The 56,943-nt window shown below is 69.9% G+C and carries 49 protein-coding genes and 5 pseudogenes (2 of these 54 running past the window's edge); 30 read left to right on the forward strand and 24 right to left on the reverse strand.

Annotation, left to right across the window (positions count from 1 at the left end):
- Both BN940_RS13890 and BN940_RS13895 read right to left on the reverse strand, forming a co-directional pair.
- On the reverse strand, positions 1–1,462 hold the 5' portion of the coding sequence (locus BN940_RS13890) for an aldehyde dehydrogenase (NADP(+)) (RefSeq protein WP_043683990.1). 110 nt of this gene lie to the left of the window's left edge; only the first 1,462 of its 1,572 coding nucleotides appear in the window; it begins with the start codon at positions 1,460–1,462; its stop codon lies beyond the left edge, outside the window.
- 83 nt (positions 1,463–1,545) lie between these two features.
- Positions 1,546–2,496 (reverse strand): LysR family transcriptional regulator, encoded by a 951-nt coding sequence (locus BN940_RS13895; RefSeq protein WP_338075613.1) that lies wholly within the window; start codon positions 2,494–2,496, stop codon positions 1,546–1,548.
- A gap of 116 nt (positions 2,497–2,612) precedes the next feature.
- Here BN940_RS13895 and araD1 point away from each other — a divergent pair, with 116 nt between their 5' ends.
- The 10 genes from araD1 (at position 2,613) to dmpG (ending at position 12,670) form a co-directional block, all read left to right on the forward strand.
- Complete coding sequence (gene araD1, locus BN940_RS13900; protein ID WP_043683994.1) at positions 2,613–3,617, forward strand: AraD1 family protein; 1,005 nt, start codon at positions 2,613–2,615, stop codon at positions 3,615–3,617.
- 303 nt (positions 3,618–3,920) lie between these two features.
- A complete protein-coding gene (locus tag BN940_RS13905; protein ID WP_084330701.1) occupies positions 3,921–4,673 on the forward strand; it encodes an amino acid ABC transporter permease in 753 nt (250 codons plus the stop codon).
- A complete protein-coding gene (locus BN940_RS13910; protein WP_043683996.1) occupies positions 4,670–5,323 on the forward strand; it encodes an amino acid ABC transporter permease in 654 nt (217 codons plus the stop codon). Before BN940_RS13905 ends, BN940_RS13910 begins: the two co-directional genes overlap by 4 nt.
- Before the next feature lie 11 nt (positions 5,324–5,334).
- The gene (locus BN940_RS13915) at positions 5,335–6,063 is read left to right on the forward strand and encodes an amino acid ABC transporter ATP-binding protein (RefSeq protein WP_043687401.1); all 729 of its coding nucleotides are present in this window, start codon (positions 5,335–5,337) and stop codon (positions 6,061–6,063) included.
- Positions 6,064–6,100: 37 nt separating this feature from the next.
- Positions 6,101–6,901 carry a transporter substrate-binding domain-containing protein gene (locus tag BN940_RS13920; protein WP_043683998.1) on the forward strand — a complete coding sequence of 267 codons (801 nt, stop codon included), beginning with the start codon at positions 6,101–6,103 and terminating at the stop codon, positions 6,899–6,901.
- 61 nt (positions 6,902–6,962) lie between these two features.
- A complete protein-coding gene (locus BN940_RS13925; RefSeq protein WP_052355884.1) occupies positions 6,963–8,489 on the forward strand; it encodes a UxaA family hydrolase in 1,527 nt (508 codons plus the stop codon).
- Between the two features lie 47 nt (positions 8,490–8,536).
- Positions 8,537–9,472, forward strand: coding sequence for a dihydrodipicolinate synthase family protein (locus tag BN940_RS13930; RefSeq protein WP_043684002.1), 936 nt, complete (start codon positions 8,537–8,539; stop codon positions 9,470–9,472).
- A 176-nt stretch (positions 9,473–9,648) separates the two neighbouring features.
- The gene (locus tag BN940_RS13935) at positions 9,649–10,422 is read left to right on the forward strand and encodes an IclR family transcriptional regulator (RefSeq protein WP_043684003.1); all 774 of its coding nucleotides are present in this window, start codon (positions 9,649–9,651) and stop codon (positions 10,420–10,422) included.
- Between the two features lie 272 nt (positions 10,423–10,694).
- Entirely contained in the window at positions 10,695–11,618 is a 924-nt protein-coding gene (locus tag BN940_RS13940) for an acetaldehyde dehydrogenase (acetylating) (RefSeq protein ID WP_043684005.1), read from the forward strand.
- A gap of 11 nt (positions 11,619–11,629) precedes the next feature.
- Positions 11,630–12,670: a 4-hydroxy-2-oxovalerate aldolase gene (dmpG, locus tag BN940_RS13945; protein ID WP_043684007.1), complete on the forward strand. Its 1,041-nt coding sequence runs from the start codon at positions 11,630–11,632 to the stop codon at positions 12,668–12,670.
- 201 nt (positions 12,671–12,871) lie between these two features.
- On the opposite strand, the gene BN940_RS13950 is transcribed toward dmpG, so the two are convergent.
- From BN940_RS13950 to BN940_RS13975, 6 genes are all read right to left on the reverse strand, one after another.
- A complete protein-coding gene (locus BN940_RS13950) occupies positions 12,872–16,033 on the reverse strand; it encodes an efflux RND transporter permease subunit (RefSeq protein WP_043684010.1) in 3,162 nt (1,053 codons plus the stop codon).
- Positions 16,030–17,460 carry an efflux RND transporter periplasmic adaptor subunit gene (locus BN940_RS13955; protein WP_052355885.1) on the reverse strand — a complete coding sequence of 477 codons (1,431 nt, stop codon included), beginning with the start codon at positions 17,458–17,460 and terminating at the stop codon, positions 16,030–16,032. Before BN940_RS13955 ends, BN940_RS13950 begins: the two co-directional genes overlap by 4 nt.
- 350 nt (positions 17,461–17,810) lie before the next feature.
- On the reverse strand, positions 17,811–18,383 hold the full coding sequence (gene phaP / locus BN940_RS13960; RefSeq protein ID WP_043684012.1) for a TIGR01841 family phasin: 573 nt from the start codon (positions 18,381–18,383) through the stop codon (positions 17,811–17,813).
- 230 nt (positions 18,384–18,613) lie between these two features.
- Positions 18,614–19,444 (reverse strand): IclR family transcriptional regulator, encoded by an 831-nt coding sequence (locus BN940_RS13965; protein ID WP_043684014.1) that lies wholly within the window; start codon positions 19,442–19,444, stop codon positions 18,614–18,616.
- Between the two features lie 121 nt (positions 19,445–19,565).
- Complete coding sequence (locus tag BN940_RS13970) at positions 19,566–20,444, reverse strand: competence/damage-inducible protein A (RefSeq protein ID WP_242404201.1); 879 nt, start codon at positions 20,442–20,444, stop codon at positions 19,566–19,568.
- Between the two features lie 12 nt (positions 20,445–20,456).
- Positions 20,457–21,248 carry an EI24 domain-containing protein gene (locus BN940_RS13975; protein WP_052355886.1) on the reverse strand — a complete coding sequence of 264 codons (792 nt, stop codon included), beginning with the start codon at positions 21,246–21,248 and terminating at the stop codon, positions 20,457–20,459.
- 64 nt (positions 21,249–21,312) lie between these two features.
- Here BN940_RS13975 and BN940_RS19350 point away from each other — a divergent pair, with 64 nt between their 5' ends.
- The gene (locus tag BN940_RS19350) at positions 21,313–21,696 is read left to right on the forward strand and encodes a thioredoxin family protein (RefSeq protein ID WP_084330703.1); all 384 of its coding nucleotides are present in this window, start codon (positions 21,313–21,315) and stop codon (positions 21,694–21,696) included.
- 124 nt (positions 21,697–21,820) lie between these two features.
- Here the strand turns inward: BN940_RS19350 and BN940_RS13980 are convergent.
- Positions 21,821–23,205: pseudogene (locus BN940_RS13980) on the reverse strand (DEAD/DEAH box helicase).
- Between the two features lie 129 nt (positions 23,206–23,334).
- Between BN940_RS13980 and BN940_RS13985 the strand changes: the two are divergent.
- The 4 genes from BN940_RS13985 to BN940_RS14000 all read left to right on the forward strand — a co-directional run bounded on the left by BN940_RS13985 (position 23,335) and on the right by BN940_RS14000 (position 26,175).
- Entirely contained in the window at positions 23,335–24,255 is a 921-nt protein-coding gene (locus BN940_RS13985; protein ID WP_043684016.1) for a branched-chain amino acid transaminase, read from the forward strand.
- Between the two features lie 61 nt (positions 24,256–24,316).
- Positions 24,317–24,529 (forward strand): zinc-finger domain-containing protein, encoded by a 213-nt coding sequence (locus BN940_RS13990; RefSeq protein ID WP_043684018.1) that lies wholly within the window; start codon positions 24,317–24,319, stop codon positions 24,527–24,529.
- Positions 24,530–24,537: 8 nt separating this feature from the next.
- Complete coding sequence (locus tag BN940_RS13995; protein ID WP_043684020.1) at positions 24,538–24,960, forward strand: YybH family protein; 423 nt, start codon at positions 24,538–24,540, stop codon at positions 24,958–24,960.
- Between the two features lie 132 nt (positions 24,961–25,092).
- Entirely contained in the window at positions 25,093–26,175 is a 1,083-nt protein-coding gene (locus BN940_RS14000; RefSeq protein WP_043684022.1) for a YheT family hydrolase, read from the forward strand.
- A 96-nt stretch (positions 26,176–26,271) separates the two neighbouring features.
- On the opposite strand, the gene BN940_RS14005 is transcribed toward BN940_RS14000, so the two are convergent.
- The 6 genes and pseudogenes from BN940_RS14005 to BN940_RS14030 all read right to left on the reverse strand — a co-directional run bounded on the left by BN940_RS14005 (position 26,272) and on the right by BN940_RS14030 (position 31,931).
- Positions 26,272–26,628, reverse strand: coding sequence for a RidA family protein (locus BN940_RS14005; RefSeq protein WP_043684024.1), 357 nt, complete (start codon positions 26,626–26,628; stop codon positions 26,272–26,274).
- Between the two features lie 44 nt (positions 26,629–26,672).
- Complete coding sequence (locus BN940_RS14010; RefSeq protein WP_043684030.1) at positions 26,673–27,800, reverse strand: NAD(P)/FAD-dependent oxidoreductase; 1,128 nt, start codon at positions 27,798–27,800, stop codon at positions 26,673–26,675.
- Positions 27,793–29,225, reverse strand: a pseudogene (locus BN940_RS14015) (FAD/NAD(P)-dependent oxidoreductase). Before BN940_RS14015 ends, BN940_RS14010 begins: the two are co-directional and overlap by 8 nt.
- A complete protein-coding gene (locus BN940_RS20345) occupies positions 29,218–29,772 on the reverse strand; it encodes a 2Fe-2S iron-sulfur cluster-binding protein (RefSeq protein WP_420864831.1) in 555 nt (184 codons plus the stop codon). Before BN940_RS20345 ends, BN940_RS14015 begins: the two are co-directional and overlap by 8 nt.
- Positions 29,765–30,832: an ABC transporter ATP-binding protein gene (locus BN940_RS14025; protein ID WP_043684032.1), complete on the reverse strand. Its 1,068-nt coding sequence runs from the start codon at positions 30,830–30,832 to the stop codon at positions 29,765–29,767. The genes BN940_RS20345 and BN940_RS14025 overlap by 8 nt, the downstream gene beginning before the upstream one ends.
- Before the next feature lie 70 nt (positions 30,833–30,902).
- Positions 30,903–31,931 carry an ABC transporter substrate-binding protein gene (locus BN940_RS14030; RefSeq protein WP_084330704.1) on the reverse strand — a complete coding sequence of 343 codons (1,029 nt, stop codon included), beginning with the start codon at positions 31,929–31,931 and terminating at the stop codon, positions 30,903–30,905.
- A gap of 199 nt (positions 31,932–32,130) precedes the next feature.
- Between BN940_RS14030 and BN940_RS14035 the strand changes: the two genes are divergently transcribed.
- Positions 32,131–33,033, forward strand: a complete 903-nt coding sequence (locus tag BN940_RS14035) for a LysR substrate-binding domain-containing protein (protein ID WP_052355888.1) — start codon at positions 32,131–32,133, stop codon at positions 33,031–33,033.
- 55 nt (positions 33,034–33,088) lie between these two features.
- Here the strand turns inward: BN940_RS14035 and BN940_RS14040 are convergent, their stop codons facing one another.
- A complete protein-coding gene (locus tag BN940_RS14040; RefSeq protein WP_052355889.1) occupies positions 33,089–34,570 on the reverse strand; it encodes a M48 family metalloprotease in 1,482 nt (493 codons plus the stop codon).
- 32 nt (positions 34,571–34,602) lie between these two features.
- The gene (locus BN940_RS14045) at positions 34,603–35,460 is read right to left on the reverse strand and encodes a cytochrome c oxidase assembly protein (RefSeq protein ID WP_043684034.1); all 858 of its coding nucleotides are present in this window, start codon (positions 35,458–35,460) and stop codon (positions 34,603–34,605) included.
- A 157-nt stretch (positions 35,461–35,617) separates the two neighbouring features.
- On the opposite strand from BN940_RS14045, the gene BN940_RS14050 reads away from it, so the two are divergent.
- The 7 genes and pseudogenes from BN940_RS14050 to recQ all read left to right on the forward strand — a co-directional run bounded on the left by BN940_RS14050 (position 35,618) and on the right by recQ (position 42,887).
- Positions 35,618–36,769, forward strand: coding sequence for an FAD-dependent monooxygenase (locus BN940_RS14050; RefSeq protein ID WP_043684036.1), 1,152 nt, complete (start codon positions 35,618–35,620; stop codon positions 36,767–36,769).
- Positions 36,770–36,816: 47 nt separating this feature from the next.
- A complete protein-coding gene (gene dusB / locus BN940_RS14055; RefSeq protein ID WP_043684038.1) occupies positions 36,817–37,827 on the forward strand; it encodes a tRNA dihydrouridine synthase DusB in 1,011 nt (336 codons plus the stop codon).
- A gap of 18 nt (positions 37,828–37,845) precedes the next feature.
- The gene (locus BN940_RS14060; protein ID WP_043684041.1) at positions 37,846–38,085 is read left to right on the forward strand and encodes a helix-turn-helix domain-containing protein; all 240 of its coding nucleotides are present in this window, start codon (positions 37,846–37,848) and stop codon (positions 38,083–38,085) included.
- A gap of 50 nt (positions 38,086–38,135) precedes the next feature.
- Positions 38,136–39,730, forward strand: a pseudogene (gene purH / locus BN940_RS14065) (bifunctional phosphoribosylaminoimidazolecarboxamide formyltransferase/IMP cyclohydrolase).
- Between the two features lie 13 nt (positions 39,731–39,743).
- The gene (ruvC, locus tag BN940_RS14070) at positions 39,744–40,292 is read left to right on the forward strand and encodes a crossover junction endodeoxyribonuclease RuvC (protein ID WP_043684043.1); all 549 of its coding nucleotides are present in this window, start codon (positions 39,744–39,746) and stop codon (positions 40,290–40,292) included.
- 61 nt (positions 40,293–40,353) lie between these two features.
- Complete coding sequence (gene ruvA, locus BN940_RS14075; RefSeq protein WP_043684045.1) at positions 40,354–40,938, forward strand: Holliday junction branch migration protein RuvA; 585 nt, start codon at positions 40,354–40,356, stop codon at positions 40,936–40,938.
- A gap of 8 nt (positions 40,939–40,946) precedes the next feature.
- Positions 40,947–42,887, forward strand: coding sequence for a DNA helicase RecQ (gene recQ, locus BN940_RS14080; RefSeq protein WP_084330706.1), 1,941 nt, complete (start codon positions 40,947–40,949; stop codon positions 42,885–42,887).
- A 170-nt stretch (positions 42,888–43,057) separates the two neighbouring features.
- Here recQ and BN940_RS14085 read toward each other — a convergent pair whose 3' ends face one another.
- The gene (locus BN940_RS14085; protein WP_043680420.1) at positions 43,058–44,371 is read right to left on the reverse strand and encodes an IS1380 family transposase; all 1,314 of its coding nucleotides are present in this window, start codon (positions 44,369–44,371) and stop codon (positions 43,058–43,060) included.
- Between the two features lie 255 nt (positions 44,372–44,626).
- On the opposite strand from BN940_RS14085, the gene BN940_RS14090 reads away from it, so the two are divergent.
- Entirely contained in the window at positions 44,627–45,766 is a 1,140-nt protein-coding gene (locus BN940_RS14090; protein ID WP_277355909.1) for an MFS transporter, read from the forward strand.
- Between the two features lie 29 nt (positions 45,767–45,795).
- Here the strand turns inward: BN940_RS14090 and ruvB are convergent, their stop codons facing one another.
- Together ruvB and BN940_RS14100 are read right to left on the reverse strand one after the other, a co-directional pair.
- Complete coding sequence (gene ruvB, locus BN940_RS14095; protein ID WP_043684050.1) at positions 45,796–46,857, reverse strand: Holliday junction branch migration DNA helicase RuvB; 1,062 nt, start codon at positions 46,855–46,857, stop codon at positions 45,796–45,798.
- Between the two features lie 81 nt (positions 46,858–46,938).
- A pseudogene (locus BN940_RS14100) lies at positions 46,939–48,647 on the reverse strand (ClcB-like voltage-gated chloride channel protein).
- On the opposite strand from BN940_RS14100, the gene BN940_RS19945 reads away from it, so the two are divergent.
- Complete coding sequence (locus BN940_RS19945; RefSeq protein ID WP_242404203.1) at positions 48,549–48,770, forward strand: hypothetical protein; 222 nt, start codon at positions 48,549–48,551, stop codon at positions 48,768–48,770. The pseudogene BN940_RS14100 and the gene BN940_RS19945 sit on opposite strands and share 99 nt — an antisense overlap.
- Here BN940_RS19945 and BN940_RS14105 read toward each other — a convergent pair.
- A complete protein-coding gene (locus tag BN940_RS14105) occupies positions 48,760–49,809 on the reverse strand; it encodes a cytochrome d ubiquinol oxidase subunit II (RefSeq protein ID WP_043684052.1) in 1,050 nt (349 codons plus the stop codon). The two genes, BN940_RS19945 and BN940_RS14105, sit on opposite strands and share 11 nt — an antisense overlap.
- The gene (locus tag BN940_RS14110) at positions 49,806–51,137 is read right to left on the reverse strand and encodes a cytochrome ubiquinol oxidase subunit I (protein ID WP_043684054.1); all 1,332 of its coding nucleotides are present in this window, start codon (positions 51,135–51,137) and stop codon (positions 49,806–49,808) included. Before BN940_RS14110 ends, BN940_RS14105 begins: the two co-directional genes overlap by 4 nt.
- Before the next feature lie 140 nt (positions 51,138–51,277).
- Between BN940_RS14110 and glnS the strand changes: the two are divergent.
- The 5 genes and pseudogenes from glnS to minE form a co-directional block, all read left to right on the forward strand.
- Positions 51,278–52,626: pseudogene (gene glnS / locus BN940_RS14115) on the forward strand (glutamine--tRNA ligase); the annotation flags it as partial.
- A gap of 144 nt (positions 52,627–52,770) precedes the next feature.
- Positions 52,771–53,028, forward strand: a complete 258-nt coding sequence (locus BN940_RS20350; protein ID WP_420864856.1) for a hypothetical protein — start codon at positions 52,771–52,773, stop codon at positions 53,026–53,028.
- Positions 53,029–53,059: 31 nt separating this feature from the next.
- A complete protein-coding gene (gene minC, locus BN940_RS14120) occupies positions 53,060–53,914 on the forward strand; it encodes a septum site-determining protein MinC (RefSeq protein ID WP_043684056.1) in 855 nt (284 codons plus the stop codon).
- A gap of 156 nt (positions 53,915–54,070) precedes the next feature.
- Positions 54,071–54,886, forward strand: coding sequence for a septum site-determining protein MinD (minD, locus tag BN940_RS14125; protein WP_043684057.1), 816 nt, complete (start codon positions 54,071–54,073; stop codon positions 54,884–54,886).
- A gap of 2 nt (positions 54,887–54,888) precedes the next feature.
- Positions 54,889–55,155, forward strand: a complete 267-nt coding sequence (gene minE, locus BN940_RS14130) for a cell division topological specificity factor MinE (RefSeq protein ID WP_043684059.1) — start codon at positions 54,889–54,891, stop codon at positions 55,153–55,155.
- Positions 55,156–55,303: 148 nt separating this feature from the next.
- On the opposite strand, the gene BN940_RS14135 is transcribed toward minE, so the two are convergent.
- A complete protein-coding gene (locus BN940_RS14135; RefSeq protein ID WP_043684061.1) occupies positions 55,304–56,188 on the reverse strand; it encodes an AEC family transporter in 885 nt (294 codons plus the stop codon).
- Positions 56,189–56,336: 148 nt separating this feature from the next.
- Positions 56,337–56,943: the 3' end of an acyl-CoA dehydrogenase C-terminal domain-containing protein gene (locus BN940_RS14140; RefSeq protein ID WP_043684063.1), read on the reverse strand. It continues 1,199 nt past the right edge of the window; the window shows 607 of its 1,806 coding nt (coding positions 1,200–1,806); its start codon lies beyond the right edge, outside the window — the gene reads right to left on this strand; it ends in the stop codon at positions 56,337–56,339.

Genomic DNA, 56,943 nt, shown 5'->3' on the forward strand with positions numbered 1-56,943 from the left:
TGGCCGCCGTCCCCACCGAGGTGCCGCGCGGATCGGAGGTGGCCGGGAACGGCCCGCCATGCACCATGGCGTGACAGACCTCGACGCCCGTCGGAAAGCCGTTGGCCAGGATCCGGCCGGCGCTCAGTTCCAGGACCGGCATCAGGGCGCGGACCAGGGCGTCGTCGGGGCCGGGCTCCAGGTGCAGCGTCGCCGTCAGCTGGCCTTCGACGGACCGGGCGACCCGCAGCATTTCCGCCTCGTCGGCGCAGCGCAGGATCAGCGCGCACGAGCCGAAGACTTCCTGGCCCAGGCCCTCGGGATCGTCGATGAACGCGCGGGCGCGGGCCTCCAGCAGGGCGGCCCGGCACTGGTTGGGCGCCTGCGGCGCCGGACCGCGCGCCCGCACCGCCACCCCCGGCCGCTCCGACAGGCGCTGCACCCCTTCGGTATAGGCCCGGTGGATGGACGGGGTCAGCATGGTGCCGGGCGCGCCTTCGCGGATGCGCCCGGCGGCCGCGTCGATGAACGCGTCCAGGTCGGGGCCGTCCAGGCCGACCAGCAGCCCGGGGCAGGTGCACAGCTGCCCGGCGCTGCCCAGCAGCGAGGCGGCGAAGCCTTCGGCCACCGCCCGGGCGCGGGCCTTCAGGGCGCCGGGCAGCAGATAGACGGGATTGATGCTGCTCATCTCGGCGTAGACCGGAATCGGCTCCGGCCGCGCGGCGGCGGCCCGCATCAGGGCGAGGCCGCCCGAGCGCGAGCCGGTGAAGCCGACCGCCTTGATCCGCGGATGGCTCGCCAGCGCCAGGCCAATGCCGTGATCGGCGCCGAACAGCAGCGAAAACACGCCCTCGTGCAGGCCCTGCGCCTGCACGGCCGCCCGGATGGCGCGCCCCACCAGTTCGGAAGTGCCCGGATGGGCGGGATGCCCCTTCACCACCACCGGCGCGCCGGCGGCGAGCGCCGAGGCCGTATCCCCGCCCGCCACGGAAAAGGCCAGGGGGAAGTTGCTGGCGCCGAAGACGGCCACCGGCCCCACCGGCACATGGCGCATGCGGATGTCGGCGCGCGGCAGGGGCGCGCGCCCGGGCTGCGCGTGGTCGATGCGCACGCCATGCCAGTCGCCCGCCTCGACCACCTCGGCGAACAGTTCCAGCTGCCTGACGGTGCGGCCGCGCTCGCCCTCCAGGCGGGCGCGCGGCAGGCCGGTTTCCCGCATGGCGCGCTCGATCAGGACATCGCCCAGCCCCATGATGCGCGCGCCGATCTCGCGCAGGAAGGCCGCCCGGCGCGCCGGGGTCCCGGCCCGGTAGCTGGCAAAGGCGTCATGGGCCAGGCGCGCGGCCGCATCGACGTGAGCCTGGCCGCCGCCCCCGTAGGCGGGTTCGAGCGTTCCGCCCGTGGCCGGATCCACCGCCCGGAAAGCGGGCTCCGTCCCCGCGACGTCGTCATGGCCTATCAGCATGGTGCCGGTGATCTGCATCTGCAATTCCTTGGAATTCCTTGGGTTCGTCAAACTCGGGCTCGTCAAAAAACGAGGCTGGGGAAAGATGAGGCCGGACATTCCTAATGCGCCAGCGGCCGCTCGCGCATCGCCCGGATGAACAGTTCCGCCACGGCCGTGGGCATGCCCCCCTTGCGGGTCACGATGCCGAAGGTATTGGCGGGGATCTTCAGCGTCACGGGCAGGATCCGGATCATCTCCACCCGCGCGAACATGCGCGCCACGTCGGTGGGCAGCAGCGCCACGACGTCGATGCTCTTCTGCAGGATCGCGATGGTGGCGAAGGTGGAGTCCGTCTCGATGGTGTGGGTGGGCGTGGGCAGGCCGGCCAGGTCCATTTCCTTTTCGAGCAGCACGCGCAGCGGCATTTTCTTCGGATAGACCACCCAGCGATAATCCCGCAGCAATTCAAACGGCATTTCGCCGGACACCTCGGGATGGCGGCCGCCGGCCACGACGGAAATGGGCTCGTCGCTGATCGGGAAATAATTGTATTCATACGGCTCCGGACTCACGCTGGAGCGGCCGATCACCAGATCCAGCTGGCCGCCGTCCAGCAATTCGAGGAGATGGCGGCTGGTGCCCTCGACGATCTCGATCGACAGATTGGGATGGGCCGTGCGCAGCCAGTGCAGGGCGGAAACCAGGATTTCCGGAATGGCGCCCATGATGGTGCCGATCGCCAGCCGGCCGCCCGTGCCCGACTGGATCTCGGACACCTCGCGGCAGAAATTGTTCAGCTCGGTGGTGATGAGCCTGGCATAGCGGATGGCGCAATGCCCCATGGCATTGGGCACCAGGCCCACCTTGGTGCGCTCGAACAGGGTGGCTTCCAGCATTCCTTCGATTTCCTGCAGGGCCTTGCTGGCGGCCGACTGCGTCAGAAACATGACGCTCGCCGCCTTGTGCAGGGATTTATATTCACTCAATGCGATCAGCAGCTGCAGCTGTTTTATGCGCAGTTTACCAATCACCATCTTCAATGTGCGGTCCGCAGCATTCATAATATTCATCACCACATGCAAAATATTCTTTTACGGCAATATGACGGGCATGCCTACAATCCTGCCATGCAATTCGATCAATTCGATCAATTCAATCCCCAGGCAATTTAACCACAGGCAGGAAAATGCGCTTGATTCAATTCATCGACGCGGCGGGACGGCGCCGCGTCGGCATGCCCGCCGCGGACGGCCGGCGCATCGACGTCGTCCGCGGCGTCTCGTCCACCTACGAACTGGCCATGGCCGCCATCGGCGCCCGGCGTACGCTGGCCGCTGAAATCGCCGCGCGCGGCCGGGATCCGGCGGACGAATCCTACCCCGACCTGCTCGCCGGGCTGCGCGTCCTGGTGCCGCTGGACCACGAGGACCCGGCGCACTGCCTGGTGACCGGCACGGGCCTGACCCACCTGGGCAGCGCCGCCACGCGCGACAAGATGCACACCGACCAGTCCGCCGTGGAAACCATGACCGATTCGATGCGCATGTTCCGCTGGGGCCTGGAAGGCGGCCAGCCGCGGCGGGGCACGCCGGGCACCCAGCCCGAATGGTTCTACAAGGGCGACGGCGGCATCGTGGTGCCGCCCGGCCACCCCATACCCTACCCCGATTTCGCCGAAGACGCCGGCGAGGAACCGGAAATCGCCGGCCTGTACGTCATCGGCGACGACGGCCTGCCCTATCGGCTGGGCTTCGCCCTGGGCAACGAATTCTCGGATCACGTCATGGAGCGCAGGAATTATCTCTACCTGGCGCATTCCAAACTGAGATTCTGCTCCTTCGGACCGGAATTGCGCGTCGGCGAAATGCCGCGGGATATTCGCGGCACCAGCCGGATCCGGCGCGACGGCAAAATCCTGTGGGAAAAACCGTTCCATTCCGGGGAAGGCAACATGAGCCACACCCTGGAAAATCTTGAATACCATCATTTCAAATACATGCAGTTCCTGCGCCCCGGCAGCGTGCACGTGCATTTCTTCGGCACCGCGACCCTGTCGTTCGCCGACGGCATCCAGACCCGGCCGGGCGACGAATTTGAAATCCACGCGCCCGAATTCGGCGCGCCGCTGCGCAATCCGACCCGCCAGGAACCGGCCGCGCCCTATATGCCGGGGAACACCGTCCCGCTCTGAACCACCCGCCCGGGCGACGCGCCGCCGCCGGAGCAAGCCGGAACGGGCCAAACGAGTCAAAGCGGGCCGGAACGGGAGGGCGGCGTTGAAATTCCGCCGTCCCGGACCCGCCCCGCGATCATGGTTTACCCTAGGGCGGACGCGGGGGCCCTGCATCGAATCCCGCGTATTTCCGGCCGCCGGACGCCACCATTCCAAAAAGCGTTCAGCCGACCACAATTATTCAATAGACAGGGAAAACGGGTCTCATGGACACTGGCTTCCCGTGAGGCAGACAAGCACCCATCACCAGAGTCATTCAATATGGACTACGGTTTCGATTTCAGTTTTCTGGACGAGTTCTGGCCCAGCCTGCTCGACGGCCTGTGGGTCTCGATCAGGATGGCGGCCGTCTCGCTGTGCGGCGGCTTCGTCCTGGGAGTGCTGCTGGCGGTCGCCCGGGGCCACGGCAGCCGCCTGGTCCGCCACCTGGCCGGCGGCTTCGTCGACCTGACCCGCAACACGCCGCTCATCGTCCAGACCTTCTGGCTGTTCTTCGGCCTTTCCGCCCTCGATGTCCGCGTCCCGGCGTTCTACGCCGCCGTCGTGGCCCTGGCGATCAACACCTCGGGCTACACCTGTGAGATCGTGCGCGCCGGGATCGATTCGGTGCACGCCGGCCAGAAGGAAGCCGCCGCGTGCCTGGGCCTGAGCCCGCCGCAGATCCTGCGCTACGTCGTGCTGCCCCAGGCCATCGAGAAAATGTACCCGTCGCTCATCAGCCAGTTCGTGCTGATGATGCTGGCCACCTCGATCATGTCGGAAATCTCCGTCGAGGAGCTCACGGCCATCGGCTACCAGATCCAGAGCCAGACCTTCCGCGGCTTCGAGGCCTACCTGGTGATCGCCGCCATCTACCTGATCATGTCCTGGCTGCTGCGGGTGGTCATGACCTTCTGCTACAACGTCGCCTTCCCGAAGCAGCGCCACATGAGCGCGCAGTCCCGCGCCGCCGCGCGCCGGCAGCCGGGTCGCGGCAAGCCGGGCGGCACCGCCATGAACGGAGCGAAGCCATGATCCTGGGCGTCACCTACAGCCAGTGGCTGTTCATCCTGACGGGCGCGGGCTGGACCCTGGTCCTCTCGGTCCTGGGCTTTCTCGGCGGCACCGTGGTCGGCCTGCCCGTGGCCATCGGCCGCGCCTCGAAGAACCGCCTCTTCAGGCTGCCGACGGCCGCCTATGTCAAGCTGATCCAGGGCATCCCGCTGCCCGTGATCATGTTCATCGTCTACTTCGGCATCAGCATCGCCGGCTACGACCTGCCCGCGCTGGTGGCGGCCGGCATCGCCATGACGCTGTATTCCAGCGCCTTCCTGGGCGAGATCTGGCGCGGCTGCATCGAGGCCATTCCCCACACCCAGTGGGAGGCGTCCGACTGCCTCGGCCTGAACAAGGCGCAGACGCTGGCCCACGTGATCCTGCCCCAGGCCTTCCGCATCGCCATCCCGCCCACGGTGGGGTTCCTGGTCCAGATCGTGAAGAACACCTCGTACGCGGTGGTGATCGGGTTCTTCGATCTCACCTATTCGGCGCGCGTCATCAACAACTCGACCTTCAAGCCGTTCGTCGTCTTCACCGTCGCCGCGCTGATCTACTTCGCGCTGTGCTACCCGCTTTCCATCCTGTCGTACCGACTGGAACGCAAGCTCAAGCGGCATTCCAGATAATGGGGAACACCATGAATCCACGCGTCCGGTTCCAGAACGTCCGGAAATCCTATGGCGACACCGAAGTCCTGAAGGGCATTTCCTTCGACGTCTTCAAGGGCAACGTCGTCGCGCTCATCGGCCAGAGCGGCTCGGGCAAGAGCACGGCCCTGCGGTGCATCAACGGCCTGGAAGAGATCAACGGCGGCGAGCTGTACGTCTGCGACCGCGCGCTGCACGAGAAGGACTGCGACATCGCCGCGCTGCGGCTGCAGGTCGGCATCGTGTTCCAGAGCTACAACCTCTTTCCCCACCTGACGGTGGAGAAGAACATCACCCTGGCGCCGCGCAAGGTCCGCCGCATGGGCCACAAGGAAGCCCACGAGCTCGCCCTGCACGTGCTCGGCCAGGTCGGCCTGGCCGACAAGGCCAACGCCTACCCCGAGCAGCTCTCGGGCGGCCAGCAGCAGCGCGTGGCCATTGCCCGGTCGCTCGCCATGCAGCCGGAGCTGATGCTGTTCGACGAGGTGACCTCGGCCCTGGACCCGCAGATCACCGGCGAGGTCCTGAAGGTGATCGAGGGCCTGGCCCGCGACGGCATGACCATGGTGCTGGTGACCCACGAGATGGGCTTCGCCACGGCCGTGGCCGACCAGATCATCTACATGCGCGACGGCATCGTCTGGGAGGCCGGCGACGGCGGGCTGCTCAAGAACCCCAGGACCCCCGAATTGCAGCAATTCATCAGCAACGGCCTGTGAGCCGACCGCAGCACCACCACAACGACCGGAGAGACCTATGCAAACCCTCAAGCACTTTTCCCAAGCCGCCCTCTGCGTCCTGGCCCTGGCCTGCGCGGCCGGCGCCCAGGCCAACCAGCTGGAGGACATCCAGAAAAAGGGCGAGATCACCATCGGCGTGGACATCAGCGCGCCGCCCTACGGCATGGTGGACGAGAACGCCAAGCAGACCGGCTTCGACATCGACGCGGCCCGCCTGCTGGCCGAGTCCCTGGGCGTGAAGCTCGTCGTGGTGCCCGTCACGGGGCCGACCCGGGTGCAGTTCCTGCGCACCAAGAAGGTCGATGCGATCATGGCCTCGTTCTCGATCACCGAGGAGCGCAAGAAAGTGATCGACTTCTCCGACCCCTACGGCGTGGTCCCCGTCGTCGTCGGCGGCCCCGCGAGCGAGAAGATCGAGGGCCCGCGGGATCTGTCCGGCAAGGCCATCGCCGTGACGCGCGGCACGACCAGCGACAAGATCATCACCGACAGCACCAAGGACGTGCCCGACGTGACGATCGTGCGCTACCAGGACGACGCCACGACCAACACGGCCGTGATGACCGGCCAGCAGAAGTACATCGTGGCGGCCAGCAGCGTGCTACCGGAAATCAAGAAGACCAGCCCGAACACCGACATCGCCTTCAAGTACACCGCCGTCAGCTTCCCGATGGGCGTCGGCATCCGCCAGAACGAGCCCGAGTTCAAGGCCCGCGTCAACGAATGGGTCGCGGCCAACCTGAAGAACGGCAAGTTGAACAGCATCTACCAGAAGTACTTCTTCGGCCAGTCCCTGCCCGAGGAAATGCTGAAGTAAGCGCCACCCCGGCCGCGGCCCCGGGACGACCGGGCCCACGGCCCCTCACGAGATCCAGACCATGCCGAACAGCCCCCAGTTTCTGATCCTCAACCCCGCCGACGACGTCATGATCGCGCTGCGGGAACTGCCCAAGGACGCGCTCGTCAACAGCATCCCGCTGCTCGACGCCATCCCCTCCGGCCACAAGGCCGCCCTCAGGCCGGTGCGCCAGGGCGCGCCCGTGCGGCGCTACGGCCAGGTGATCGGCTTCGCCACGCGCGACATCGCCGCCGGCCAGCACGTGCACGTGCACAACCTGGCGATCGGGGAATTCGAGAAGGACTACCGCTATTCGGAAGACTACGCGCCGACGCGCTTCGTCGAGACGCCGGACACCTTCATGGGCATCGTGCGGCCCGACGGGCGCGTCGCCACGCGCAACTACATCGGCATCCTGACCTCGGTGAACTGTTCGGCCACCGTGGCGCGTGCCATTGCCGACCGGTTCCGCCGGGAGATCCGCCCCGAGGCGCTGGAGCCCTACCCCAACGTGGACGGCGTGGTCGCCCTAACGCACGGCTTCGGCTGCGCCATCGATGCCGCGGGCGAAGGCCTGAGGATCATGCAGCGCACGATCGCCGGCTACGTGCGGCACCCGAACTTCGCCGGCCTCCTGGTCATCGGCCTGGGCTGCGAGACCAACCAGATCTCGGCCATGATGAAGGCCCAGGCGCTGGAAGAAGGCCACAACCTCCAGACCTTCAACATCCAGGACGCGGGCGGCACGCCCAAAAGCATCGCCAAGGGCGTGGAGATCATCCAGGGCATGCTCGCGCAAGCCAACCGCGTCGAGCGCACTCCCGTCCCCGTCAGCCACCTGAAGATCGGCCTGCAGTGCGGCGGCTCGGACAGCTATTCGGGGATCACCGCGAACCCGGTGCTGGGCGCGGCCATGGACATCCTGGTGCGCAACGGCGGCACGGCGATCCTGTCGGAAACGCCGGAAATCTACGGCGCCGAGCACCTGCTGACCTGCCGCGCGGCCAGCCCCGCGATCGGCCGCAAGCTGGTGGACGTGATCGACTGGTGGAAGGACCTGTGCGAGCGCAACCACGCCTCGCTGGACAACAATCCCTCGGCGGGCAACAAGGCCGGCGGGCTGACGACGGTGCTGGAGAAATCCCTGGGCGGCGTGGCCAAGGGCGGCACCACCGGCATGATGGAGGTCTACCAGTACGCCGAGCCGGTCGAGGCCCGGGGGCTGGTGTTCATGAACACCCCCGGCTACGACCCGATGTCCGCCACCGGACAGGTGGCCGGCGGCGCCAACATGATCTGCTTCACGACCGGCCGCGGCTCGGCCTTCGGCTGCGCCCCCGCGCCTTCGCTGAAGCTGGCGACCAACACCGCCCTGTGGAACCGCCAGCAGGACGACATGGACTTCAACTGCGGCACGGTCGTCGACCAGGGCGCCGACATCCGGCAGCTGGGCCGCGAGTTCTACGACATGATGCTGCGCTGCGCCTCGGGCGAGCCCTCCAAGAGCGAGCTCTACGGCTACGGCCAGAACGAGTTCGTGCCCTGGCAGCCGAGCGTCATCACCTGATCCGATCCCTCTCTTTTCCTCTTTTTCCGCCGCCTGGAATTTCCCCGATGTCATCCGATCGTTACCAAAAGGCCCGCTACAAGGGCGTCTACCCCGTCGTCCCGACCATTTTCAAGGACGACGGATCGCTCGACCTGGAAGGCCAGCTCCGCTGCGTCGATTTCATGATCGACGCGGGCTCCGACGGGCTGAGCCTGCTGGCGAACTTCTCCGAGCAGTTCTCCCTGACGGACGAGGAGCGCCGCATCCTGACCGAGGCCATCCTGAAGCACGTGGCCGGCCGCGTCCCCGTCATCGTCACCACCTCGCACTACAGCACCGACCTCTGCATCCAGCGCAACCGGCACGCCGAGGCCTTCGGCGCGGCCATGGTGATGGTGCTGCCGCCCTACCACGGCGCCACCATCCGCTGCGACGAGGCGCGCGTGCACGAATACTTCTGCCGCCTGTCCGACGCCGCCGGCATCCCCATCATGGTCCAGGACGCCCCCATCAGCGGCACGCCGCTGTCGGCTCCGGCGCTGGCGCGGATGGCGCGCGAGATCGAGCACGTGCGCTATTTCAAGATCGAAAGCGCCGGGGTCGCCGGCAAGCTGCGCGCCCTGATCGAACTGGGCGGCGACGCCATCGAGGGCCCCTGGGACGGCGAGGAATCCATCACCCTGCTGCCCGACCTGGACGCGGGCGCCACCGGCGCCATGACGGGCGGCGGCTATCCGGACGGCATCAAGGCGATCTTCGACGCGCACGTCGCGGGCGACCGCGAACAGGCCGTCGCGCTCTACCAGCAGTGGCTGCCGCTCATCAACTACGAGAACCGGCAGACCGGCATCCAGACCAGCAAGATCCTGATGAAGGAAGGCGGCATCATCGGCTCGGATCACGCGCGCCATCCCTTCCCCACCGCCATTCCCGCGATCCGCGCCGGCCTGCTGGACGCCGCCCGCCGGCTCGATCCGCTGGTGCTGCGCTGGGCGGCCTGAACGGCGCCCGCGCATCCTCTCCCCCGGGCCGGTCCTTTGCGCCACTGGGCCGTCCCGGTCCAAAGCGCCGCCGAAGCGCCCCCGCGAATGCCGTAGAATGTGCTGGCTCCAGCGGAGGAGGAAGACAGGGCGGCGCCCACGCGGCCGTTCCGGACACCATGCAGAGGACGGACCCCATGGAAAAGGCAGGGCTCAAGACGACAGCCGAGCGCCCGACGGCAAGCCAGACCCTGGTGCGCGGCCTCGACGTCATCGAGGCCGTCTCGGCCGACGGCGCCAGCGACATCACCACGATCGCGGCCCGCACCGGCATGACCTACAGCACGGCGCACCGCATCGTCTCGGCGCTGATCCAGCGCCAATACCTGAAGCGCGTGCCCGGCAAGGGCTACCGCCTGGGCAGCAAGCTGCTGGCGCTGGGCTTCCAGGCCTACAGCCAGGTGGACCTCACCCCCGTGGCGCATCCCTTTCTCGAACGCCTGGCGCGGCAGACCCACGACACCGTGCACCTGGCCTGCGAAGAACTGGGCAAGGTGTTCTACCTGGACAAGATCGCCAGCCGCCGCCCGGTGGAAATCAGCTCCCGCATCGGCGGCATGAAGCCGCTGATCTCCACCGGCGTGGGCAAGGCCCTGCTGCTGGACGGCTCCGTGCGCTCCTGGGGCGCGCTGTACGACGCCGATGCCCAAAGGCTGGGCTTGGCCATGCCGCGCGACCAGTGGCTGGACATGATGCAGGAATACGCCCGGCACGGCTACACCTACGACCTGGGCGAGGACGAGCCCGCGATCCGCTGCGTGGCCGCGCCCATCCGGGACGCCAGCCACAGGATCGTCGCGGCCCTCAGCGTGTCGAGCACCGCCGACTACATGCCGCCCGAGCGCATGCGCGAGCTGGTGCCGGTGGTGGTGGCGACCGCGCGCCAGATCAGCGCCGAACTGGGCAACTAGCCGGGCCGCCTCGGCCCCATCGGCAACCGCGCCGGCTCCCGTTTCAACCCCGAATTCATTCCTCTCCAGGCACCCCCATCCCTGTTCCTGTCCCATTCCTATCCACGAGGATTCTTTGTTCTCAATATGTGAGAGTCAATCTCATCTATTGAAAAAATCATCGGACTCTCCTAAAATTTCCGCACGGCCGCAGCCTGGCTGGACCGCCGTCATGGGCATGTGAGCGCGCCTCCCATGACCCTCATCTCGCACACGGATAATTGGAGTTCGCCATGACAAAGAAGCTACGGGCCGCCATCATCGGCCCCGGGAACATCGGCACCGACCTGCTGGCCAAGCTGATGCGCAGCGAATGGATCGAGCCGGTCTGGATGGTCGGCATCGACCCGCAGTCCGACGGCCTGAAGCGGGCGCGGGAACTGGGCCTGAAGACCAGCGACCAGGGCGTGGACGGCCTGCTGCCCCACGTGCTGGAGGACGACATCCGCTTCGCCTTCGACGCCACCAGCGCCTACGTGCACAAGGCCAATTCCGACAAGCTCACCGCGCTGGGCGTGCGCATGATCGACCTGACCCCGGCGGCCATCGGCCCCTACTGCGTGCCGCCGGTCAACCTGGCCGAGCTGGTGGGCCAGGACCAGCAGAGCGTCAACAACGTCAACATGGTGACCTGCGGCGGGCAGGCCACCATCCCCATGGTGTACGCCATCTCGCGCGTGCAGCCGGTGGAATACGGCGAGATCGTGGCGACCGTGTCGTCCCGCTCCGCCGGTCCGGGCACGCGCAAGAACATCGACGAATTCACCCGCACCACGGCCGGCGCCGTGGAACGGGTGGGCGGCGCGAAGAAAGGCAAGGCCATCATCATCCTGAACCCGGCCGAGCCGCCGATGATCATGCGCGACACCGTGCACTGCCTGACGGAGACCGAGCCCGACCAGGCGGCCATCACCGAATCCATCCGGCAGATGCTGGAGCAGGTGCGCAAGTACGTCCCCGGCTACCGGCTGGTCAACGGGCCGGTCTTCGACGGCCGGCGCGTGTCGGTCTACCTGGAGATCGAAGGCCTGGGCGACTACCTGCCGAAGTATTCCGGCAACCTGGACATCATGACGGCCGCCGCCGCGCGCACCGCCGAGCTGATGGCCGAACACATGCTGCAAGGCGCCGCGCAGGCCGCCTCCACCGCCCTCTGAGGAGCAGAACCATGACCCAAGAACGCAAGAAGATCACGCTGCACGACATGACGCTGCGCGACGGCATGCATCCCAAGCAGCACCGCATCACGCTGGAGCAGATGCGCGCCGTGGCCGCCGGCCTGGACGCGGCCGGGATGCCGCTGATCGAAGTCACCCACGGCGACGGCCTGGGCGGCGCCTCCGTCAATTACGGCTTCCCCGCGCATGCGGACGAGGAATACCTGCAGACGGTGCTCTCCGTGGTGAAGCACTCGAAGGTCTCCGCCCTGCTGCTGCCCGGCATCGGCACCACCGACCACCTGCGCATGGCGCACGACCTGGGCGTGCACACCATCCGCGTCGCCACCCACTGCACCGAGGCCGACGTCTCCGAGCAGCACATCACCGAGGCCCGGCGCCTGGACATGGACACGGTGGGCTTCCTGATGATGAGCCACATGAACAGCCCCGAAGGCCTGGCCCGCCAGGCCAGGCTGATGGAAGGCTACGGCGCCAACTGCATCTACGTGACCGATTCCGCCGGCCACCTGCTGCCCGAGACCGTGCGCGCGCGCCTGCTGGCGGTGCGCGACGCCCTCAAGCCGGAGACCGAGCTGGGCTTCCACGGCCACCACAACCTCGCCATGGGCGTGGCCAACAGCATCGCCGCCATCGAGGCCGGCGCCACCCGCATCGACGCGGCCTGCGCGGGCCTGGGCGCGGGCGCCGGCAACACGCCGATGGAAGTGCTGGTCGCCGTGCTGGACCTGATGGGCATCGACACCGGCATCGACGTCTTCAAGATCCAGGACGTCGCCGAGGACCTGGTCGTGCCGATGATGGACTTTCCCATCCGCATCGACCGCGACGCCCTCACCCTGGGCTACGCCGGGGTCTACGGGTCCTTCCTGCTGTTCGCCAAGCGGGCCGAGCAGAAATACGGCGTGCCCGCGCGCGAGATCCTGGTCGAAATGGGCCGCCGCGGCATGGTGGGCGGCCAGGAGGACATGATCGAGGACACGGCGCTGTCCATGCTGGCCCGGCGCGAGAAGCAGGTCGTCACCGCCTGATTCCGTCGCCGCCTGATCTCGTCGCCACCCGGGCCCGTCGCCGCCCGGGCCGGCGCGGGCCGTCATCCGGCCCGGCCGCCGGGCTGGGCCGGATGCCGCGCACCCGAACCCGAAGGGTCGTATCGCCCTGCTGGCGGCGGGCCTGCACCAGCGTGAAGCCGGTCTTCACATGCCCGGCCGGCCCCGATGCCGGCCCCGTCCTCAGGCCGCCCGCCCGCGGACGCGCGCGGGCCGCAGCCGCTGCGCCTGCTTGAGCGCCCGGCCGCGCACGTAGCGGTGGTGCAGGCGGTCCAGGTACAGGTACACCACCGGCGTCGTGAAGAGCGTCAGCGCCTGCGACAGGATCAGGCCGCCCACCATCGTGTAGCCCAGCGGCTGGCGCAGCTCGGAGCCCGCGCCGGTGCCCAGCATCAGCGGCAGGCCCGCCAGCAGGGCGCACATGGTGGTCATCATGATGGGCCGGAAGCGCAGCAGACAGGCCTGGTAGATGGCCTCGCGCGGGGACAGGCCCTGCTGGCGCTCGGCCACCAGGGCGAAGTCGATCAGCATGATGCCGTTCTTCTTGACGATGCCGATCAGCAGCAGGATGCCGATGATGGCGATCACGCTGAGGTCGAAACCGCTGCCCATCAGGATCAGCAGCGCCCCCACGCCCGCCGACGGCAGGGTGGACAGGATGGTCAGGGGGTGGATGTAGCTTTCGTACAGCAGGCCCAGCACGATGTACACGGCCACCAGGGCGGCGGCGATCAGGTAGGGCTGGCTCGCCAGGGATTCCTGGAAGACCTGGGCCGTGCCCTGGAAGGCCCCCTGGATCGACAGGGGCATGTTCATGGAGGCCTGGGCCGCGTGGATGGCGTCCACCGCCTGGCCCAGCGAATGGCCGGCGGCCAGGTTGAAGGAGATCGTCACCGCCGGGAACTGGCCCTGGTGGTTGATCGACAGGAAGCCCGGCTTCGAGGTGTCCAGCCGCGTCAGGCTGGACAGCGGCACCTGCTCGCCGGTCAGCGGCGACTTCACGTACAGGCGCGAGAACACGTCCGGGTCCGACTGCAGTTCCGGGGTGATCTCCAGGACGACCTGGTAGCTGTTGATCTGGGTGGAATACTGCGCCACCTGGCGCTGGCCCAGCGCGTTGTAGATGGTGCTGTCGATCATGGCCGGGGTGATGCCGAACATGGCCGCGCGGGCGCGGTCGATCGTCACCATCGCCGTGTTGGCGCCGTTCTGCTGGTCGGTGGCCAGGTCGGCGAGCTGCGGCAGGCCGCGCAGGCGGTCGAGCAGGCGCGGCGCCCAGGCGTTCAGTTCGTCCAGGCTTGCGCTGGTCAGGGTGTACTGGTACTGGGTGCGCGACAGGCGCCCGCCGACGTTGATGTCCTGGCCCGCCTGCATGAACAGGCGCACGCCGGGCACGTGCTCCAGCTGCGGGCGCAGCCGGCGGATGACGTCGTCGGCGCTGGCACGCCGGCCCGCTTCGCGCGGCTTCAGGCTGATGAAGAAGCGCCCGGTGTTGAAGGTCGGCGCGTTGCTGCTCATGCCGAAGGCGGCGATGTCCGGATCCTGGCGCAGGACTTCGGCCAGGGCCATCATGCGCTGGTTCATGGCCTCGAACGAGCTGTCCTGCGACGATTCGGCCAGGCCGAAGATCGCGCCCGTGTCCTGCTGCGGGAAGAAGCCTTTCGGGATCACGATGAACAGCGCGGCGGACGCGGCCACCGTCGCCAGGAAGACGCACAGGGTGGCGAACTGGTGATCCAGCGCGTGGTCCAGCCCCCGGCGATAGACCGCCAGCATCCGGTCGAAGCCGCGCTCGAACGCCTGGTAGATCCGCCCGTGCGAGGCCTGCTGCGGATTGCGCAGGTAGCGCGAGCACAGCATGGGCGTCAGGCTGAGCGTCACCAGCACGGAGATCAGCACCGTCATGACGACGGTCACGGCGAATTCGCGGAACAGCCGCCCCACCATGCCGCCCATCAGCAGCAGGGGGATGAACACGGCCGCCAGCGACACCGAGATCGACACGATGGTGAAGCCGATCTCGCGCGCGCCCTTCAGGGCCGCCTCCATGGGCCGCATGCCTTCTTCCACGTGGCGCCAGATGTTCTCCAGCATGACCACGGCGTCGTCGATCACGAAGCCCACGGAAATCGTCAGCGCCATCAGGGACAGGTTGTCCAGGCTGTAGCCGGCCACGTACATCAGCGCGAAGGTGCCCATCAGCGCGAGCGGCACCGTGGCGCTGGCGATCAGCGTGCCCGCCACGTTGCGCAGGAACATGAAGATCACCATCACCACCAGCGCGATCGACAGCAGCAGCGTGAACTCGACCTCGTGGACCGAGGCGCGGATGTTCTGGGTGCGGTCGATCAGGGTGCTGACCTGGATGCTGGCCGGCATGGACGCCATCAGGCGCGGCAGCTCCGCGCGCACGCGCTCGACCGTGTCGATGACGTTGGCGCCCGGCTGCTTGGTGATCCCCATCACCAGGGAGCGCCCGTCGCTGGCCACGTCGCCCGGCCCCGCCCCCTTGCCGGCGAAGGCCCAGGCGGCCTGCTTGGTGTCCTCCGGCCCCGGCACGGCGATGCCGATGTCGCGCACGCGCACCGGCGCGCCGTTGCGCCAGGCGACGATCACGTCGTTCCAGGGCGCGGCATCGAGCACCTGGTCGTTGGTGTAGATGGTGTAGCTCTGGCTGCTGCCGTCGATCGTGCCCTTGGGCTGGTTCACCGTGGTGGTGGCGATCACGCCGCGGATCGACTCCAGGTCCAGGCCCAGCGCGGCGATCTTCTGCGGATCGACCTGGATGCGGATGGCCGGCTTCTGCTGGCCGAAGATGTTCACCTGGCCGACGCCCTCGACCCGCGAGAGCTGCTGGGCGAGGATGTTGTCGGCGTAGTCGTTGACCTCGGTGACGGGCAGCACGTCGGACTGCACCGACAGGATCAGGATGGAGAAGTCCGCCGGATTGACCTTGCGGAAGGTGGGCGGGCTGGACAGGTTGGAAGGAAGCTGGCGCGAGGCCGCGTTGATGGCGCTCTGCACGTCCAGGGCGGCGCCGTCGATGTCGCGGTCGAGGGCGAACTGCAGCGTGATGCGCGAGGCGCCCAGCGCGTTCTCCGAGCTCATCTGCACCAGGCCGGGAATGGTGGAGAATTCCCGTTCCAGCGGCTGGGCCACGCTGGTGGCCATGGTCTCCGGATTGCCGCCGGGCAGCTTGGCGGTGACCTGGATGGTGGGGAAATCGACCTGCGGCAGCGGCGCCACCGGCAGCAGCGGGAACACCGCCAGGCCCAGCAGGAACAGGGCCATCGCCAGCAGCGAGGTGCCGATGGGGCGCCGGATGAACGCCTCGGAGATGTTCACGACACGTCCCCGGGCGCGACGGGCGCGGCGCTCCCGCCCGGTGCGGCTTTTCCGTCGGCCGCCGATTTCCGGCCAGGCGCGGCTTTGCCGTCCGCCGCGGCTTTCCCGCCGCCCGGCGCGGGCGCGGCCGCGGCGGCCGTTTCAGCCGCGGCCTCGGCGATCTTCAGGCCGGGGCGCAGCTTGTACTGGCCGTCGACCACGACGCGCTGGCCCGCCGACAGGCCTTCGGACACCACGGCCAGGCCGTCCTGCGCCACGGCCACCCGCACCGTCTGGACGCGCACCCGGCCGTCCGCCTCGACCACGTAGACGTACAGCCCCTGGGCGCCGCGCTGCACGGCGGACTCCGGCACCACCAGGGCGCCGGCCCGGTCGCCGAGGATCAGCCGCACATCCACGGTCTGCCCCGGCCACAGGGCCTGGTCGGGATTGTCCAGCCGGGCCTTCAGGCGCAGCGTGCCGCTGGCGGCGTCGATCTGGTTGTCCACCAGCACCAGCGTGCCCCGGCCCAGCCGCTCCGGCCGGCCCCGGCCGTAGACTTCGACGGCCAGGCCCGGGACGGGATGGGCGGCGGCCGATGCCTTGCCGCCCGCCGCGCCTGCCGCACCCGCCGCACCCGCCGCACCCGCCGCCTTGCCGCCCGCCGCGGACGGCGATCCGGGCGCGTCGGCGCCGTCGGCCGGCGCCTGGGCGTGAACGGCGCGCGCCGCGCGGACGGCGGCCTGGACCTCGGCGAACGCCGTGTCGGGCACGGTGAAGCTGACGGCGATCGGATCGATCTGGTTGATCAGCACCAGGCCGTCGGCGTCCGTCGCGCGCACCAGATTGCCCGGATCCACCCGGCGGGCCCCGGTGCGTCCGGTCAGCGGCGCCGTGATGCGGGTGTAGTCGAGCTGGACGCGTGCGGCCTGGACCTGGGCCTCGTCGGCCTGGATCGCCGCCTGCAGCACCGCCACCTGGGCGCGCTGGGTATCCAGGGTCTTGCGGTCGATGGCGCCGTGGCGCGCCAGTTCGACGTAGCGGGCGAGGTCCTCGCGGGCATTGTCCAGCTGCGCCTGGTCGCGCGTCCGCTGGGCCAGGGCCTGGGCCAGCTGGGCCTGCTGCACCCGGTCGTCGAGCCGCGCGATGAGCTGCCCTTCATGCACGACCTCGCCTTCGCGGAAGCCCACCGATTCCAGCTGGCCGTCGATGCGCGCGCGTACCGTCACGCTGGCCCAGGCCTGGACCGCGCCCAGCCCCTGGAGGCGGATGGGCATGTCGCGCACAGCCACGTCCGCCGTATGCACCAGGACCGGCGCCGCGGCGTTGCCGTTGGCCGCGGCGGCCATCGGAGCCGGACGGCCCGACCACCATCCCCATGCACCCAGGACCAGCAGCGCCGCCAGGCCCCACCACAGAAAAGAACGGCGCACGGAGGAAATCGCCATGAGAGCTCGAAACGGGATGATCGACAGGAAGGCCTCCGCCGCGTCGCGGCGCCGGCGGAGCGGGCGGCCACGCGGCCGCTTGTGGAGTATACGAGGAAGTGTCAATGCGCGCTGCCCCGGATGACGCGCGGCTGAACGCGGGATCCGGCGACCGCGCCGGGACGCCCGGCGGCCGGACGCATCAGCCGGACGCATCAGCCGGACGCATCAGCCGGACGCATCAGCCGGACGCACAAAAGAAACGACCCCGGGACTTTCGTTCCGGGGTCGGGTGCCTGGCCGGGGTTTCCCCGGCCGGGCTCGGGCCTGGACCGGCCGCCGGCGAAATCCGCCGGCGCGGCCCGTGCCGATCAGTTGGCGGCGCGGCGCGAACGCGAGCCGGCCTTGGCGGCCTTGCCGACGTCGGCGGCGGCCTTCAGGGTGGCGTTGGTCGCGGCGGCGAAGTTCGATTCCGCGGCGCTGGCGGCCTGGCGGGCGGCCTTGGTGGCGGATTCGTAGGCGTTGGTCGCGGTGGCCAGCGAGGACTTCAGCAGCGCCACGGCGCCTTCGGAGCCGGTGGGGGCGTTGCGGGCGAACTGCTCGACCACTTCGGACACCTGCTTCTGGCCCTGGTTCAGCTGGGCTTCGGCCAGCTTGCTCAGGTCGCCCTGGATGTCGGCCAGGATTTCGTAGACGTCCTTGCCGTAGGCCACGGCCTGCTCCGGACGGACCAGGGCGGAGGTGAAGGCCAGCAGTTCCTGGGCGTCCTTCAGTTCGACGGCTTCCTGGGACTTCTGGGCGACTTCTTCCAGGGCGGCCTTGGTGGCCTTCAGGTTCAGGTCGACCAGCTTCTCGAAGCCGCTGAAGAACGTGCCCTGGACGGCCAGCAGGTTGTCGATGACGGCCTTTTGCGAGGCCAGCAGGGATTGTTGATTCGCGCTCATGATGACTCCTTGTCAATGGTAGAAGGTTTCCTCAGAGGCACAATGCCCGGCACCTTCTCGATCGCAGCGGTTTTGCTGCAACGCACAAATGAAATTTTAAAGGAATTGCCGGGGATGTCAATCGTTTTTGTTGCGCCGCAACAAAATAATTGCGGAGGGCTTGCCTGCAGGGGCTCGCCGGCCGCGGGCGCGGCGCGGAACCGCCGGCCTCGCCCCGCGCGGCGGCAGGCTCAGTGCTGCGCCTCGTAGCCCAGGGCCTCGGAGATGCGGGCGCTGGTGCTCATCAGCAGCGGGATCCAGTCGTCGCGCATGCGCTCGGCGGGGGCCGAGAGGGACAGCCCGGCCAGCAGCGCCCCGGTGTCGTCGTAGACGCCGGCCGCGATGCAGCGCACGCCCAGCTCGAGTTCCTCGTTGTCGCGCGAATAGCCGTGCCGGCGCACCAGCGCGAGTTCGCGTTCCAGCTGATCGACCTGGGTGATGCTGTTGCGGGTGGTGCCGGCCAGGCCCGTGCGCATGGCGTAGCTGCGCACGCTGCGAGCGTCCCACATGGACAGGAACAGCTTGCCGGTGGAAGTCAGGTGCAGGGGCGCGCGGCCGCCGATGGCGCGCACCACCTGCATGCCGGAGCGTTCGCTCCAGGCCCGTTCGATGTAGACGATCTCGTCGCCCTGGACGAGCGAGAGGTTGACCGTCTGGCCGGTCTGGCGGTGCAGTTCGCGCATCGGGCCGATGGCCGCCGCGCGCACGTCCAGCCGGCCCTTGACCAGCGAGCCGAGTTCCAGCAGGCGCATGCCCAGGCGGTACAGGCCGCTGTCCACGCGCTCGACGTAGCGGCCCACGGCCAGGTCGGCCAGGATGCGGTGCGCCGTGGAGGCGTGCAGGCCCGTGGCCGCCGACAGCTCCTTCAGCGTGATCGGATCGCGCTGGGAGGCCAGGACGTCCAGGATGCGCATGGCGCGGTCCAGGACCTGGATCGTCACCGAGCCATGATCGCCGGCCGCCGCGGCCAGCGCCGGGGCGGCGTGGGAAGAAGAAGCGGAAGGGGGGGAAAGACGTGCCATGGGTTCGCTTTGTTGCATCGCGCCATTTTTCCATACTATGAAAAAACGGTCCACATGGCAAGCCTTTTCTGCCTGCCGCGCGCCGCCCCGGCAGGCGCCGGCCGGCCGCGGAAGACCCCGGTCAGGCCGGCGGATCGAGCCTGCCGCCCAGCGACTGGACCTCGGCGCGCAGCCAGCCCAGGGCCTCGGCGGCGGCCTCGGGGGCGCCCTTGACACCCAGCTCGATGTGCGGCGGGCCGCCCGAATCGCCGACGTTGGGCAGGCTGAAGGCGCGGATGCCCGCCCAGCGGCGTTCCAGCGATTCGAGCGCCGGGGTGATGCGCGATTCGGGCAGGCCGAACACCAGGAAGGAATGCTCGACCCGGGATTCGCGGTGGTGCCAGCGCGCGTAGCGCGTGTCCAGCGTCCAGGCCATCATGGCGTGCGCCATCACGGGAAAGCCGGGCATGAAGCTGTGGTCGCGGATGAAGAAGCCGGGAATCTTGTTGTAGCTGTTCGGGATGATCTCAGAGCCGGCGGGGAACACGCCCATCTGCAGCCGCTGCTGGTTTTCGGCGGTGCCCATGTCGGCGCTGCCCTGGCCCTTGGCGGCCATCTCGGCGCAGCGCTCGCCGATCAGGCGGGCGGCTTCGGGATGCAGCGCCAGCGGCACCCCCAGGGCGCGTGCGGCCGCCTGGCGGGTGCGGTCGTCGGGCGTGGCGCCGATGCCGCCGCAGCAGAAGACGAGGTCCGGCGTGGCGAAGCTGCGGCGCAGGCACTCGACGATGTCGTCCTCGTCGTCGGAGATGAATTCGGCGGCGTGCAGGCGCAGCCCGCGCTCCTGCAGCAGTTCGATCAGCCGGGCGAAATGCTTGTCCTGGCGGCGCCCGGAGAGGATCTCGTCGCCGATGGCGATCAGGCGGATGCGCGGCGGCGCCTGGGAAACCGCGCAGGCATCGGGCCCGCAGGCGGCCTGCGGGGCGGACAGGCCGGCCACGCCGGCGGCATCGGTATTCATCATGGGATTTCCTGGTCAGACGTCTATGACGGTTTCGGCCCGCAGGCGGCGGATGGCTTCCAGGCAGAAGTGCGCGTACACCAGTGCCGAGAACACCGGCATCACCAGCCAGAACAGCGGAATCAGGTTGACGACCGCCAGGCAGGCCGCGATCAGCCAGAGCTGGCGGTTGTGGCGGCGCCAGAGCAGCCGGCGCTCGGCCGCGCTGGCGTGCTCGATCATGGCGTCCACGCGCAGCATGCGGTTCAGCGCGAAGGCCCACCAGAACACCGGCAGCACCAGCGCCATGGGCGGGATCAGCCACAGGGGCATGGTGACCAGCCACCCCAGGCAGAACAGCAGCCCGACCCAGATCGCGTTCCAGACACCCAGGGCCGTGGTGTTGCGGCCCTGGCGGTTCAGGCCGCGGTACTCGCGGTGCTCCAGGTGGCGCAGCACGATGGGCATGACGAACACGGCGGCGATCACCAGCCCCAGGATGCCGGCCATGGGCAGCAGCAGGCCCGCCGCCAGCAGCGGCACCAGCCACAGTTTGAGGGAAAACAGGCCGACGGCGACGAGCCAGCCGTCGATGGTGTTGAACAGGCCCCAGGAGGAGGCCTCCTGGTCCAGCCAGCCGGTCAGCGGCTGCCAGAAGAACCACAGCAGCACCACCGCGCCCAGGAAGGCGATCACGAAGGGCAGGAACAGGGCCGCGATCATGCGCGGATGCAGCTGGCTGGCGGCGGCGCGGCGGAAGGCCTGCCCGACCAGCGCCAGGCCGTGGGCGGTGCGGGGGTCGCGCAGGGTGAGGTCTTGATGCGTCATGGAGCGGGATGATCCTTGAGAACCCATACAATCATCTTATTCAAAGAAAGGGATTCCTGTCTGCATGAAATTGTTCGATCCGCACGCCGCCCCGCACGCCCTGCGCGAGCGGCTGGCCGCAGATTCGGGCCGCCGCGTGGCCTGCTACTGCGCCGCCTGGTGCCGCACCTGCGACGCCTGGCGCCCCCTGCTGGAGGCCCTGGCCGACGAATACCCCGGCTGGACCTTCCTGTGGGTGGACGTCGAGGACAGCCCCGACTGGCTGGGCGACGAGGACATCGAGAATTTTCCCACGATCCTGGTGCAGGACCGGGGCGGCACGCGCTACTGGGGCGCGGTGCAGCCGCGCGCCGAACACCTGCGGCGGCTGATCGACGGCGCGGCGGACCTGCCGGCGCTGGCCGCCGGCCCGGGCAGCCTGGACGCGCTGGCGCGGAATCAGGACTGAGGAAACCAGGACTGAGGAAACCAGGGCCGGGGGATCCAGGATCAGGGAATCCAGGGCCAGGGGAACCGGAACCGGGGCGCCTGAATCGCACGCCGCGCCGCGATCCGGCGGCATGCCGCGCGGATCAGCCGTGCTTGCCCCCGCCCAGCAGCACGCCCACGGGCCGGCGCGCCGGCACCACGGCGGGGCGCGATTCGGCTTCGGCGCGCGGCGCGGAGGCGGCGGCGGGCTCGTAGGGCCGGGAGAAGAAGTCGTCCAGCGGCGCCTCGGGCGCGCCGCGCCAGCCCGGCGCCCCGTGATGCCCGCCCACCGCGCGGCGGCGGGGGCGGCGCGCGGCAGTTCGAGCTCGCCGCGCGGGATCTTGGTCTTGATGAGCTTTTCGATGTCCTGCAGGTAGCGTTCTTCCTCGGGGGCGAACAGCGCGATGGCCTCGCCCGAGGCGCCCGCGCGGCCGGTGCGGCCGATGCGGTGGACGTAGTCTTCCGCGTTGCGCGGCAGGTCGTAGTTGATGACGCAGGGCACGCCGGCCACGTCCAGGCCGCGCGCGGCCACGTCGGTGGCCACCAGGACTTCCAGGGTGCCGGCCTTGAAGGCGTCCAGCGCCTTCATGCGCTCGATCTGGGTCTTGTTGCCGTGGATGGATTCGGCGCGCACGCCGTCCTGTTCCAGCTGGCGGGCCAGGCGGCTGCAGCCGATCTTGGTGTTGGAAAACACGATGACCTGGTTGAGCTGGCGGGACTTCACCAGGTGCACCACGGCCCGGCGCTTGGCCTCGCCTTCCAGGGGATAGGCGATCTGGGTGACGGTGTCGGCCGTGGCGTTGGGGCGCGCGACCTCGACCTCGACCGGGGAGCGCAGGAAGGTGCGGCCGAGCTTGCGGATTTCCGGGCTGAAGGTGGCGGAGAACAGCAGGCCCTGGCGGCCCGGCGGCAGCAGCCGCATGATTCGGTCCAGGTCCGGCAGGAAGCCCATGTCCAGCATGCGGTCGGCCTCGTCCAGCACCAGGATGCCGACCTGGCCGAGATTGACGTTGCGCTGCTCGACGTGATCGAGCAGGCGCCCCGGCGTGGCGATCAGGATTTCGCAGCCCTGGCGCAGCAGGTCGCGCTGCGGGCGGATGTCCACCCCGCCGAACACCACCGCCGTGCGCAGGGGCACGAAGCGGCTGTACTGGGCGACGTTGGCGTGCACCTGGTCGGCCAGCTCGCGCGTGGGCGTCAGGATCAGGGCGCGCACGGGATGCCGCGCGGGCGAGGCGCTGTTGCTGGCGAAGGGCATCAGCCGGTGCAGGATCGGCAGGGAGAAGGCGGCGGTCTTGCCCGTGCCCGTCTGGGCGGCGCCCATGACGTCGCGCCCGGACATGGCGATGGGGATGGCCTTGGCCTGGATCGGGGTGGCGGACACGTAGCCGGTGGCCTCGATGGCCTGCATGATGCCGGGATGCAGGCCGAACTGGGCAAATGGAACGGGCGCTTGGGCGGTGGAGTCTTGGGGAGTGGAGTCGGTCATTCGTCGGATTGGGTGCGCAGGCACCCGGAAATCCGGCCCCACGCGTTCATGAACCCCTCATTTTAGCGTGCATCGCCGCGGGCCGGGCAATTGGTACAATGAATCCCTGACAAATTCCGGGAGACGGCAATGTCCATGGCTGATCGAGATGGGGTGATCTGGTACGACGGCAAGCTGGTGCCGTGGCGCGACGCGACCACGCACGTGCTGACGCATTCGCTGCACTACGGCCTGGCCGTCTTCGAGGGGGTCCGCGCCTACCGCACCGACCACGGCACCGCGATCTTCCGCCTGGAAGACCACACCAAGCGCCTGTTCAACTCGGCGCACATCTACCAGATGAAGATCCCCTTCTCGCGCGAGGCGATCTCCGAGGCCCAGATCGAGGTCGTGCGCCGCAACGAGCTGGAATCCTGCTACATCCGGCCGCTGGTGTTCTACGGCTCCGAAAAGATGGGCGTCTCGCCCCGCGGCGCCTCGGTGCACGTCGCCATCGCCGCCTGGGCCTGGGGCGCCTATCTGGGCGAAGACGCCCTCAAGCAGGGCATCCGCGTCAAGATCTCCTCCTACGCGCGCCAGCACGTCAACGTCACCATGCCGCGCGCCAAGATCGCCAGCACCTACGCCAACTCCATCCTCGCCAACGCCGAGGCGCTGGACCACGGCTACGACGAGGCCATCCTGCTGGACACCCAGGGCTTCGTGGCCGAAGGCTCCGGCGAAAACCTGTTCATCGTGCGCGACGGCGTGCTCTACGAGCCGGACATCGCCTGCGCCCTGACCGGCATCACGCGGGCCTCCGTCCACCAGATCGCCGCCGACCTGGGGCTGCGGGTGGAATCGCGCCGGCTCACCCGCGACGACCTGTACATCGCCGACGAGGCCTTCTTCACCGGCACGGCGGCCGAAGTCACCCCGATCCGCGAGATCGACGGCCGCCAGATCGGCGCCGGCGAACGCGGCCCCGTCACCGCCCAGATCCAGAAGGCCTTCTTCGACGCGGTATCCGGCAAGACGCCGAAATACCACCACTGGCTCTCCCGGGTCTGATCCCCCAATCCAAACCCCACCCCGGACGGCCCGCCCGTCCGGCCCTTTTGCAGGAAACACCATGAGCAGCGTGCCCGAAACCGCCCGCAACCAGGACATCGTCGAAGTCGGCGCCGAAGACCTGCCGGTCTATTGCCCCGGCCCCAAGGCGCCCCTGTGGAGCCAGCATCCGCGCATCTACATCGAGGTCGTCAAGAGCAAGGTGGCCCGCTGCCAGTACTGCGGCACCCGCTACGCCCTGCGCGAAGGCGAAAAGGTGCACGGCCACCACTGATCCCGCCCATGTTCCCCACGCCGGAAGAAGCCGAATACGCCTTCTACGAGGCCATGCGCCAGGGCGACGCCGCCCTGATGATGCGCGTCTGGGGCGACGACGAGGACGTGGTCTGCATCCACCCCGGCGGCCTGCGGACCATCGGCCCGCGGGCCGTGCGGGAAGCCTGGGAACACATCTTCACCAACGGCCCGATCGCCGCCTTCCCGGCGCAGGTCAAGGCCATGACGGGCGTGATGAACGCCGTGCACGTGCTGATCGAGCAGATCATGGTGAACACCCCGCGCGGCAAGGACACCCTGAACTTCTACACCACCAACATCTACCAGAAGGGCCCGGAAGGCTGGCGGATGATCGTGCACCACGCCTCGGCCGCGCCCCGCGAGGCCGAGCTGTTCGACCGGCCGGACCCCTCCCGCACCCTCCATTGATCCGCCCATGAGCGTGCCGGGCCGTCCCCCACCGCGAATGCCTTCGTGCACGGCACGAAGGCGAAGTCCCATGAGCGTGCCGGGCCGCCCCAAACGCGAATGCCTTCGTGCACGGCACGAAGGCGAAGTCCTATGACCGCGCGCATCGACACCCGCCCGTGCCCCGTGCCGGCCTGGCTGCCCGGCGGCCACGTCCAGACCCTCTACGGGGCCTTCTGCGCCCAGCACCCCACCCTGCACTTCGTGCGCGAACGGGTGGACACGCCCGACGGCGACTTCATCGACCTGGACTGGTGCGGCCCGGGCCTGAACCCCAACCAGCGGCCCGGCGGCCAGGCCTCGCCGCACGAATCCGGCCTGGTCGGCACGGCGGCGCGGCGCTGGATCGAGGACGCCGACTGGGCCGCGCTGGCCGGCGGCCCCGCCCTGATCCTGTTCCATGGCCTCGAAGGCAGCAGCCTGAGTCCCTACATGCAGGTGATCGCCCACGATTTCCGCGCCGCCGGCTGGACCGTGGCGGCGGCGCACTTCCGCGGCTGCTCGGGCGTGCCCAACCGCATGGCGCGGGCCTACTACAGCGGCGATTCGGCCGAGATCGAGTTCATGCTCGGCCACGTCCGCGCCCGCCTGCCCGGCGCCGAATGGCACGCCGCCGGCATCTCGCTGGGGGGCAACGCCCTGCTGAAGCTGCTGGGCGAGGCGGGCACCGGCCCGCACGGCCTGCGGGCCGCCGCCGCGGTGTCCGTCCCGATGGACCTCCCCGCCTGCGGCCGGCGCCTGTCGGACACCGGCTGGGGACGGCACCTGTACACCCGCCATTTCCTGCGCAGCATCCGGCGCAAGATCTTCGACAAGGCCCAGGAATTCCCCGGCTCGGTGGACGTGTCGCGCACCCAGAGCATGCGCAGCCTGCGCGAGCTCGACGACCTGTACACCGCGCCCATGCACGGCTACCGCAACGCGCTGGACTACTGGACCCGCGCGGCCAGCCTGCCGCTGCTGCCGTCGATCCGCACGCCCACGCTGGTACTGAACGCCCGCAACGATCCCTTCGTGCCCGAGGCCTCGCTGCCGGGTTCGCGCGACGCGTCCGGCGACGTGCTGCTGCACCAGCCGGCGCTGGGCGGGCACGCAGGCTTCGTCACCGGCATGTTCCCGGGCCACCTGCGCTGGCTGCCGGCGCGGCTACTGCGGTTTTTCGGCACCGGCGACTGAATCGGGCGGCCGCGCCGCGCGCGGCCGGCGAAAAAACCAGCCGGGTATCGGCCGGCCGGCATGGCCTCGCGGGAGGCCGATCAAGCCGACGGAGTTTCAGACCGCCGCGCTGACGATGATCTCCACCAGCAGGTCGGGGCGCGCCAGGCGCGCCTCGCAGGTCGCCCGCGTCGGGACGGCGCCGCCATCGATCCATTCGCCCCAGGCGGCGTTCATGCCCGCGAAATCCCGATCGATGTCGCGCAGCCAGATCTGGGCGGTCAGCAGGCGGGACTTGTCCGTGCCCGCCTGGGCCAGATAGGTGTCGATCTTGGCGAGCGCATCGAGGGTCTGGTGATAGACGTCGGCCTGCGCATTCGACGCCGTGACGCCCGCGACGTAGGCCACGTGATTGTGTATCACGATGCGGCTCAGGCGCTCGTTGCTGTCCATCCGCTGGATTTCCGTAGTCATGTGATGATTTCTCCTGTCGAAAAGAGGATAGAACCCGGGCGCCGTCAACGGAACCGGTCCACCGAAAAAGCCTCGATGGGCAGCCGGCTGGCGCCATCGCAAAGCAACTCGCTGACGATCCGTCCCACGATGGGGCCCAGCTCGAACCCATGCGCCGAAAAGCCGAAGGCATGGACGACGCCCTCCTCGCGGCCCCGGCCGATGACCGGGATGCCATCCGGCGTGAAGGCTTCCACGCCGCCCCAGGCGCGCGCGATCGGGACGGCGGCCAGATGCGGGAAAAGGCCGACGACGGTCCGCGCACTGGGCCAGAGCGTCATCAGATCGACCTCGGCCGCGCGCCGCGCGGCATCGAGCCCGCAGCGCAGGCCGCCGCCGATGACCACGGTGCCATTCGCAAACTGCTTCAGCGACAGAGGCCGGCTCGAGCCGCCCAGCACGGGGTCCAGGAAATGCGCCGTTCTCTGGGTCACCATCAGCATGAGCCCATCCACCTGCACGGGCGCCGGGTCGCCCACCTGCCCCGCGATCCGGTGCGCCCAGGCGCCGGCCGCGTTCACCAGGACCGGCGCGCTGAAGACGCGATCGCCCGCGCGGACGTGCCACTGGCCGCCCTGCCGCCAGACCCGCGACACCTCGGCGCCTTCCCGGATGCCGACGCCGGCGCGCAACGCCGCGGCATGAAAGGCCATGACGGCGCCATACGGCCAGGCATATCCATCCCCGGCCACCCAGATCCCGCCCTGCACGTGCTCCGCAATGCGGGGGACCCGCTCGCGCACCTCCTCGGGACCGATCAGAACCTCATGGGCGTACCCCAGCCGGCGCAACCGATCGACACGGACACGCGCCGCCGCCACGTCATCGGCCGTCTCCAGCACCTGCAGCTGGCCGCTCGGCACGAACCCGCAATCCGAACCCAGGTAATCTTCCGCGACGCGCCAGATCTCGTCGCGCGAAGCCAGCGCCAGGGGGATCTCGGCCAGCGCCCGCCCCAGGGTGCGCACGCCGCCCGCGTTGACGCCGGAGGCATGGCGTCCGCAGTAATCGCGCTCCAGGAGGTGGACCCGCAGGCCGCGCCGGGCCAGATGCAGCGCCGAGGACAGGCCATGCAGGCCGCCTCCGATGACGAGCGCATCGGCGCCGACCACCCCGGTTGCGGGACTACTCATTGACCTCGGCCTCTTTCGCCAGCTGCGCCAGCGTGATCGGCTTGATCGGCGGGCGGATGCGATAGTAGCCGGCATCGGCGGGCGGCACCTGGCGCGTGCCCGCGATCAGTTCCGTCACCGTCAGGCCGCACTGGCGCCCCTGGCAGGGCCCCATTCCGCAGCGGCTGAACGACTTGACCTGGTTCGGTCCGACGCACCCCAGCCGCACGTCGTCCCGCAACCGCCCCGCCGTGACCTCTTCGCAGCGGCACACCATGACCTCGTCGGCGGGGATGCGGTTCTCGTCCTTCGGCCGGTACAGGCGATCGAGGAAGGGCCGTATGCGAAGGAACGACCGGCGCTCGCGCACCAGCGGCGCCGCCCGCGCATCGCGTTGCGCCGCGGTCAGGCGCCCCGCCGCGGCGGCGGCCCCAGGCCCGTCAGGCGGCCCTGGATCTCCGCCGCCCGCGCCCCGGCAATGGCCGCGCCATCGCCGGCCACATAGATCCCGGGCACATCCAGCTCGCCCCAGCCGTCCACGACCGGGCGCCAGCACAATTGCGCGTCATCCCACACGTGCCCGGCACGCAGCGACCACGTGATCTGCGTATTCGGCACGACCCCCTGGTGCAGGAGCACCAGGGAGGCGGGCAAGGTCCGCGTCCGGCCATCCGCCTGGAACTGGATGCGTTGCGCGCAGCCGTCCTCGCCCTGGATGGCCAGGCCGGTCACACCCTTGTAGTGCGGAACGCGATGCCGCTTGATGCCGGACAGCAGCTTCAACCCCTTGACCAGATCCGGCCAGCCCGCCAGGGCTCCGGACGCATGCCTCAAGGCCGCGCGCAAGTCGGCGGGCGCCGCCGTATCCAGAATGGCGCCGATCCGCACCCCCGCGCGCAGGTACTGCCAGGCCAGCAGATACAGCAACGGGCCGCAACCCGCCAGCACCGGCGCCTGCCCGGGCACGATCCCCGCGCTTTTCATGAGGATCTGCGCCGCGCCGGCGGTCATCACGCCCGACAGGGTCCAGCCGGGAATGGGGAAGGGACGCTCCATCGCGCCCGTAGCCAGCACGATCGCGCGCGCCTCCAGCGCCGCGACGCGCCCATCGCGCAGCGCATGCACGCGCCGCTCGCGCGTGACCTGCCACACGGCCGTGCGCGGCCAGTATTCGGCGCCCGAAACGGTGAATTCCCGCGCCAGATCCGATCCCCGGGCATAGTCCGGCCCCAGGATCCGGCGCCGGTCCTCGTCCGCCTGGGTGACGCGGCGATAAATCTGGCCGCCCGGCGTCTCCTGCTCGTCCAGCAGCAGCACCGACATCCCGTGCCGCCGGGCCTCGACGGCCGCCGCCATCCCGGCCGGTCCGGCCCCGATGACGATCAGGTCCACGGTACGATCCGGCGCGCGCAACGGCACGTGCCCCTGTTCCGCCAAGTCAGCCATGGAGGTTCTCCCCGCCGCGCATGAATTCCGCCAGATCGGGCGTCCGCAGGGTGGCGACCCGCATGCCGTCGCGCACCGTGACGAGACAGGCCTGCTGGTTCGGCTCGCCGTCGATCTCCACCAGGCACTCGAAACACACGCCCATCATGCAATAGGGCGCGCGCGGCATGCCGCTCACGGCGGAGGCGCGAAACCGGTCCACGCCCAGCAGCAGCAGCGCCGCCGCCACGGAAATCCCGGCGGGCACGCGCACCGCCATGCCATCCAGGTCCATCCCGATTTCCCGCTCGGCGCCGGTTTCTTTTTCCGGCAGCCTGCGAAACAAACTTTCAGTGCGCAGGAAAATCTCGTGGTAATACGGATCGGAGAGGACCTCCAGGTAGTTGACGAGCGAATAGTCGTCGCTGATCGTCCCGATGCCGTCGAACACATGGAAGGACAGAACGGCGGTCAGCCCCAGCGGGGTCAGCAGCATCACCAGGAACAGCGCAAGCGCCGGCGCCGACAATGCCCAGGGGACCCAGGAACCGCGGGATTGGCTAGACATGATCCCGCTCCCTGCCCAGGACCCTCAGGTTGGCGTCATCCCATTCGAGCCCGGCCCGGCCGCCCTCGTCGATGTCGAACGCGCCCACGTTCGGCACCGTGACGCGCATCACCCCCAGGCCAGTCTCCACTTCGAGCATCCAGTGGTCGCCCAGGAAGAGGCGCGTCAGCACGACGGCGTCGAGCCGGCCCCGGCCCGCAGGGACCAGGCGGATCTTTTCGGGGCGGATGTAGACGGAGACCTCGTCCGTGGGCAAAGGCGCATCGCAGGACACCGTGACGCTGATTTCTTCCAGGCGCACGTCGCAACAGCCTTCCCGCCACTGGAGGACGCGCCCCCGCAAGGCATTGGTCTTGCCCAGGAAGTCCGAAATGAAGGCGGAGGCGGGATGTTCATAGGCCGTGTGGGGCTTGTCGAACTGCACGATCCTGCCGCCGTGCATGACGGCGATCCGGTCGCTCATGGTCATGGCTTCCGTCTGGTCGTGCGTCACCAGAATGGTCGTCGTCCCCAGCTGGCGCTGGATCGCGCGCAGTTCGATGTGCATTTCGCTGCGCAGCTTGGCATCCAGATTCGACATGGGCTCGTCGAGCAGCAGGACTTCGGGGCGGATGACCAGGGCGCGCGCAATCGCCACGCGCTGGCGCTGTCCGCCCGACAATTCGCGCGGATACCGCGTGTCGCGTCCTTCCAGGCGCACCATGTCCAGGACCTCCGCGACCCGCTTTTTACAGGTCGGGCGATCCACACCGCGCATCTCCAGTCCGAACCGCACGTTTTCCTCGACGGTCATGTGGGGGAACAGCGCGTAGCTCTGGAAAACGATGCCCATGCCCCGTTTCTCGGGCCTCTGCTCCAGGACGCTGCTTCCCGCCACCCGGATGTCGCCCCGCGTGGGCGTCAGGAAGCCGGCGATCATTTGCAGCGTCGTCGTCTTGCCGCATCCGGACGGTCCCAGCAGGGAGACGAATTCCCCCTTTTCGACCTGCAAGTCCAGGTGCTCGACCGCGATGAAGTCGTCGAACTCTTTTCTGAGACCACGGATTTCAAGAAAGCTCACGATACCCTTCCCGGCTCGCGGTCTCCGGCCGAGCCGGAGACCGCTTGAACCCATCGTCAATATCCAAGTCCTAGCGCTCGACCGTACGGTTCCAGCGGTTGGTCCACTTGCCGCGTTCCACGTTCACCACGGAATAGTCCACCGCCTCGAGCTTGCCGATCTGCTCCGGGCCATACGGCACGGCGGCGGCCACTTCCGGCGTCAACCGGGTCTTGCTGTTGACCGGCCCCCAGGCCTGGGTCTTGGCGAGAATGGCCTGGATCTCGGGGCTGAGGAGAAACTGCACGAACTGCTGCGCCTCGGGCTTGGCATCCGGGCGCGCCACCGGGCAGACCGCCGTGAACAAGGCGACCGCGCCTTCTTTGGGATAGACGAACTCCACCGGGAAGCCCGTGTTTTTCAGCGCTTCCACCCGGCCGCTGCCCCATACGCCCAGGACCCCCGAACCATTCTGGAACAATTCGGACATCTTGCCGGGGGACGGCTCCCAGGCCAGGACATTGGGCGCCACCTTGTCGATGATGGCCTTGAACCCGGGTTCGATGTCCTTGACGCCCCCTCCGTTCAGCTCGGCGAACTTGATCAGCGTATGCAGGCCGTAGCCGTTCGAGATCGGCGGGATCACGACCTTCTGGCGGAACTTGGGATCCTCGAGATCCAGCCAGGAGTCGGGCGCGGCCCAGCCGGCCTTTGCGAAGGCTTCCTTGTTGTAGAAGAGGCCCGTCGCCACCACGCCCAGCGCGACCGCGGTCTTGCCCATGTTCGACAAGGGATACAGGTCCTGATAGACGGGCGCCGGCGCCAGGGCGGCGCACAGATTGAATTGCTGGGCCTGCTCCATGGGGCCATCGTCGATCAGCACCACGTCGAACTGCGGGTGCTTTTTCTGCGCCACCAGCTTGGCCAGCGTATCCGTGGAATTCCCCGGCACATAGGTAATGTCCACGCCGGTCTTTTTCTTGAACATGGGGATGATGCTGTCGCGGAAGGCCTGCTCCGTCGAACCGCCGTACGAACCCACGTTCAGCGTGACCGCCTGCGACAGCATCGGCGCGACGGCCAGGGAAAAGACCGACGCCAGTTTCAACAAGTTTTTCATATGTCGCCTCCTTGAGCCTCTATGGCAGGCCATGATTAGTAGAAACCCTATGTTGTTTTGAGATGGATTCAATCGGTTCCAACTCATTGTGTTTACTATCTTAATAACCACCGAAGCGATAAAATAGTTCTATTTATATATAAAATAATGTCTTTTCACTATGGATAACCGCCTGACGAATCGCATCACGTTGCGGCACATGGAAGCCTTCCGCGCGGTCATGCTCAACAAGACCGTCACCAGCGCCGCATCCTCCATGTGCATCTCGCAACCCGTGGTCACGCGGCTGCTCGCCGAATTCGAGTGGCGCATCGGCATCCGCCTGTTTGAACGGCAGCGGGGGCGCCTGCATCCCACGCCCGAGGCCAAGCTGCTCTACGAGGAAGTCAAGCAATCGCTGGCCGGCGTGGAACGCATCGCCGACGCGGCGGCGGAAATACGCACCTTGCGGCGCGGCAGCCTGCGCATCGCCGCCGCGCCCTCGCTCGCGCTGGACTTCCTGCCTCAGACCATCGGGAAATTCCTGGAACGCCATCCGCGCGCGCAGATCCAGCTGCTCCTGCTGAGCTCCCAGGCGGTCATGGAACGCGTGCGGGAAGGACGATCCGACATCGGCTTCATCATTCTTTCGCTGCAGCTGCAATCCAGCTACTGCCAGTTGCTGATGTCCACCAGGATGGTCTGCGCCATCCCCGCCGCGCACCCGCTCGCGCAACGCGACCTGATCAAGCCCAAAGACCTGCAGGGCGAACGTTTCGTGTCCTATCCCACCCTGCTCGACACACGCGCCATGGTGGACGCCGCATTCGCGACCCACGGGGTCACGCGCACCCTGGACATAGAAACCCAGAATTCCTATGCCATGCTCAGGCTCGTGGAAGCCGGCGTCGGGATCGCCCTGATCGATGCGCTGACGGCGGCCTGCCACCAGAACGAGGGCGTGCGCTTCGTCCCGTTCGAGGCCGCCATCCCCATGAATTTTTCTCTCATGCAGGCGCCGGACCAGACGCCGGGCGCGCTCCAGCAGCCCTTCATCGACTTCGTGCGCGCCGAAATGCTGCGGCGCATTCCCGCCGAGGCCGTCCTCTACCCGGAACGCTGAGCGCACGGACACGGCCCCCGGACGGCGGCCCCGCGTCCGTCCATCCGGACGCTACTTACTTCTTGAACGGCTCCAGCAGCGCGCGCTGGTTGTCCAGGCGTTCGCGCAGGGCGCGGATGCGCATGTCCAGCCGCGACTGGGCGTAGAAGTCCTTCGACAGGGTGCGCGCCTGCTGCAGATGCTCGACCGCCGTGGGCAGGGCGCCGGTCTGCTCGAAATAGCTCGCCATGGCTTCGTGGGCCTCGACCTCGCGGCCCAGGCGCTGCAGGCTGGTCGCCAGCAGCTTCTGGAATTCGGGCGTGTCGGGCCACTGCCGGGCGGCAGCCTGCAGGAGATCGGCGGCGGCCGCGTCCTGGCCGGCCTTCTGCAGGGCGCGGGCGCGCGCGTCGGCCACCCCCTGGCTGCGGGGCCAGCGCTTCCAGGCGGCCGCCGAGACGTCCACCGCGGCCGCTGGCCCCTGGGCGCCGGCCAGCTGGATCGCCAGCACGTCCAGCTGGGGCGCCGGCTGGATGGACTGCGCCTGGGCCAGCTGCGCGCGCGCGCCGGCCAGGTCGCCCTCGGCCCGGTCCAGCGCGGCCAGGCCGTACAGGGCGGCCGCCTGGCGCGCGCCCTGGAGGTCGCGCGCCTCGCCGCGCAGCGTCTGCCGCAGACGCTGGCGGTCGGCATGGTCGCGCGCCTGGATCAGGGCCAGGCGCGCGCGCACGAACCAGAATTCGGGGTCGGGCGTCGCGGCGGCGGGCGGCAGGCCCTCGATGCGGTTCTCGATGTCCGAGAGGCGCTGGATCGACAGCGGGTGGGTCGAGGCGTAGCCGCCGCCCGTGCCTTCGTTCAGGCGCGAGGCGTTCATCAGGCGGCGGAACATGGCCAGCATGCCGCGCGGGTCGAAGCCGGCCTGGCGCATCATCTGCAGCCCCGCGCGGTCGGCCTCCTGCTCGGCGCCCCGGGAAAAGCCCAGCTGGCGGTCGATGGCGGCGGCCTGGCCGAAGGTGGCCACGCCCATGGCGAGGTCGCCCTGGCCGGCCAGGGCCGCCAGCAGGGCGCCGATCAGGCTGGCCACCATGATGCCCGTGCCCTGCGACTGCTGCGCGATGCCGCGGGCGATGTGGCGCTGCATGACGTGGCCGATTTCGTGCGCCAGCACGCCGGCCAGCTCGGACTCGCTCTGCGCGCCGACCACCAGGCCGCTGTTGACGCCGATGTAGCCGCCCGGCAGGGCGAAGGCGTTGATCGCGGGATCGCGCACGGCGAACACGGTGATGTCCTGGGCCAGCGCCTGCGGCGCGTGGGCGGCCAGCCGCCGGCCGAGCGCGGTCAGGTACTGGCCGACGTCCAGGTCGCCGATGTAGGTCGGGTCCTGGCGGCCCTGCTCCATGATGGCCTGGCCCAGGGTGCGCTCCACCGCCGGAGACAGTTCCGCCGCCGAAGCCGCCCCCATCGAGGGCAGCCCCATGGGCTGGCCCCAGGCGGGCGGCACGCCGGCCGCCAGGGCGCCGGCCAGGCTCAGGCCCGCTCCCGCCCGCCGCATCCAGATCCTCATGACGCCTCCTCCGTCCTTCGTTCGGGGCCGCATCAGGCCGCCCGCGCGGACCGGCCCGCCGGGCGCCGCCGGGGCTGCGGCAGGCGGTTGCGGGCCGACAGCCGCATCAGGGTCCCCAGCGCCACCAGCAGCCCGAAAGTCTCGATCAGGCCCGCCGGCACCCACATGATCAGTCCGCCGATCACCTGGTCGTCGAGCGCGCTGAAGCCGGGCAGCGCGCGGCCGCACAGGTCGAACACCGGATACAGGTCGTGTTCGGAAAAGACGATCACCGCGCCGGCGACCATCTGCGGCGCCATGGTGAAGACGGGCGAGAAGATGCGCCCGCCGGGCGCCATCGCCGCCGGCGGATGGGGCCGCCGGTCCAGGATCAGGTTCCAGTACATCAGGCCGGTGATCACCACCGCCCAGTTCATGAGCCGGTAGAGCCGCCAGTCGAGCATGGAATAGAACTGCACGGTGGGCTCCAGCCAGACCAGCACCATCAGCAGGAACAGCAGCGGGACCAGGAACCGGTGCGTCGCCAGGGCTTCCAGGGCGCGGACGGGGCCGGACGTCCGGCGCGCCGCCGCCAGCCGTGTCCGCCAGGCCAGGGGCAGGCCGGCCCGCATGACCTGGCCCGGATAGGCGCCCATGACCAGCAGCGGCCCCAGGTGGTGCAGGACCAGGTGCTGCAGGCGATGGATGAAGAACATGCGCTCGGCGTAGTAGTCCAGCTGGGTGTGCATGGACAGGTACAGCATGACCCAGCCGATCCAGAACAGGGACTGGCGCACGGCCCCGACATGGTGGACGCGGCGGCCGCGCAGGAACAGCCACGCCGACGCCGCGAAGGCCAGCACCAGGGCGGGCGAGAATTCCCAAGGCTGCAGCCAGGCGAGTACGTCCATGAGATCCAGTTTCAATCCACGCCCGTCACCGGGCAAAACAACTTGGAAGAGGCGGCGCGTCTCCCAAACGACGCGACCCAGTTTAAAGCATCATTCTAAAATGGCCGTCTTCGCCCGCTGCTTTTCGTCCCTCTCCTTTCGCTTCTTTCGACACGCCATGGCCCTTCCGACCTACGACATCGCCATCCTGGGATCCGGCCCGGTCGGCTGCGCCCTGGCCCTCGGCCTGGCGGACGCGGCCCCGGACCCCGCGCGCATCGCCCTGGTGGGCCCGGAGCCCGCGCCGCGCCCCGCCGGCCAGGCCGTCGATCCGCGCGCCCTGGCCCTGAACCACGGCAGCCGCCGCCACCTGGAAAGCCTGGGCGCCTGGCCGGAGCGCGCCGCCGACATCCTGACCGTGCACGTGTCCCAGGCCGGGCACCTGGGACGCACCCTGATCGACCAGGCCGAGCTGGGGGTCCCCCGGCTGGGCTGCGTGGTGGCCTACGACGACCTGCTCGACACGCTGTACGCCGCCGTGCGCCGCGCCGGCGTCGCCCTGCTGCCGGAGCGTCCGCGGCGGCCCCTGGCGGGCTCGCCCGTCCTGCTGCGGCTGGCCGGCGGGCCCCGCAGCGCACGCCTGGCGCTGCTGTCCGACGGCGCCCGGCCCGAGGGCCTGCACCGGGAATACGGCCAGCACGCCGTGCTGGCCACCGTGCGCGCCGCCGCCCCGCTGCCGGGCCGCGCCTTCGAGCGCTTCACCCGCACCGGCCCGCTGGCCCTGCTGCCGCATCCGGCCGGCGCCGATCTCTACAGCCTGGTCTGGTGCGTGCCGCCGGCGCGCGCCCGGGCCCTGCGCGATCTGCCGGACGCCGAATTCGACGCGGCGCTGCAGGCGGCCTTCGGCCGGCGCCTGGGCGGCCTGCGCCGGGTGGGCGAGGCCCACGCCTTCCCCCTGTCGCTGCATGCCGGCCCGAGCCTGCTGGGCCAGGGCCTGGCGGCCGTGGGCAACGCCGCCCAGACCCTGCACCCGGTCGCCGGCCAGGGGCTGAACCTGGGCCTGCGCGACGCGGCCCAGCTGGCCCAGGCGCTGCGGCCCTGGCTGGCGGCGCCCGAGGCCCCGGTCCAGCCGCTGCTGGAACGCCACGCCCGGCGCCGGCGCGCGGACCGCGCGCTGACCCTGGGCGTCACCGACACCCTGCCGCGCCTGTTCGCCACCGCCAACCCGCTGCTGCGCCACGCCTGCGGCCTGGGGCTGGCCGCCCTGGACCTGCTGCCGGCGCTGCGCAAGCCCCTGGCCCGCCACCTGCTGCAGGGCCAGCGGCTGTAGGGCGCGCCGCGCGCCCGCGGCCTGACGGCCGCCTTACAATGCCTGCCATGCGCATCGGATCCTGGACCCTGCCCCACCCCGTCTGCGTGGCCCCCATGGCGGGGGTCACGGACCGCCCCTACCGGCGCCTGTGCAAGGCGCTGGGGGCGGCCTACGCGGTATCCGAGATGGCGGCCAGCAACCCGCGCCTGTGGGACAGCGTCAAGACCGCGCGCCGCCTGAACCACGACGGCGAGCCCGATCCGGTGGCGGTGCAGATCGCCGGCGCCGATCCCGGCATGCTGGCCGAGGCCGCCGTGTTCAACGTCCGCAAGGGCGCGCGCATCATCGACATCAACATGGGCTGCCCGGCGAAAAAGGTCTGCAACGTCGCCTCGGGCTCGGCGCTGCTGCGCGACGAGGCCCTGGTGGCCCGCATCCTGGAGCGCGTGGTGGCCGCCTGCGCGCCGCTGGGCGTGCCGGTCACCCTGAAGACCCGCACCGGCTGGGACCGCGACAGCCGCAACGCCGTGCGCATCGCCCGCCTGGCCGAGGACTGCGGCATCGCCGCGCTGACGCTGCACGGGCGCACCCGCTGCGACCTGTACACGGGCCAGGCCGAATACGACACCCTGCGCGAGGTGCGCCGGGAGATCCGCATCCCGCTGATCGCCAACGGCGACATCGACTCGCCGGAAAAGGCCCGCCGCGTCCTGGATTACACTGGAGCCGACGCCATCATGGTCGGCCGCGCCGCCCAGGGGCGGCCCTGGATCTTCCGCGAGATCGCCCACTACCTGGCGCACGGCACCCGCCTGCCGCCGCCCACCTACGGCGAACTGCGCGAGCATCTGCTGAGCCACCTGGACGACCACTACGCCTTCTACGGCGAACACACCGGCGTGCGCAGCGCCCGCAAGCACATCGGCTGGTACCTGGCCGGCCTGCCGGGCGCGGACACGCTGCTGCCGCGCATCATGACGCTGGACGGCACGGCGCAGCAGTCCGACGCCCTGCGGCGGTGGTTCGACGAGCGGCCCGCCGACGCCGTTCTGGAACCCGCGCCTTCCCACCACTGATTTCCCGATCGATCCGACATGAGCACCACCACCCCTCTGGAACAAGCCGTCCGCGAACAGCTCGAACGCTATTTTGAAGACCTGGGCGACTCCACCCCGCACGACATGCTGTCCATGGTCGGCCTGTGCGTCGAGCGCACCGTCCTGGAAGTCGCGCTGGAGCGCACCGGAGGCAACCAGACGCGCGCGGCCGACATGCTCGGCATCACGCGCGGCACGCTGCGCAAGAAGCTCCAGACGCACCAGATCCAGGCCTGAGGCGCCGCCGCGCCCGCCCCCCGCTTCTCCCTTCCTTCCCTCTTGCCGACATGACCATCCAGACCGCATTGATCTCCGTGTCCGATAAATCGGGCATCGTCGAATTCGCCCAGGCCCTCGCCCAGCGCGGGTCTCCCTCCTCTCGACCGGCGGCACCGCCCGCCTGCTGTCCGAGGCCGGCCTGAAAGTCACCGAGGTCGCCGCCCACACGGGCTCGCCGGAGATCCTGGACGGCCGGGTCAAGACCCTGCATCCGCGCATCCATGGCGGCCTGCTGGCGCGCCGCGACGACCCCGCGCACCTGCAAACGCTGAAAGAACAGGACATCCCCCCCATCGACCTGCTGGTGGTCAACCTGTATCCCTTCCAGCAGACCGTGGCGAAGCCGGACTGCATCCTGGCCGACGCCATCGAGAACATCGACATCGGCGGGCCCGCCATGCTGCGTTCGGCGGCCAAGAACCACGGCTCTCCCGAGGGCGGCGGCGTCACCGTGGTGATCGACCCGGCCGACTACCCGCGCGTGCTGGCCGACATGGACGGCCCGGCGCGCCAGCCGTCCTACGGTCTGCGCCTGGAACTGGCCGCCAAGGTCTATGCCCACACCGCCGCCTACGACGGCGCCATCGCCGCCTATCTCAGCAGCCTGGCGGCGCGCGAGCCCGCGCCCGCCGAGGTGCCCGAACGCGAGCCCTGGCCGCGCGTGCTGACCCTGCAGATGCGCCGCGAACAGGCCCTGCGCTACGGCGAGAACCCGCACCAGGGCGCCGCCTTCTACCGCGACGCCCACGTGGGCGCGGGCCTGCTGGCCGGCTACCGCCAGATCCAGGGCAAGGAGCTGTCCTACAACAACATCGCCGACGCCGACGCCGCCTGGGAATGCGTGCGCAGCTTCCAGTCCGGCGCCTGCGTCATCGTCAAGCACGCCAATCCCTGCGGCGTGGCCCTGGGCGCCGACGCCCTGTCGGCCTACCGCCAGGCCTTCAAGACCGACCCGACCTCGGCCTTCGGCGGCATCATCGCCTTCAACACCACCGTGGACGAAGCCGCCGCGCAGGCCGTCTCCGAGCAGTTCCTGGAAGTCCTGATCGCCCCGGCCTACACCGGCGCCGCCCTGGGCCTGCTGGCCGCTAAGAAGAACGTGCGCGTGCTGGAAGTGCCGCTGGGCACGGCGCACAACCCCTGCGACGTCAAGCGCGTCGGCGGCGGCTGGCTGGTCCAGGACCCGGACGACCTGCAGGCCACCGAGGCCGACGTGCGCGTCGTCACCCGCCTGGCGCCCAGCGCGCAGCAGATGCGCGACCTGCTGTTCGCCTGGAACGTCGCCCGCTTCGTCAAGTCCAACGCCATCGTGTTCTGCGGCCAGGGCATGACCCTGGGCGTGGGCGCCGGCCAGATGAGCCGCATCGACTCGGCCCGCATCGCCTCGATCAAGGCCGGGAAGGCCGGCCTGACGCTGCAGGGCTCGGCGGTCGCCTCGGACGCCTTCTTCCCGTTCCGCGACGGCCTGGACGTGGTGGCCGACGCGGGCGCGGCCTGCGTCATCCAGCCGGGCGGCAGCATCCGCGACGACGAGGTCATCGCGGCCGCCGACGAACGCGGCATCGCCATGGTCTTCACCGGCGCCCGCCACTTCCGCCATTGACGTCCGCGCACCGATGATCATCCTGGGGGTCGATCCGGGCTTGCGGCGCACGGGTTTCGGCGTGATCGAGGCCCGGGGGGCGCGGCTGCGCTACGTGGCGAGCGGCACCATCGTCGTGCCGCCCGCCCTGCCCCTGCACGCACGCCTCAAGGTCATCCTGGACAATCTGCGCGAGGTCGCGCGCGACGCCAGGCCGGACCAGGCGGCGCTGGAAAAGGTCTTCCTCAACGCCAATCCGGCCTCTACCCTGCTGCTGGGCCAGGCGCGCGGCGCCGCCCTGTGCGCCCTGGCCGACTGCGGCCTGGACGTGCAGGAATACACCGCGCTGCAGATCAAGAAGGCCGTGGTCGGCACCGGCCGCGCCTCCAAGGAGCAGATCCAGACCATGGTGCGCCACCTGCTGTCGCTGGACGGCGTGCCCGCCCCCGACGCCGCCGACGCCCTGGCCTGCGCCATCTGCCACGCCCACTGCGCGCCGCTGGCCGGCCGGCTGCAGGCGCTGGCGCCCGGCACCCTGTCCGCGAGCCGGGGGCGTCTGCGCACCGGACGCCTGGTGTCCTGATGCGCGCCCGCTTCCCCTCGCGCCCCGCGCCCCGCATCCACCCCGAACGACGGAGTCCGCCATGATCGGCCGCATCACCGGCACCCTGATCGAGCTGTCCCCCCCCACGGTCTGCGTCCAGGCCGGCGGCCTGGGCTACGAGATCGACGTGCCCATGAGCACGCTCTACAAGCTGCCCCCCGTGGGCCAGGCCGTGACGCTGCACACCCACCTGGCGATCCGCGAGGACGCGCACGTGCTCTACGGCTTCGCCACGCCGGCCGAACGCAGCGCCTTCCGGGCGCTGATCAAGGTGAGCGGCATCGGCGCGCGCACCGCCCTGGCCGTGCTCTCGGGCCTGAGCGTGGACGACCTGGCCGACGCGGTCGAGCGCCAGGAATCCGGCCGCCTGGTGAAGGTGCCCGGCATCGGCAAGAAGACCGCCGAGCGCCTGCTGCTGGAACTGCGCGACAAGCTCGGCGCCGTGGCGGGGCTGTCCCGCCCGGACGGCGCGCCAGCCCCCGCCGGCGGCGACGACGTGCTCAACGCCCTGCAGGCCCTGGGCTATTCCGCCGCCGAGGCCCGCCGCGCCATGGCCGCCCTGCCCGAGGGGCTGAGCGTGTCCGACGGCATCCGCCAGGCCCTGAAGGCCCTGGCCAGAGGTTGAGGACCGGCATGCACGACGAAGACCTGATCCCCTTCTGGGACGAGGACGGCCAGCCCGTGGCGGCCTCGCCCGCCGGCGGCCGGTCGGCCGGGCCGCGCGGCGCGCCGCCGCCCGCGGCAACGCCGCGCTACGCCAGCGCCCTGGACGCCCTGCGCGAGGTCTTCGGCTACGACGCCTTCCGCGGCGAGCAGCAGGCCGTCATCGAGCACATCATCGGCGGCGGCGACGCGCTGGTGCTGATGCCCACGGGCGGCGGCAAGTCCCTGTGCTACCAGATCCCGGCCCTGGTGCGCCCGGGCACGGGCGTGGTCATCTCGCCCCTGATCGCCCTGATGCAGGACCAGGTCGACGCCCTGCTCGAACTGGGCGTGCGCGCCGCCTTCCTGAATTCGTCGCAGACGCCCGGCCAGGCGCGCGAGGTCGAGCGCGCCTTCGTGCGCGGCGAGCTGGACCTGCTGTACGTGGCCCCGGAACGCCTGCTGACCCCGCGCTGCCTGGATCTGCTCGACGGCGGGCGCATCGCCCTGTTCGCCATCGACGAGGCCCACTGCGTGTCGCAGTGGGGCCACGACTTCCGCCCGGAATACCAGGAACTGAAGCTGCTGGCCGAGCGCTGGCCCGGCGTGCCGCGCGTCGCCCTGACCGCCACCGCCACCGCCGCCACGCGCGCCGACATCGTCGCCTGCCTGTCGCTGGACGAGGCCCCGCAGTTCGTCGCCAGCTTCGACCGGCCCAACATCCGCTACAGCATCGTCGAAAAGCACGAAGTCCGGCGCCAGCTGCTGGACTTCATCCGCGCCGAGCACGCCGGGGAATGCGGCATCGTCTACGCCCTGTCGCGTTCGCGCGTCGAGCAGACGGCGGAATTCCTGTCGCGCAACGGCATCGCCGCCCTGCCCTACCACGCCGGCCTGGACGCGCGGACCCGCGCCGAGCACCAGGCCCGGTTCCTGCGCGAGGACGGCATCGTCATGGTCGCCACCATCGCCTTCGGCATGGGGGTCAACAAGCCCGACGTGCGCTTCGTCGCCCACATCGACCTGCCCAAGTCCATCGAGGGCTACTACCAGGAGACCGGGCGCGCCGGGCGCGACGGCCTGCCCGCCGACGCCTGGCTGGCCTACGGCCTGCAGGACGTGGTGCAGCAGCGGCGCATGATCGACGACTCCGACGGCGACGCCCTGCACCAGCGCCGCCAGATGCGCCAGCTCGACGCCATGCTGGCCCTGTGCGAGACCGTCACCTGCCGGCGCCAGGACCTGCTGGCCTATTTCGGCCAGACGATCGAGCCCTGCGGCAACTGCGACACCTGCCTGGAGCCGCCCGCCGCCTGGGACGGCACCGTGGCCGTGCAGAAGCTGCTGTCGGCCGTCTATCGCCTGTGGCGCGAACGCGGCCAGCGCTTCGGCGGCGGCCACCTGATCGACGTCCTGCGCGGCCAGATGACCGACCGGATCAAGCAGCACGGGCACGACACGCTGAGCGTCTTCGGCGTGGGCGCGGACCTGACGGCGGACGCCTGGCGCGGCATCCTGCGCCAGGCCCTGGCCCTGGGCCTGCTGACGGTGGACCTGGAAGGCTACGGCACCCTGGCGCTGACCGAAGCCAGCCGCGCCGTGCTGAAGGGCGAGCGCACCCTGATGCTGCGCCCCGTGGCGGTCAAGCGCGCCAAGCCCGGCCGTCAGCGCACCACCACGGCCGCGCAGCTGGACGCCCTGCCGCCCGACGCCCTGGCGCGCTTCGAGCACCTGCGCGCCTGGCGCGCGCGCACGGCGCGCGAACACAACGTGCCGGCCTACGTGATCTTCCACGACGCCACGCTGCGCGAGATCGCCCTGCGCAATCCCGCCAGCCTGGACGACCTGGCCGGAGTCAGCGGCGTGGGCGCGCGCAAGCTGGAGACCTACGGCCCCGACGTGGTCGCCTGCGTGGGGCAGATCCGCGACTAGCCCGGACATTTCGTCAGCAAGCCTGTTTAAGTGATTTCCCGGTAGTCCGGCTGCCTCGGCGACGCGGCGGAGGGGATCGGCGGCGCGGGAAGCTGTTTTTCAGTACCGCAGGCGCAATGGTCCCTACCCCCGTTGCTTTATCGCGTGCCGGGGACAGCACTTTCTCGGCGCTACGGGGCCATGGCGCGCGCGGCGTGCGCGTAGACGTGGCGCAGCGGATGATGCGAGGCCAGCAGGATGCGGACCCGCCGGGTATTGCGCACGATGGCCGCACCGACCTTCAGCAGGCGCACCCGGATGGTGGCGGCGCTGGCGCGCTCCAGTTCGGTGCCTCGTAGCGCCGTCTCGCGCAGCCGCTGCATCAGCGTATAGGCCAGGGCCGCCAGCAGCAGCCGGAACTGGTTGGCGGCGAACCGGTGGCAACTGGCGCGCGTACCGAACAGATCGAGTTGCGCTTCCTTGATGCGGTTCTCGGCTTCGCCCCGGGCGCAGTACAGCTGATCGTACAGTTGCATGGCATCGCAGTCCCGGATGTTGGTGACCACGAAGCGCGGGTTCACGCCCTGGGCACCGTACTCCAGGCGGGTGAGCACGCGCCGGGGCCGATCCCACGACCCGGCCGCGTAGGTGAACTCACTGACCAGGCGCTGCTTGCGCCCGGTGCGCTCGTAGCCGTCCTTGAGGATTTCCTCGGCCTGCGCAACGCGCGCCTGAAGCCGTTTATTGCGTGCCAGGCCGATGATGTATTGCACGCCGCTGCGTTCGCACCAGCGGATCAGCGGCTGACGGCAGAACCCCGAGTCCCCACGGATGATGATCCTGACCTCGGGCCATGCCTGACGCAGCCGGTTCACCAGCAGGCGCAGCACCGCCGCCGCGTGCCTGGCCCCGTCAATGCGGCTGGGGCGCAGCAGGCAGGCCAGCATCGACTGGCCGCAGAACACGTACAGCGGCAGATAGCAGTGGTGGTCGTAGTAGGCGTGGAACTGCTTGAGCTCCTGCTCGCCGTGCAGCGGGATATCCGAGGCATCCACATCCAGAATCAGTTGCCTGGGCGCGGTGGCGAAGCTGGCGATGAAGTGTTCAACCAGCACCCCATGCAGCGCCCACGCATCGGCGCGGGTCGCCCCCGTCTCCAGGCGGCTGAGCGTGGGTGAACTGGCCAGGGCACGATCTCGCCCAACAGCCGTTTGCATCAGCAGATCCCCGCGCAGCGTATCGTGGTCGTTCAGGTCTTCGTAGCCGCAGCACAGGCCGTACAGGCGCTGGGCCAGCAGATCGCGCAGGCGGTGATGAATGCGGCCAGCGGCCCGGCGCTCGGTCAAGGCCTTGGCCGCCATGCGCGACAGGCCCGTGCGCGCATCAATTCTTCGCAGCAGCATCAGCCCGCCGTCGGAGCTGAGATCGCCGCCTTGGAAATTGGCCTGTAAATGGCGCCGTCCAAGGCGTCCAAAGTCCAGTTCTTCAGTGGTACGATTTGGCATAGGCGGTTCTTTTTGGTTGTATGGCGTGAGACCCAATAACCATAAGCCCTCGGGCAGGAATCGCCTATTCCTTTTTACCCGCCTGACGAAATTTCCGGGCTAGGCCGCGTCCGGACCGCTGGCCGGCGGCCCCGTCCGCCCGGCGCCAGGACCGGCCGCGGCGCCTTCCCGATTCCCCGACGACCCAGGACGTTCCCCATCGACACCGCCCCCGCTCCCTCGGCCTCCCGCATCCAGGCCTCCATCACCTGGCTGCTGTGCGCCTGCTGCTTCGCCAGCATCGCCTCGATGCGGGTCTGCGATACGCTGCTGCCCGCCATCGGCGCGGAGTTCGCCGCCAGCACCGGCGAGGCCGCCCGGACCGTGTTCGCCTTCGCGGTCGCCTACGGCGTGTTCCAGCTGTGCTTCGGCCCCCTGGGCGACCGCTACGGCAAGCTGCGCATCATCGCCCTGTGCGCCCTGGCCTGCGTCGCCGGCAACGGCCTCGCCTTCCTCGCCGCCGGCCTGGACTGGCTGGTGGCGGCCCGTGTGCTGTCGGGAGCCTGCGCCGCCGGCATCTTCCCGCTGGCGATGGCGTGGATCGGCGACAACGTGCCCTACGAAGGGCGCCAGACCGCCCTGGCACGCCTCGTGAGCGCCGGGGTGACCGGCATGCTGGCCGGGCAATGGCTCAGCGGCCTGATCGCCCAGTGGTCCGACTGGCGCTACACCTTCCTCGTGCTGGCGGCCCTGTTCCTGTGGGCCGGCGGCCTGCTGCTGAAGGCCGCCGTGGCCGCCTCCTGGCGCCGCCCGGCCGCCGCGCGCCCGGCCCGCGAGGCGCTGGGGGAAATCCTGGCCTCGCCCGCGGCGCGCTCGATCCTGACGGTGACCACGATCGAGGGCGCCCTGGCCTTCGGCGCCATCGCCTTCATCCCCAGCCTGCTGCAGCGCCACCATGGCATCTCCCTGTCGATGGCGGGCGGCATCGCCGCCTGCTACGGCATCGGCGGCTTCGTCTACACGCGCCTGGCCGCGCGCCTGCTGGGCCGCCTCGGCGAACCCGGCCTGGCACGCCTGGGCGGACTGCTGCTGTGCGCGGGATTCGTGTCCTTCGCCTACGCGCCCCACCCGGCCCTGACGCCCCTGGCCTGCGCGCTGGCCGGCTTCGGCTTCTACTGCCTGCACAACACCCTGCAGACCCAGGCGACGCAGATGGCGCCCGCCGCGCGCGGCATGGCCATGTCGCTGTTCGCCTGCGTGCTGTTCCTGGGCCAGTCGGCGGGCGTCATGGCCGCCGCCTGGCTGGCCGACCACGGCCGCGACACCTGGATCTTCGCCGCGGCGGGCGTCGGACTGATGGGCCTGTCCCAGGTCGTCGCGCGGCGCACGCGGGCGCGCCGGCGGCAGGCCGGCTGAGGCCGTCCGGCGCAGCGGCGCGTGGCGCTCTAGAACAATTCCGGCCCGCTCCCGCCCGCCGGCGCCTTGAGCCCCAGGTGCTGCCAGCAGCGGCGCGTGGCCATGCGGCCGCGCGGGGTACGCTGCAGGTAGCCGTGCTGGATCAGGTAGGGCTCGATGACGTCCTCGATGGTGTCGCGCTCCTCGCCGATGGCGGCGGCCAGGCTGTCCACCCCGACGGGGCCGCCGTCGAACTTGTGCACGATGGCTTCGAGCAGCTTGCGGTCCATCAGGTCCAGGCCCTCGGGATCGACTTCCAGCATGGCCAGCGCCGCCTGGGCGGTGGCGGTGTCGATGCGCCCGCCCGCGCGCACGTCGGCGTAGTCGCGCACCCGGCGCAGCAGGCGGTTGGCGATGCGCGGCGTGCCGCGCGAGCGGCGCGCGATCTCGGCGGCGCCGTCTTCGGTGGCGTCCGCGCCCAGCAGGCCGGCGCTGCGCCGCACGATGTGGGCCAGCTCGTCGGCGGAATAGAATTCCAGCCGCGAGACGATGCCGAAGCGGTCGCGCAGCGGATTGGTCAGCATGCCGGCGCGCGTGGTGGCCCCCACCAGGGTGAAGGGCTGCAGGTCGATCTTGACGCTGCGGGCGGCGGGGCCTTCGCCGATCAGGATGTCGATCTGGAAATCCTCCAGCGCGGGATAGAGGATTTCCTCGACCACCGGGGACAGGCGGTGGATCTCGTCGATGAAGAGGACGTCGTTGCGTTCGAGATTGGTCAGCATGGCGGCGAGATCGCCCGGGCGCTCCAGCACCGGGCCGGAGGTCTGGCGCAGCTGCACGCCCATTTCATGGGCCACGATGTGCGCCAGGGTCGTCTTGCCCAGGCCGGGCGGGCCGAACAGCAGCACGTGGTCGAGCGATTCGCCGCGCTGGCGGGCCGCGGCGATGAAGATGTCCAGCTGCTCGCGCACGCGCCGCTGGCCGACGTAGTCCCCCAGGGACTTGGGCCGCAGGGCGCGCTCGACGGAGTCTTCGGCGCGCGAGGCCACGTCCGGCGTCACCAGACGGGGTTCGGGCGGGCGGGCCGACAGGGAATCTGCTTGGATGACCATGAAAAGGCTGTGTTGATATCCAGTATCGGGATTATGCCATCACCGCGGCGAGGCCGGCCGCGAAGAAGCTCCGGCCCGGGGTCAGCGGCGCTCCCGGCGCGGCGGCAGCACGAAGTCGGCTTCCGCGTCCAGCGTGCGCTTCAGCTCCGAATAGCGCTCCAGCAGGTCGGACTTGTAGACCACGCCCAGCAGCCGCGCGGGCCGGTCGCGGCTGACCACCGGCAGCCGCTCGCCCTGGAAGGCGCTGAACTGGGTCTGGGCCTCGTCCAGGCTCAGGTCGGGATACAGGGGCTTGACGAAGTCCAGGCGCAGCACCTCGCCGCAGGTCTTGGACTGCACGTCGATCTCGCCCAGCATCATGCGGGTCAGGTCCTGCTGGGCGATCACGCCCTGCCAGGCGCCCTCGGCGTCGGTCACGTACAGGTATTTCACCGGATAGTCCAGGAACATCTCCTGGGCGCGCCGCACCGGAGCGTCGGTGCGGATCACGGTCTCGGCCGGGCGCATCAGGCTGTCGAGCCGGGCATGGCGCAGCTGCCGGCGCAGCGCCTGGTTGTCCTCGTGGCGCAGGGTGACCTGGTACATCACCACCTGGGCCAGGCCGCGCGACACGAAATACGCCGCCACGCAGGCCAGCACCAGCGGCAGCACCATCTGGTAGCTGAGCGTCATCTCGAAGATCATCAGGATCGCCATGAAGGGCGCGCTGGTGGCCGCCGCCAGGAAGGCCCCCATGCCCACCAGGGTCAGGACCGCGCCGTGGCCCGCCAGCACCGGCCACGCCTCTCCCAGCCCCTGGGCGAACAGCGTGCCCAGGGCCGCGCCGACGAACAGCGTCGGGGTGAACACCCCGCCCACCGCCCCCGAGCCCGCCGTGAGCGCCGTCGCCAGCACCTTGCACAGCAGGATCCACAGCACGGCCTGCCAGGCCTGCGGCTGGTGCAGCAGGGACACCACCACGCTGTAGCCGTTGCCCGCCACCTGCGGCATGCCGACCAGCACGCCCCCCAGCAGCAACCCGCCCAGGGCGAGGCTCAGGGGCAGCGGCAGGCCGGCGCGGCCGAACAAGGACTTCATCCCGTGGATGGAGCGCAGGAACTGCGGCGCCCCCACCCCGGCGAGGACGCCCAGCGCCAGGCTGGGCAGCAGCAGCTCCGCCGGGACGGCCTCCAGGCCGGGCATGGCGTACAGCGCCGCGTAGTGGCCGCTCAGCCGCATGACCAGGTTCGACACGGCGGCCGCGATCAGCAGCGGGCCGAAATTCTGGAAGGACATGGAGCCCAGGATGATCTCGCCCACGAACACGGCGCCGGCGATGGGCGCCCCGTAGGCGGCGGACACCCCGGCCGCCGCGCCGCAGGCCACCAGCAGGCGCAGGTGCGCCGTGTCGGCGCGCAGCAGCCGCCCCAGCACCGAGGCCCACAGGGCGGCTAGGTGCACCATGGCGCCCTCGCGGCCGATCGAGCCGCCCGTGGCGACCGTGCACAGCGAGGACAGGGAGCGCAGCAGGCCCTGGCGCACGGACATTCGCCCGTCGCCGATGGCCACCGCCTCCATGTAGTCGGAATGCGCGTCGCGCGACGCGCGCCGGGCCGCCACCAGCAGCCCCCGGCGCACAGCCCCCCCGCGGCGGGCGCCAGCAGCCGCAGCCACCAGGGCAGTTCGCGCATCACCTGGGTGATGGCGCCGGAATGTCCGGCGAACAGCCACTGGACCGCGTGGATGCCGGCATGGAAGGCGATCGTCACGAAAGCGCCGCCGACGCCGGCCAGGGCCGCCCAGCACAGCATGGCGGCCGCGCCGTCGGCCCGCAGGTGCAGGTCCGGCCCTTTCATGATGCCTCCTTGACGCTGCGCGTCGTCCCCCCGAGGGGAAGTTCGCGCTTGGAGCGGCCCGGCGCGCTCAAGGCCTGAAATCCGGCGGGCTGGGCGGGCGCGAACGGCCCAGCATGCGCCAGTACACCCAGAGATTGAAGATCAGCGCCACCGGCAGCGCGACCACGACGGCCGACAGGGCCAGGCGCAGGGTCGCCACCGGCGCGGCGGCGTCCCACAGCGTGACCTCGTCCAGCACCAGGTAGGGGAAGAAGCTGTAGGCCAGGCCGCCCAGCACGACCAGCACGATCACCAGCACCAGGGCATAGGGCAAGGCCGAGGCGCGGTAGCTGTGGCTGATCATGCGCTGCAGCGTCATCTCCGTCAGGACGAAGCACACCAGCAGGGTGCCCCAGACCAGACCGACCGCCAGCCAGTGCGTGCCGTCGCCCCATTTCAGGAACACGCCGGCATTGGAGAAGTCCAGCACCACCGACACGCCCACGGCACCCACGGCGCCCCAGCGCAGCGTGCGGCGCGCCCAGCCCACGGCGCGCACGCGCAGTTCGCCCGCCTCGCGCATCATCAGCCAGCAGGCGCCCAGCAGGCTGTAGACCGCCACGGCGCAGCCGCCCATCAGGACCGCGAAGCCGGCGTTGCCCCCGCCCGGCTGGTAGCCCGCCGCCACCCGCGCCAGGATGTAGCCGTGGGAAAAGGCGACCAGCACGGCGCCCGCGCCGAAACCGAACTGCCAGCGGCCCTGGTGCTCGGGCGGGGCGCGCAGGCGCCATTCAAAGCACACCGAGCGCAGCATCGTGCCCAGGCCCAGCAGCGACAGCGGCAGGTACAGGCGCCCCAGGGTCTGCGGCCAGGCGTAGGGAAACGCCGCCGCGAACAGGCCGATGCCCAGGAACACCCAGAACTCGTTGGCGTCGCGCCAGGGGCCGAGCAGCGACAGCATGCGCGGGCGCAGGGCGGGCGGCGCCACCAGGGACACGCAGCCCACCCCGATGTCGAAGCCGTCCAGCAGCACGCCCGCCACGACGATGGCGAAGAACACGACCATCAGCGCCAGAGGGATCCAGAAAGCCGGATCCTGCGCGCCCAGGCCCAGCAGGGCCGCCAGCGAATCGATCATGCGCGCCCCCGGTGACGGGCCACCGGCACCACGCCGTAGCGGGTGGCGTGGCGCAGCAGCTGGCGAAAGCCCGCGGCGAGGGCGCCGTAGACCACGATCTGCAGGCACAGCACGGCCCACAGGGTGCTCTCGCCCGCGTCCGTGCCGATCTCGCGCAGCGCCACCGTGCCCTGGACGGCATAGGGCAGGCTGCCGATCAGCAGATGCCCCCAGCCCGCCGCCTGCAGCGCCACGGCCAGCCAGATCATGGACCGCAGGGCCAGGCGGCCCGCGCGCGAGAGGTTGTCGGGCTCATGGCCCAGGCGGCGGCCGCGCCAGAGCGCCCAGACCGCCATCGCGGCCAGCACGCCGGTCAGCAGCACGGCCAGCCGCGCCGACAGGTAGGTGGCGAGCAGGGGCGGCCGGATGCCCGCCAGGTCGTCCAGCCCCCGCAGCGGACCGCCGGCCGGCAGCCGCACCCACTCCGGCCAGCCGGCGGGCCCTTCCAGGCGCCAGGCGTCGCGCCCCGCGGAGGCGTCCGGCCAGGCCGCCAGCGAGAGGCGCTCCGGCGGACCGCTGGTCCATTGCGGCACCACGGCCGCCACGCGCGCCGGCTGCAGCGGCAGCAGCTCGCGTCCCAGGGCCGCCGCCAGCAGCGCCTGCAGCACCAGCGCCAGCAGCACCAGCCGCAGGCCGCAGACATAGACGCCGCGGTCCCCCGCGTCGCTGGGACGGACCTCGGTGCGCCAGGCGGTCACGGCCAGCATCAGGGTGGCGGCCAGCAGCAGGCCGCCGGCCAGCAGCACGCCGAACAGCACGGGCGCGATGCCGCCCAGCAGTTCCAGCCAGTCCGCCACCTGGTAGCGGCCCTCGAACAGGACCGCGCCCGCCGGCCACTGCAGCCAGGCCAGCAGCGCGGCGATCCACCAGGCCGTCAGGGAGGTGCCCACCGCCACCATGCCCACCACCAGCGTGTGGGCGCGGTCGGACAGGGAGCGCTGGCCGTACAGCATGGCCCCGAGGAAGCAGGACTTGAAGATGAAGGCCGTCAGCACCGCCATGCCGACCAGCGGGCCCGCGACCTCGCCGGCGCGGGCCATGAAGTCCGGCCACAGCGTGCCCAGCTGCAGCAGCAGCGGCAGGCTGGCGGCGAAACCGAGGATCAGGGACAGGGCGAAGACACGCACCCAGAAGCGATAGGCGAGCAGCGCCGCCTGGCTGGCGCGGGCGCGCAGCCGGAAGCCGAACAAGACCCAGGCCAGGCCCAGTTCCAGCGCCAGGAAGAACAGCATGAAGCCCAGGCTCAGGTAAAACTGGGACAGCGACAGAACCCATGCGGTTTGCGTCATAATGTGCGCTAGTTTATATGAACCCCCTCCGAGCCTGTATGCCTTTCGCGCCCCGCCGGCCGGCCGCGCGCGGACATGGCAAAATGCCCGATTCATCCTTCCGCCCCTTTCCGCCCCAGAGGCCAGTCCATCCCCGCACCATGACCACCGATTCCGCGCCTGCCTCGAATTTCCTGCGCACCCTCATCGACAACGACCTGAAATCCGGTCGCTACCAGGACAGGCAGTGGGCGCCCCCGCCCAGCCCGGCCGAAGTCCGCCGCGCCGGCGCGCCCGACCCCGCCCGCATCCGCACCCGCTTTCCGCCCGAGCCCAACGGCTATCTGCACATCGGCCACGCCAAGAGCATCTGCCTGAACTTCGGCCTGGCGCGCGACTACCAGGGCATCTGCCACCTGCGCTTCGACGACACCAACCCCGAAAAGGAAGAGGACGAATACGTCCACGCCATCATCGACATGGTGCGCTGGCTGGGCTTCGACTGGACGCACGACGGCGTGGAGCATTGCTACTACGCCAGCGACTACTTCGAGACCCTGTACCGCTACGCCGAGGCCCTGGTGCGGGCCGGCCACGCCTACGTGGACGAGCAGTCGGCCGACGAGATGCGCGCCACCCGCGGCACGCTGACCGAGCCGGGCACGAACTCGCCCTGGCGCGACCGCCCCGCCGACGAATCCCTGGCGCTGCTGCGCGACATGCGCGCCGGCAAGTTCCCGGACGGCCGCATGGCCCTGCGCGCGCGCATCGACATGGCCTCGCCCAACATCAACCTGCGCGACCCGGTGCTCTACCGCATCCGCCACGCGACCCACCACCGCACCGGCGACGCCTGGTGCATCTACCCCATGTACGCCTGGGCGCATCCGGTCGAGGACGCCCTGGAAGGCATCACGCACAGCATCTGCACGCTCGAATTCGAGGACCAGCGCCCCTTCTACGACTGGATCCTGGAACGCCTGGCGGAACTGGGCGAACTGGCGCCGCCGCTGCCGCGCCAGCACGAATTCGCGCGCCTGAACCTCAGCTACGTCGTCACCAGCAAGCGCAAGCTGCGCCAGCTGGTCCTGGAACACCACGTCGACGGCTGGGACGACCCCCGTCTGCCGACCCTGGCCGGCCTGCGCCGCCGCGGCTACACACCCGGGTCCATCCGCCTGTTCTGCGAGCGGCTGGGGGTGTCCAAGGCCGATTCGCGCATCGACTACGGCATCCTGGAACAGGCCCTGCGCGACGACCTGGACCCCGTGGCGGCCCGCGCCGTGGCCGTGCTCGACCCGCTCAAGCTCGTCATCACGAACTTCCCCGAAGGCCTGGAGGAGCCCTGCTCCGCCCCGCTCAACCCGCACGAGCCGGACGGCGCCCGGCGCAGCTTCCCCTCACGCGCGAGCTCTGGATCGAGCGCGACGACTTCCGCGAGGACCCGCCGAAGAAATACTTCCGCCTGTTCCCGGGCAATCTGGTGCGGCTCAAGTACGGCTACGTCGTGCGCTGCACCGGCTGCGTCAAGGACGACCGCGGCGAGGTCGTCGAGGTGCACGCCGAATACCTGCCGGACACGCGCAGCGGCACGCCGGGCGCGGACGCCGTCAAGGTCAAGGGCACCGTCACCTGGGTCAGCGCGGCCCATGCCGTGCCCGCCGAGATCCGCCTGTACGACCGGCTGTTCACCGAGCCGCACCCCGACAGCGGCGACCGCGATTTCCTGCAGGCGCTCAATCCCGACTCCCGCCGGGTGGTGAACGCCTGGCTGGAACCCGGCACACGGGCCGAGCCCGGCGCCGTCTGGCAGTTCGAGCGCCTGGGCTATTTCGTCGCCGACCGCGAGGACTCCACGCCCGAACGCCCGGTGATCAACCGCGCCGTCACCCTGCGCGACACCTGGGCCTAGCGCCCGCCCATCCGCAGGAAGCCGCGAAGCCATGCCCAAGAACGCCGCCGCCCTGGATTTCAAGAGCGCATCCCTGCACGTCCTGCGGGCCGTGCTGCATACGTCCGACACCGCCGAACTGACGCGGGCGCTGGACGAGCGCATGCGGGAAGCCGGGGCCTTCTACGAAAACGAACCCGTGGTGCTCGACGCCCAGGGGCTGGACCGGGCGCCCGACTGGCGGGCGCTGGCCGACGCGCTGCGCGGCCACCGGCTGCATCCCATCGGCGTGCGGGCGCCGCAGGCCCTGCTGGCCTCGGCCCATCAGGCCGGCCTGGCGCCGCTGGACATCTCCACCGGCCGGCACGCCGAAGGCCGCGCCGCGGCGCGGGCCCAGCCGGCCCCCTCGGTCCAGCCGGCCCAGGCCGCCCAGGCGCCGCGCGCGCCGGAAGCCCCGGACACGTCCGCGCCGCCCGCGGCTCCGGCCAGCCGCGCCCGGTCCGCGGCGCAGGCCGGCCCGGCGCCCGACGCCACCGAATCCACCCCGCCCGACGCCGACGCGCCCGCCGAGACCCTGGTGATCCGCCACCCGCTGCGCTCGGGCCAGCGCATCTACGCGCGCGGCGGCGACCTGATCGTCATGGGCATGGTCAGCCAGGGCGCCGAAGTCATCGCCGACGGCCACATCCACGTCTACGGCCCGCTGCGCGGCAAGGCCATGGCCGGCGCGCGCGGCAACGCGCGCGCCATGATCCTCACCACCCAGCTCGACCCCGAACTGCTGGCCATCGCCGGCGTCTACCGGGTGGTGGAGACCCGCCTGCCCGACACGCTGCTCAACCGTCCCGCCCTGGTCGAGCTGGACGGCGACACGCTGCGCATCCGGACGCTGCAAGGCGGCCATTGAGCGCCCGGCGGCCTGGACGCCCGCCCCGGCGGCGGCCGCCCAGGCCGCCGGGCGCGCGGTCACATCCGGACACGCCCGGCCGCCGGCCAGCCGGCCCGCCCGGGACTTTTTGCTTTACGATGTCATGAATTTTTCAAACAGGGGAATACAGTCACCATGGCGCGCATCGTTGTAGTCACCTCCGGCAAGGGGGGAGTGGGCAAGACCACTACCAGTGCGAGCTTTTCGGCCGGCCTGGCCATGCACGGCCACAAGACGGTCGTGATCGACTTCGACGTCGGCCTGCGCAACCTGGACCTGATCATGGGCTGCGAACGCCGCGTGGTCTACGATTTCGTCAACGTCATCCAGGGTGAAGCCACCCTGAACCAGGCGCTGATCCGCGACAAGCAGCTGGAAAACCTCTACATCCTGCCGGCCTCGCAGACGCGCGACAAGGACGCCCTGACGCGCGAGGGCGTGGAAAAGGTCCTCACCGACCTGGCCGCCATGGACTTTGAATACATCGTCTGCGACTCCCCCGCCGGCATCGAGACCGGCGCGGTGATGGCGTCCTATTTCGCCGACGACGCGCTGGTGGTCACCAATCCGGAAGTCTCCTCGGTGCGCGACTCCGACCGCATCCTGGGCATCCTGTCGGCCAAGTCGCGCCGCGCCGAAAAGGGCGAGGAGCCGATCAAGGAACACCTGCTGCTGACCCGCTACAACCCCAAGCGCGTGGCCGACGGCGAAATGCTCTCGCTGGGCGACATCGAGGACATCCTGCGCATCCGCCTGATCGGCGTGATCCCGGAATCGGAAACCGTGCTGCAGGCCTCCAACCAGGGCATCCCCGCCATCCACATCCGCGATTCCGACGTCTCCCAGGCCTACCAGGACGTGGTGGCCCGCTACCTGGGCCAGGAAAAACCCCTGCGCTTCGTGGACTACGAGAAACCCGGCCTGTTCAAGCGCCTGTTCGGGGGTAAATAAGCATGTCGTTCCTGGATTTCCTGCGCGGACAGAAAAAGACCTCGGCCAGCATCGCCAAGGACCGCCTGCAGCTCATTCTGATCAACGAACGCGGCAGCGGCCGCAACGCGCCCGACTTCCTGCCGCAGATGCAGAAGGAACTGATCGCGGTGATCTCGAAATACGTGCAGATCAATCCCGAGGACATCAAGGTCAACCTGGACCGCCAGGACTCGCTGGAAGTCCTGGAAGTCAAGATCGAGATGCCGCAGGCGGAAACGCGCAACTGACGCCGCTTGCAAGCGGCTCGGATTCGACAGGCACACGAGGGTCCGCAGGGACCCGGTCCTGGATCGGGGCATCCCTCCACCTCGCGCCTTGCAAGGCGCTCGGATTCGACAGGCACACGAGGGTCCGCAGGGACCCTCGTGTGTCCAGTCAAATCCAGCTCAGCGTCGCCCAGACCACCAGCGGGATCGTCGCCACCGACAGCACGTTGCCCAGCAGCACCACGCTGGCCACGGTCCTGGGTTCCACGCGGTACTGCTCGCACAGCAGGTAGTTCAGCACCGCCGGCGGCAGCATCACCGACAGCGCCACCATGCGCGACCATTCCGGCGTCAGGGGCAGCAGCCACAGCACGATGGGCAGCGTCAGCACGCCCGCCAGCAGGTACAGGACGTTGATGCGCAGCGCCAGGCCCAGCTGCTCGACCCGGTCCTGCGACAGGCGCACGCCCAGGCCGAACAGCATCAGCGGGATGGCGATCTGCCCGGTCAGCTCCAGCGTGGTCGTCACGAAGGGCGGGATCCATTCGCGGTGCGGCGCCAGGGCCACGCCCAGCAGGGCCGCCCAGATGTTCGGATTGCGCAGCCACATCCAGCGGCTGCCGCCGCGCGACAGCAGGAACAGGCCCAGGGAAAAATGCAGCAGGTTCGACAGCACGAACAGCACGACGATGTCGCCCAGCAGCTCCTTGCCGTAGGCCAGCATCATCAGGGGAATGCCGATGTTGCCCGTGTTGCGGAACATCCCCGGCACCAGGAAGGCCGGGCGCGACACCCCGGGGCGGCGCACCAGGGCCAGCAGCAGGCCCGGCACGATGATGATCAGCACTCCGGCCGCCATCAGCGGCCAGCCGCGCGCCAGGTCGACGGGATTGTCCAGCAGCGCGGAGAACACCAGCGCCGGGCAGAACACCATCACGTTGGCGTGGTTGATGAACCCCATGTCCGGCGTGCGCGCCTGGCGGCGGCCGAAAGCGAAGCCCAGGGCCGCCACGGCGAAGACGGGCAGGACGATGTTCAGCAGGGTGAGGATCATGGAGCGGGGGGATGACGACGGGCAGCCCAGAGTGTACAGCGCCGCGCCCATGCGAACGGGGCGGGCACTTCGCTCGAAGGCCCGCCCCGCTCGTCGTGCCGGGCCCTCCGGGGCGCGCCGCGCGCATCCCGGAAGGCCGCCGCCGTGCTCAGTACCCCAGCGCGAAGTCCTCGGCCGGCAGGTCCATCAGCACGTCCGGACCGGCCTTGATGGCTTCCACGTGCGCACGGGTGCGCGGCAGGATGCGGGCGAAGTAGAAGCGCGCGGTGTGCAGCTTGGCCTGGTAGAAGGCCTTGTCGCCCTCGCCCGCCGCCAGCTTCTCGGCCGCGACGCGCGCCATGTCGGCCCAGAAATAGGCCAGCGTCACGTAGCCCGAATACATCAGGTAGTCCACCGACGCGGCGCCCACGGCCTCGCGGTTGGTCATGGCCTTCATGCCGATCTTCAGGGTCAGGTCGCCCCATTCCTTGTTCAGCTCGGCCAGCGGCTTCACCAGTTCGGAGATCGCGCGGTTGCCGCTGTTGGCCTTGCAGAACTTGTGCACGATCTTGGTGAAGAGGCGCAGCGGCTCGCCCTGGGTCATCAGCACCTTGCGGCCCAGCAGGTCCAGCGCCTGGACGCCGGTGGTGCCTTCGTACAGCATGGAGATGCGGCTGTCGCGCACGTTCTGCTCCATGCCGTGCTCGGAGATGTAGCCATGGCCGCCGAAGACCTGGACGCCCAGGTTGGCCGCCTCGAAGCCGGTCTCGGTCATG

Source organism: Castellaniella defragrans 65Phen (genome assembly GCF_000612685.1).
GTDB lineage: Bacteria > Pseudomonadota > Gammaproteobacteria > Burkholderiales > Burkholderiaceae_B > Castellaniella > Castellaniella defragrans.

Excerpts from the sequence above, each read along its gene's own strand:
- minD (WP_043684057.1), top strand. The coding sequence starts at position 54,071 with ATGGCGCGCATCGTTGTAGTCACCTCCGGCAAGGGGGGAGTGGGCAAG.
- BN940_RS13970 (WP_242404201.1), bottom strand. The coding sequence starts at position 20,444 with ATGATGAATACCGATGCCGCCGGCGTGGCCGGCCTGTCCGCCCCGCAG.
- BN940_RS14000 (WP_043684022.1), top strand. The coding sequence starts at position 25,093 with ATGACCGCGCGCATCGACACCCGCCCGTGCCCCGTGCCGGCCTGGCTG.
- BN940_RS19350 (WP_084330703.1), top strand. The coding sequence starts at position 21,313 with ATGAAATTGTTCGATCCGCACGCCGCCCCGCACGCCCTGCGCGAGCGG.
- BN940_RS13965 (WP_043684014.1), bottom strand. The coding sequence starts at position 19,444 with ATGGCACGTCTTTCCCCCCCTTCCGCTTCTTCTTCCCACGCCGCCCCG.
- BN940_RS13905 (WP_084330701.1), top strand. The coding sequence starts at position 3,921 with ATGGACTACGGTTTCGATTTCAGTTTTCTGGACGAGTTCTGGCCCAGC.
- BN940_RS13910 (WP_043683996.1), top strand. The coding sequence starts at position 4,670 with ATGATCCTGGGCGTCACCTACAGCCAGTGGCTGTTCATCCTGACGGGC.
- BN940_RS13935 (WP_043684003.1), top strand. The coding sequence starts at position 9,649 with ATGGAAAAGGCAGGGCTCAAGACGACAGCCGAGCGCCCGACGGCAAGC.
- BN940_RS13940 (WP_043684005.1), top strand. The coding sequence starts at position 10,695 with ATGACAAAGAAGCTACGGGCCGCCATCATCGGCCCCGGGAACATCGGC.
- BN940_RS14135 (WP_043684061.1), bottom strand. The coding sequence starts at position 56,188 with ATGATCCTCACCCTGCTGAACATCGTCCTGCCCGTCTTCGCCGTGGCG.
- BN940_RS14040 (WP_052355889.1), bottom strand. The coding sequence starts at position 34,570 with ATGAGGATCTGGATGCGGCGGGCGGGAGCGGGCCTGAGCCTGGCCGGC.
- minE (WP_043684059.1), top strand. The coding sequence starts at position 54,889 with ATGTCGTTCCTGGATTTCCTGCGCGGACAGAAAAAGACCTCGGCCAGC.
- phaP (WP_043684012.1), bottom strand. The coding sequence starts at position 18,383 with ATGAGCGCGAATCAACAATCCCTGCTGGCCTCGCAAAAGGCCGTCATC.
- BN940_RS14045 (WP_043684034.1), bottom strand. The coding sequence starts at position 35,460 with ATGGACGTACTCGCCTGGCTGCAGCCTTGGGAATTCTCGCCCGCCCTG.
- BN940_RS13975 (WP_052355886.1), bottom strand. The coding sequence starts at position 21,248 with ATGACGCATCAAGACCTCACCCTGCGCGACCCCCGCACCGCCCACGGC.
- ruvC (WP_043684043.1), top strand. The coding sequence starts at position 39,744 with ATGATCATCCTGGGGGTCGATCCGGGCTTGCGGCGCACGGGTTTCGGC.
- BN940_RS14030 (WP_084330704.1), bottom strand. The coding sequence starts at position 31,931 with ATGAAAAACTTGTTGAAACTGGCGTCGGTCTTTTCCCTGGCCGTCGCG.
- BN940_RS14085 (WP_043680420.1), bottom strand. The coding sequence starts at position 44,371 with ATGCCAAATCGTACCACTGAAGAACTGGACTTTGGACGCCTTGGACGG.
- BN940_RS14060 (WP_043684041.1), top strand. The coding sequence starts at position 37,846 with ATGAGCACCACCACCCCTCTGGAACAAGCCGTCCGCGAACAGCTCGAA.
- BN940_RS14035 (WP_052355888.1), top strand. The coding sequence starts at position 32,131 with ATGGAAGCCTTCCGCGCGGTCATGCTCAACAAGACCGTCACCAGCGCC.
- araD1 (WP_043683994.1), top strand. The coding sequence starts at position 2,613 with ATGCGCTTGATTCAATTCATCGACGCGGCGGGACGGCGCCGCGTCGGC.
- BN940_RS13955 (WP_052355885.1), bottom strand. The coding sequence starts at position 17,460 with ATGGCGATTTCCTCCGTGCGCCGTTCTTTTCTGTGGTGGGGCCTGGCG.
- BN940_RS13895 (WP_338075613.1), bottom strand. The coding sequence starts at position 2,496 with ATGAATATTATGAATGCTGCGGACCGCACATTGAAGATGGTGATTGGT.
- BN940_RS14050 (WP_043684036.1), top strand. The coding sequence starts at position 35,618 with ATGGCCCTTCCGACCTACGACATCGCCATCCTGGGATCCGGCCCGGTC.
- BN940_RS13995 (WP_043684020.1), top strand. The coding sequence starts at position 24,538 with ATGTTCCCCACGCCGGAAGAAGCCGAATACGCCTTCTACGAGGCCATG.
- dmpG (WP_043684007.1), top strand. The coding sequence starts at position 11,630 with ATGACCCAAGAACGCAAGAAGATCACGCTGCACGACATGACGCTGCGC.
- BN940_RS14010 (WP_043684030.1), bottom strand. The coding sequence starts at position 27,800 with ATGAGTAGTCCCGCAACCGGGGTGGTCGGCGCCGATGCGCTCGTCATC.
- BN940_RS13925 (WP_052355884.1), top strand. The coding sequence starts at position 6,963 with ATGCCGAACAGCCCCCAGTTTCTGATCCTCAACCCCGCCGACGACGTC.
- BN940_RS14105 (WP_043684052.1), bottom strand. The coding sequence starts at position 49,809 with ATGATCGATTCGCTGGCGGCCCTGCTGGGCCTGGGCGCGCAGGATCCG.
- BN940_RS13920 (WP_043683998.1), top strand. The coding sequence starts at position 6,101 with ATGCAAACCCTCAAGCACTTTTCCCAAGCCGCCCTCTGCGTCCTGGCC.
- BN940_RS19945 (WP_242404203.1), top strand. The coding sequence starts at position 48,549 with ATGTCCGGCGAACAGCCACTGGACCGCGTGGATGCCGGCATGGAAGGC.
- BN940_RS13990 (WP_043684018.1), top strand. The coding sequence starts at position 24,317 with ATGAGCAGCGTGCCCGAAACCGCCCGCAACCAGGACATCGTCGAAGTC.
- recQ (WP_084330706.1), top strand. The coding sequence starts at position 40,947 with ATGCACGACGAAGACCTGATCCCCTTCTGGGACGAGGACGGCCAGCCC.
- BN940_RS13915 (WP_043687401.1), top strand. The coding sequence starts at position 5,335 with ATGAATCCACGCGTCCGGTTCCAGAACGTCCGGAAATCCTATGGCGAC.
- ruvA (WP_043684045.1), top strand. The coding sequence starts at position 40,354 with ATGATCGGCCGCATCACCGGCACCCTGATCGAGCTGTCCCCCCCCACG.
- BN940_RS14110 (WP_043684054.1), bottom strand. The coding sequence starts at position 51,137 with ATGACGCAAACCGCATGGGTTCTGTCGCTGTCCCAGTTTTACCTGAGC.
- BN940_RS13985 (WP_043684016.1), top strand. The coding sequence starts at position 23,335 with ATGTCCATGGCTGATCGAGATGGGGTGATCTGGTACGACGGCAAGCTG.
- BN940_RS14005 (WP_043684024.1), bottom strand. The coding sequence starts at position 26,628 with ATGACTACGGAAATCCAGCGGATGGACAGCAACGAGCGCCTGAGCCGC.
- ruvB (WP_043684050.1), bottom strand. The coding sequence starts at position 46,857 with ATGGTCATCCAAGCAGATTCCCTGTCGGCCCGCCCGCCCGAACCCCGT.
- dusB (WP_043684038.1), top strand. The coding sequence starts at position 36,817 with ATGCGCATCGGATCCTGGACCCTGCCCCACCCCGTCTGCGTGGCCCCC.
- minC (WP_043684056.1), top strand. The coding sequence starts at position 53,060 with ATGCCCAAGAACGCCGCCGCCCTGGATTTCAAGAGCGCATCCCTGCAC.
- BN940_RS13930 (WP_043684002.1), top strand. The coding sequence starts at position 8,537 with ATGTCATCCGATCGTTACCAAAAGGCCCGCTACAAGGGCGTCTACCCC.
- BN940_RS20345 (WP_420864831.1), bottom strand. The coding sequence starts at position 29,772 with ATGTCTAGCCAATCCCGCGGTTCCTGGGTCCCCTGGGCATTGTCGGCG.